At 72.2% G+C, this 48,241-nt stretch carries 40 protein-coding genes and 1 pseudogene; 18 read left to right on the forward strand and 23 right to left on the reverse strand.

Annotated features, from left to right (window positions below; genetic code table 11):
- From NJ376_RS18560 to NJ376_RS18575, 4 genes are all read right to left on the reverse strand, one after another.
- On the reverse strand, positions 1 to 416 hold a 416-nt coding region (locus tag NJ376_RS18560; RefSeq protein WP_252954776.1), incomplete at its 3' end, for an ABC transporter substrate-binding protein.
- Positions 417 to 537: 121 nt separating this feature from the next.
- Positions 538 to 960: a cupin domain-containing protein gene (locus tag NJ376_RS18565; RefSeq protein WP_252954777.1), complete on the reverse strand. Its 423-nt coding sequence runs from the start codon at positions 958 to 960 to the stop codon at positions 538 to 540.
- Positions 961 to 1,090: 130 nt separating this feature from the next.
- The gene (locus NJ376_RS18570) at positions 1,091 to 1,690 is read right to left on the reverse strand and encodes a DedA family protein (RefSeq protein ID WP_252954778.1); all 600 of its coding nucleotides are present in this window, start codon (positions 1,688 to 1,690) and stop codon (positions 1,091 to 1,093) included.
- Positions 1,683 to 3,368, reverse strand: a complete 1,686-nt coding sequence (locus NJ376_RS18575) for an ArnT family glycosyltransferase (protein WP_252954779.1) — start codon at positions 3,366 to 3,368, stop codon at positions 1,683 to 1,685. Before NJ376_RS18575 ends, NJ376_RS18570 begins: the two co-directional genes overlap by 8 nt.
- A gap of 240 nt (positions 3,369 to 3,608) precedes the next feature.
- Here NJ376_RS18575 and NJ376_RS18580 point away from each other — a divergent pair, with 240 nt between their 5' ends.
- Positions 3,609 to 4,925: an RsmB/NOP family class I SAM-dependent RNA methyltransferase gene (locus tag NJ376_RS18580; protein WP_252954780.1), complete on the forward strand. Its 1,317-nt coding sequence runs from the start codon at positions 3,609 to 3,611 to the stop codon at positions 4,923 to 4,925.
- Positions 4,926 to 5,015: 90 nt separating this feature from the next.
- On the opposite strand, the gene glgX is transcribed toward NJ376_RS18580, so the two are convergent.
- From glgX to NJ376_RS18600, 4 genes are read right to left on the reverse strand one after another with little or no spacing between them, the layout of a single operon-like run.
- Positions 5,016 to 7,124: a glycogen debranching protein GlgX gene (gene glgX / locus NJ376_RS18585; RefSeq protein WP_252954781.1), complete on the reverse strand. Its 2,109-nt coding sequence runs from the start codon at positions 7,122 to 7,124 to the stop codon at positions 5,016 to 5,018.
- 1 nt (position 7,125) lies between these two features.
- On the reverse strand, positions 7,126 to 9,282 hold the full coding sequence (gene glgB / locus NJ376_RS18590; protein WP_252954782.1) for a 1,4-alpha-glucan branching protein GlgB: 2,157 nt from the start codon (positions 9,280 to 9,282) through the stop codon (positions 7,126 to 7,128).
- Positions 9,279 to 12,530, reverse strand: coding sequence for a maltose alpha-D-glucosyltransferase (gene treS, locus NJ376_RS18595; protein ID WP_252954783.1), 3,252 nt, complete (start codon positions 12,528 to 12,530; stop codon positions 9,279 to 9,281). The genes glgB and treS overlap by 4 nt, the downstream gene beginning before the upstream one ends.
- The gene (locus NJ376_RS18600; protein ID WP_252954784.1) at positions 12,530 to 15,793 is read right to left on the reverse strand and encodes a maltotransferase domain-containing protein; all 3,264 of its coding nucleotides are present in this window, start codon (positions 15,791 to 15,793) and stop codon (positions 12,530 to 12,532) included. The genes treS and NJ376_RS18600 overlap by 1 nt, the downstream gene beginning before the upstream one ends.
- 258 nt (positions 15,794 to 16,051) lie before the next feature.
- Between NJ376_RS18600 and NJ376_RS18605 the strand changes: the two genes are divergently transcribed.
- A complete protein-coding gene (locus NJ376_RS18605) occupies positions 16,052 to 16,243 on the forward strand; it encodes an AtzG-like protein (protein WP_252954785.1) in 192 nt (63 codons plus the stop codon).
- Positions 16,240 to 17,625 carry an AtzE family amidohydrolase gene (locus tag NJ376_RS18610; protein ID WP_252954786.1) on the forward strand — a complete coding sequence of 462 codons (1,386 nt, stop codon included), beginning with the start codon at positions 16,240 to 16,242 and terminating at the stop codon, positions 17,623 to 17,625. Before NJ376_RS18605 ends, NJ376_RS18610 begins: the two co-directional genes overlap by 4 nt.
- Positions 17,626 to 17,668: 43 nt before the next feature.
- Here NJ376_RS18610 and radC read toward each other — a convergent pair whose 3' ends face one another.
- The 6 genes from radC to NJ376_RS18640 form a co-directional block, all read right to left on the reverse strand.
- Positions 17,669 to 18,511 carry a RadC family protein gene (radC, locus tag NJ376_RS18615; protein WP_252954787.1) on the reverse strand — a complete coding sequence of 281 codons (843 nt, stop codon included), beginning with the start codon at positions 18,509 to 18,511 and terminating at the stop codon, positions 17,669 to 17,671.
- A 663-nt stretch (positions 18,512 to 19,174) separates the two neighbouring features.
- Positions 19,175 to 19,981: a type I methionyl aminopeptidase gene (gene map / locus NJ376_RS18620; protein WP_252954788.1), complete on the reverse strand. Its 807-nt coding sequence runs from the start codon at positions 19,979 to 19,981 to the stop codon at positions 19,175 to 19,177.
- Positions 19,982 to 20,072: 91 nt separating this feature from the next.
- Complete coding sequence (locus tag NJ376_RS18625; protein ID WP_252954789.1) at positions 20,073 to 21,131, reverse strand: patatin-like phospholipase family protein; 1,059 nt, start codon at positions 21,129 to 21,131, stop codon at positions 20,073 to 20,075.
- A 230-nt stretch (positions 21,132 to 21,361) separates the two neighbouring features.
- Positions 21,362 to 22,156 (reverse strand): 3-hydroxybutyrate dehydrogenase, encoded by a 795-nt coding sequence (locus NJ376_RS18630; protein ID WP_252954790.1) that lies wholly within the window; start codon positions 22,154 to 22,156, stop codon positions 21,362 to 21,364.
- A gap of 192 nt (positions 22,157 to 22,348) precedes the next feature.
- Entirely contained in the window at positions 22,349 to 23,803 is a 1,455-nt protein-coding gene (locus NJ376_RS18635; RefSeq protein WP_252954791.1) for a dihydrolipoyl dehydrogenase family protein, read from the reverse strand.
- 85 nt (positions 23,804 to 23,888) lie between these two features.
- Complete coding sequence (locus NJ376_RS18640) at positions 23,889 to 24,605, reverse strand: TVP38/TMEM64 family protein (protein WP_252954792.1); 717 nt, start codon at positions 24,603 to 24,605, stop codon at positions 23,889 to 23,891.
- Between the two features lie 207 nt (positions 24,606 to 24,812).
- Here NJ376_RS18640 and rpmH point away from each other — a divergent pair, with 207 nt between their 5' ends.
- The 7 genes and pseudogenes from rpmH (at position 24,813) to argB (ending at position 29,943) form a co-directional block, all read left to right on the forward strand.
- Positions 24,813 to 24,947, forward strand: coding sequence for a 50S ribosomal protein L34 (rpmH, locus tag NJ376_RS18645; RefSeq protein WP_027285151.1), 135 nt, complete (start codon positions 24,813 to 24,815; stop codon positions 24,945 to 24,947).
- Between the two features lie 21 nt (positions 24,948 to 24,968).
- Entirely contained in the window at positions 24,969 to 25,352 is a 384-nt protein-coding gene (gene rnpA / locus NJ376_RS18650; RefSeq protein ID WP_252954793.1) for a ribonuclease P protein component, read from the forward strand.
- A complete protein-coding gene (yidD, locus tag NJ376_RS18655) occupies positions 25,349 to 25,585 on the forward strand; it encodes a membrane protein insertion efficiency factor YidD (RefSeq protein ID WP_252954794.1) in 237 nt (78 codons plus the stop codon). The genes rnpA and yidD overlap by 4 nt, the downstream gene beginning before the upstream one ends.
- Positions 25,586 to 25,595: 10 nt before the next feature.
- Positions 25,596 to 27,377 carry a membrane protein insertase YidC gene (gene yidC / locus NJ376_RS18660; protein WP_252954795.1) on the forward strand — a complete coding sequence of 594 codons (1,782 nt, stop codon included), beginning with the start codon at positions 25,596 to 25,598 and terminating at the stop codon, positions 27,375 to 27,377.
- On the forward strand, positions 27,374 to 28,042 hold the full coding sequence (gene yihA, locus NJ376_RS18665; RefSeq protein WP_370288435.1) for a ribosome biogenesis GTP-binding protein YihA/YsxC: 669 nt from the start codon (positions 27,374 to 27,376) through the stop codon (positions 28,040 to 28,042). Before yidC ends, yihA begins: the two co-directional genes overlap by 4 nt.
- Positions 28,039 to 28,890, forward strand: a pseudogene (locus tag NJ376_RS18670) (DUF72 domain-containing protein). Before yihA ends, NJ376_RS18670 begins: the two are co-directional and overlap by 4 nt.
- Positions 28,891 to 29,061: 171 nt before the next feature.
- The gene (gene argB, locus NJ376_RS18675; protein WP_252954796.1) at positions 29,062 to 29,943 is read left to right on the forward strand and encodes an acetylglutamate kinase; all 882 of its coding nucleotides are present in this window, start codon (positions 29,062 to 29,064) and stop codon (positions 29,941 to 29,943) included.
- Here the strand turns inward: argB and NJ376_RS18680 are convergent.
- Positions 29,933 to 31,774 (reverse strand): ATP-binding protein, encoded by a 1,842-nt coding sequence (locus tag NJ376_RS18680; protein ID WP_252954797.1) that lies wholly within the window; start codon positions 31,772 to 31,774, stop codon positions 29,933 to 29,935. The genes argB and NJ376_RS18680 overlap by 11 nt on opposite strands.
- A 156-nt stretch (positions 31,775 to 31,930) precedes the next feature.
- Positions 31,931 to 32,749, reverse strand: coding sequence for a pantoate--beta-alanine ligase (panC, locus tag NJ376_RS18685; RefSeq protein WP_252954798.1), 819 nt, complete (start codon positions 32,747 to 32,749; stop codon positions 31,931 to 31,933).
- A gap of 140 nt (positions 32,750 to 32,889) precedes the next feature.
- On the opposite strand from panC, the gene NJ376_RS18690 reads away from it, so the two are divergent.
- From NJ376_RS18690 to NJ376_RS18700, 3 genes are all read left to right on the forward strand, one after another.
- Positions 32,890 to 34,080 carry a class I SAM-dependent rRNA methyltransferase gene (locus tag NJ376_RS18690; protein ID WP_252954799.1) on the forward strand — a complete coding sequence of 397 codons (1,191 nt, stop codon included), beginning with the start codon at positions 32,890 to 32,892 and terminating at the stop codon, positions 34,078 to 34,080.
- Positions 34,077 to 34,484 (forward strand): DUF3293 domain-containing protein, encoded by a 408-nt coding sequence (locus NJ376_RS18695; RefSeq protein ID WP_252954800.1) that lies wholly within the window; start codon positions 34,077 to 34,079, stop codon positions 34,482 to 34,484. The genes NJ376_RS18690 and NJ376_RS18695 overlap by 4 nt, the downstream gene beginning before the upstream one ends.
- 78 nt (positions 34,485 to 34,562) lie before the next feature.
- Positions 34,563 to 35,045: a HEPN domain-containing protein gene (locus NJ376_RS18700; protein WP_252954801.1), complete on the forward strand. Its 483-nt coding sequence runs from the start codon at positions 34,563 to 34,565 to the stop codon at positions 35,043 to 35,045.
- A gap of 99 nt (positions 35,046 to 35,144) precedes the next feature.
- Here NJ376_RS18700 and NJ376_RS18705 read toward each other — a convergent pair whose 3' ends face one another.
- The gene (locus tag NJ376_RS18705) at positions 35,145 to 35,522 is read right to left on the reverse strand and encodes a hypothetical protein (RefSeq protein ID WP_252954802.1); all 378 of its coding nucleotides are present in this window, start codon (positions 35,520 to 35,522) and stop codon (positions 35,145 to 35,147) included.
- Positions 35,523 to 35,774: 252 nt separating this feature from the next.
- Between NJ376_RS18705 and NJ376_RS18710 the strand changes: the two genes are divergently transcribed.
- Positions 35,775 to 36,467, forward strand: coding sequence for a CBS domain-containing protein (locus NJ376_RS18710; RefSeq protein WP_252954803.1), 693 nt, complete (start codon positions 35,775 to 35,777; stop codon positions 36,465 to 36,467).
- 310 nt (positions 36,468 to 36,777) lie between these two features.
- On the opposite strand, the gene NJ376_RS18715 is transcribed toward NJ376_RS18710, so the two are convergent.
- The 6 genes from NJ376_RS18715 to NJ376_RS18740 all read right to left on the reverse strand — a co-directional run bounded on the left by NJ376_RS18715 (position 36,778) and on the right by NJ376_RS18740 (position 44,204).
- Positions 36,778 to 37,749, reverse strand: coding sequence for a Bug family tripartite tricarboxylate transporter substrate binding protein (locus NJ376_RS18715; protein WP_252954804.1), 972 nt, complete (start codon positions 37,747 to 37,749; stop codon positions 36,778 to 36,780).
- Between the two features lie 185 nt (positions 37,750 to 37,934).
- Entirely contained in the window at positions 37,935 to 38,969 is a 1,035-nt protein-coding gene (locus tag NJ376_RS18720) for an amino acid ABC transporter substrate-binding protein (RefSeq protein ID WP_252954805.1), read from the reverse strand.
- Positions 38,970 to 38,980: 11 nt separating this feature from the next.
- Positions 38,981 to 40,876 carry a TRAP transporter permease gene (locus NJ376_RS18725; RefSeq protein WP_252954806.1) on the reverse strand — a complete coding sequence of 632 codons (1,896 nt, stop codon included), beginning with the start codon at positions 40,874 to 40,876 and terminating at the stop codon, positions 38,981 to 38,983.
- A 299-nt stretch (positions 40,877 to 41,175) separates the two neighbouring features.
- Positions 41,176 to 42,153, reverse strand: a complete 978-nt coding sequence (locus NJ376_RS18730) for a TAXI family TRAP transporter solute-binding subunit (RefSeq protein ID WP_252954807.1) — start codon at positions 42,151 to 42,153, stop codon at positions 41,176 to 41,178.
- 57 nt (positions 42,154 to 42,210) lie between these two features.
- Positions 42,211 to 43,137 (reverse strand): alpha/beta hydrolase, encoded by a 927-nt coding sequence (locus NJ376_RS18735; RefSeq protein ID WP_252954808.1) that lies wholly within the window; start codon positions 43,135 to 43,137, stop codon positions 42,211 to 42,213.
- Positions 43,137 to 44,204, reverse strand: coding sequence for an LLM class flavin-dependent oxidoreductase (locus NJ376_RS18740; protein WP_252954809.1), 1,068 nt, complete (start codon positions 44,202 to 44,204; stop codon positions 43,137 to 43,139). The genes NJ376_RS18735 and NJ376_RS18740 overlap by 1 nt, the downstream gene beginning before the upstream one ends.
- A 92-nt stretch (positions 44,205 to 44,296) precedes the next feature.
- On the opposite strand from NJ376_RS18740, the gene NJ376_RS18745 reads away from it, so the two are divergent.
- The 4 genes from NJ376_RS18745 to NJ376_RS18760 form a co-directional block, all read left to right on the forward strand.
- Positions 44,297 to 45,238, forward strand: a complete 942-nt coding sequence (locus NJ376_RS18745) for an AEC family transporter (protein WP_252954810.1) — start codon at positions 44,297 to 44,299, stop codon at positions 45,236 to 45,238.
- A 195-nt stretch (positions 45,239 to 45,433) separates the two neighbouring features.
- Positions 45,434 to 46,297, forward strand: a complete 864-nt coding sequence (locus tag NJ376_RS18750; RefSeq protein ID WP_252954811.1) for an NAD-dependent epimerase/dehydratase family protein — start codon at positions 45,434 to 45,436, stop codon at positions 46,295 to 46,297.
- A gap of 5 nt (positions 46,298 to 46,302) precedes the next feature.
- Positions 46,303 to 47,166 carry an aldose epimerase family protein gene (locus NJ376_RS18755; RefSeq protein ID WP_252954812.1) on the forward strand — a complete coding sequence of 288 codons (864 nt, stop codon included), beginning with the start codon at positions 46,303 to 46,305 and terminating at the stop codon, positions 47,164 to 47,166.
- 85 nt (positions 47,167 to 47,251) lie between these two features.
- Positions 47,252 to 48,241: DUF3140 domain-containing protein (locus tag NJ376_RS18760; RefSeq protein ID WP_252954813.1), on the forward strand; the 990-nt coding region annotated here is incomplete at its 3' end.

Raw genomic sequence — 48,241 nt, forward strand, 5'->3', positions numbered from 1 at the left:
TTCGGGCTGCATTGCGTGCCGGTGAGCTCCGAGGTGCCGGGCGCCGAGGCGAGGAAGACCTTGTTCTTCTCCCGCACCACGCCGTTGACGGCGAGCGCGGCGCTGCTGGCCGGCACGTCGATCAGCGCGTCCACCCCCTCCCGGTCCAGCCATTGCCGGGCGATGTTGGTGGCGAGGTCCGGCTTGTTCTGGTGGTCGGCCGCGACGACCTCCACCTTCAGTCCGAGCGGGGCGGCATCCTGCACCGCCTGGCGCACCGCGAGCACCGAATTGGGCCCGGAGAGGTCGGCGAAGGCGCCGCTCATGTCGGAGATCACGCCGAGCCGGATGGTCTGCTGCGCCTGGGCGCGGCCGAGCCGCGGTAAGGTGCCGAAGGCGGCGCCGCCCAGCAGCAGGGCGCGTCGTTCGAGCATCATGGATGGTTGTCCCCGGCGGCACGGCATGCCGAGGCGCCGCGGCCGCCGCGTGGCGCCATCGGCCGGAAGCGGGTCGCCGCGGGGCGGTGGCGCCGCGCGGCCGGTCAGCCTCCCGGCGCGGTCAGGCCTTGGCGGCGGGCGGATCGCAGGGCGTGGTCGCCATGTCGCCCGGGATCGAGAGCTCGAGGATCTCGACATCGTCCGAGGTGGCGATCTCGTTGTGCTTCATGCCGCCGGGGATGAGGATGGCGTCGCCGGCCTCGGACCGGGTGCGGGTGCCGTCCTCGAATTCCAGCTCGACCCAGCCCTTCAGGACGTAGACGAACTGCGCCTCGCACTGATGGGTGTGCCAGCCGGTCGGCTCGGTCATGCCGGTGATGGCTTCCATGATCTGGGCGCGCAGCTTGCCGCCCGTCGCCGCCTGCACGCCGAGGTCGCGGTAGCGGAAGAATTTCCGCCGCCCCTTCACGAAGGGCTGCTCCGCCTTCTTCGCCACGGTGAGCTTGATCTCGGGGCGCGTGGCGCCCGCAACGCTGCCGTCCATGGATGGTCCTCCCGGGTGTCTTCGCACCTGTCCGCAGGCTACACCCGCGGGGCGGCCCGGCAAGCGGTTTTCCGACGGGCGGCCCAGGGCGAGGTCACGGGAGGCGGCGCGGCCGGCCCGGGCGGGGCGCTCAGGCGGCGCGCCGCAGCTTCCAGAGCTTCCACCCCAGCATGGCGAAGACCAGCAGCATCACCACCGCGCCGACCGGCCCGGCCCAGCCCTCCACCAGGTGGAAATGCTCGCCAAGCGCATAGCCGGCGAGGGCGAGGCCGCCGGTCCAGATGGCGGTGCCGAGCGCGGTCCAGACGTAGAAGACCGGACGCGGCAGTTCCACCAGCCCGGCCGGGATGGAGATGCCGGTGCGCAGCCCCGGCATCATGCGGGCGAGGAACACCGCGGCCGGGCCGTTGCGGCGCAGCGCCAGCTCGGCCCGGGCGATCGTCTCCGGCCCCAGCCCGACATGGCGGCCGAAGCGCTGGGCGATGCGGCGCATGCGCACCGCGCCATAGGCCCGCGCCGCCTCGAACCACAGCGCATTGCCGGCGACCGAGCCGGCGATGCCGGCGAGGATGACGCCTGGCAGGGAGAGCCGCCCCTCCGCCGCGGCGAAGCCGGCCAGCGGCATGATCACCTCCGACGGCATGGGCGGGAACAGGTTCTCCGCCACCATCAGCAGGAAGACGCCGAGCAGCCCGCCGCGGGCGACGAGGTCCGCCGCCCACTCAACCACGCGACACCCGGTAGAGCACCAGCGTGACCCAGCGGCCGCGCGTGTAGTTGAAGCCGGTCACCGTCCCGATCTCCTCCGGCGCCAGGGAGAGGCCCGCCGCAGCCTCGCGGAAATCCGTCTCCGCCCGGTTGCCGACCGCGACCACCCGGCCCGGCGCGGCGGCGAGGAAGCGGGCGGCGTCGCCGCCGGTGCGCAGCATCTGCGTCTCGCCGCTGGTCATGAACAGGACCGAGGGCTCGGAATAGCCGGTGATGCCGAACCGGCCGGGGGGTAGGCCCGGGGCACGGTCCGCCAGCACCGCGGCAAGGCGCGGGGCGAGCCAAAGCGGGGCGAGGCGCGGCACCACCCCCTCCAGCACCGCGGCGTAGAGCGGGATGGCGAGCAGCACGCCGGCCAGTGCGGCGCGGCCCCAATCCCCCCGCCGCGCCACCCGCCAGAGGACGAAGACGAGCGCGGCGGCGAGCGGCACCGTCAGGATGGCGGCCGGCAGGACCAGGCGGTTCAGCCAGAAGGGCGCCGCCAGGGCGCCAAGCGCGAGGCCAGCCGCGACGCCGGCCAGCGCCAGCAGGCCCAGCCATTTCAACCAGCGCGGCGGCGGCCGGCGCAGCGGGTCCATGGCCCAGGCGGCGCCGAGCAGCATCAGCGCCGGGAACATCGGCAGGGTGTAGTGCGGCAGCTTGGTCTGCACCGCCTCGAAGACCAGCCAGCTCGGCACGATCCAGGCGAGGAGGAAGCGGGTGGGCGGGTTGTGCCGCTCCCGCCAGGCCGTCGGCAGGGCGGCCAGCGCGATCCAGGCGGAGGGGAAGGCGGCGATGCCGAAGGTCAGCAGGTAGAAGCCGGGCGGGCCCCAATGCTTCTCCTCGCCGGAGCCGACCTTGGAGAGCATGTCGCCGCCCAGCGCCTCGGAGAAGAAGCGACCCTCGGTGGCGAGGCCGATGGCGATGAACCAGGGGGCGGCGGCAGCGATCATCAGCGGCACGCCCCAGAGCGGGCGGAGTGCCCGGAACCAGGGCGCCTCGCGGTCGGCGATCGCCAGGGTGATGCCGGCGAGCAGCGCCACCATGGGCCCGATCGGCCCCTTCAGCAGCACGCCGAGGCCGAGCAGCAGCCAGAACCCGGCGGCCTGGGCGGCGGTGAAGCGCTCCGGCCGCAGATAGGCGGTGGCGAAGAGGCCCATGGCGGCGGTGATGGTGCCGAGCAGGGCGGCATCGGTCTTGGCGATCCGCGCCTCGGCCACCAGCACCAGGCAGGCGGCGAGCATGGCGGCGCCGAGGAAGGCGGCCCGGCGCCCGACGATCCCCCGGCCCCAATGCCAGGTGGCGAGCACGGCGGCCAGCGCCCCGAGGAAGGAGGGGATGCGATAGACCCAGACGTCCCGGCGGCTGCCGAGATGCAGCGCCTCCGCCACATGGACGCTGGCGGCCTGGGCCCAGTGGATGCCGGCGGGCTTCTTGTTGCGCTCCTCTTGCCCGAAGCGGATGCGGACATAGTCGCCGCTTTCCACCATCTGCCGGCTGGCCTGGGCGAAGCGGGCCTCGTCCCGGTCGGTCGGCGGCAGGGCGAAGAAGCCGGGCAGCCAGAGCAGCAGGCAGAGCAGCAGCAGCGCCAGGGTCGGGCGCTGCTGCAGGGGCTCGGGCAGCAGGCCGAGGGAGCGGTCGGGCGCGGGCGGGGCGTGCATGGCGGGCGGGGTCAGCGCGGATGGCCGCAGGATGGCGTGGCCCGGAGGCGTGACCCTGCGCTGCGGACGACAGGCTGGAACATGTTCGCTGAACCCATGTGAACCGGAATGGCCCGTGGCCGGCCTCGCCCGCGGCGCCGATGGGCCGCGCCGGCCAGGGAAGGGGCATGTCCGGGGAAGCTGTCTTGACCGGAAATGCTCTAGCATGGCCGGCGGCGGGGGACCATAAACCGCGCTTCCATGGCCCCCTCCCCTTCCCCGGCGCCTTCCCCCGCCCGCCGCGCCGCCGCCGCCCTGCTGGATGCCGTCCTGACCCGCCACCGCCCGCTGGAGGAGGCGCTGGACGCGCTGCCGACCGATGGCCGGCCGCACCAGGTACGGCAGAAGGGGGAGAAGCGGCCGGGCGCGGCGCTCTCGCCGCGGGACAAGGCGGCGGGGCACCGGATCGCGGCGGCGGTGCTGCGCCGGGCCGGCTCCCTGGACGCGGTGCTGGAGCCCTTCCTGCGGCGGGAGCCGCCGCCGGCGGTGCGGAACGCCCTGCGGATCGGCGCGGCAGAGCTGCTGCTGCTGGGCACCCCGCCGCATGCGGCGGTGGCGAGTGCCGTGGATCTGGTGCCGCAGCCCTTCGCGGGGCTGGTGAATGCGGTGCTGCGCAAGGTGGCGGCGGCCGGGCCGGCGGCGCTGGAGGGACTGGAAGCGGAAAGGCTGGACACGCCGCCCTGGCTCTGGACAGCCTGGCATGCGGCGCATGGCGCGGCGGTGCGGGCGATTGCCGCGGCGCATGGGCATGAGGCGCCGCTCGATCTCAGCCTGAAGCCGGGGGCGACGGCGCCGGAGGGGGGCGAGGCGCTGCCGACGGGAAGCTGGCGCTACCGGCCGGGGACGCGGGTGACGGAGCTGGCGGGCTTCGCCGAGGGCGAATGGTGGGTGCAGGACGCCGCCGCCGCCCTGCCGGCGCGGCTGCTCGGGGTGCGGAAGGGGGAGCGGGTGCTCGATCTCTGCGCCGCGCCGGGGGGCAAGACGGCGCAGCTTGCCGCCGCGGGGGCGGCGGTGGTGGCGGTGGAGCGCGACCCGAAGCGGGCGGCGCGGCTGCGGGAGAACCTGGCCCGGCTGAAGCTGCAGGCCGAGGTGGTGGAGGCGGATGCCGCGGCCTGGGATGCCGGCGGGGCGCGGTTCGACGCGGTGCTGCTGGATGCCCCCTGCACCGCGACGGGGACCATCCGGCGCCATCCGGACGTGCCCTATCTGAAGCGGCCGAAGGATGTGCCGGCGATGGCGGAGCTGCAGCGTGCCCTGCTGGCGGCGGCGGCGAAGCGCCTGGCGCCGGGCGGGCGGCTGGTCTTCGCCACCTGTTCCCTGCAGGCGGAGGAGGGCGAGGCGCATCTGGCCGCGCTGCCCGGGCTGGGGCTGGCGTCGGACCCGGCGCGCCCTGAGGAGGTGCCGGGGCTGGCGGAGGCGATCACCCCCGCCGGCGCCCTGCGCACCCGGCCGGACATGTGGGCCGAGCGCGGCGGCATGGATGGGTTCTTCGTGCTGCGGGCGCGCCCCCACGCCTAGACTCACACCGGGGTCCGGGGCCAGGTCCTGGCCCCGGCGGGAGTGCAGAGGGCAGCGCCCTCTGCCCAGGGCCCGGGGGGCGGAGCCCCCTTACTGCCCTTCCCTCTCCAGCCGCGCCGCCAGCAGCACCACGCTGCGCGCCGCCACCGTCACCGTCCCTTCCACCGGCGCGACCTCCGCTTCCGGCTCGGCGCTGTCCAATTCCTTGCGCCAGGCATAGGCGGGCTCCGGCAGGGTGAATTCCTGCGGCGCGCTGTCGGCGTTCAGCAGCAGCAGGGTGATGTCCACCGGGCCTTCCGCGTCACCGACGGCGCGGCGCAGCACCAGGGTGCGGGCTTCCGGCTCGCCCCAGGCTTCCGAGGTCATCGGCTGGCCGTGCTGGTCGAACCAGGCGATGTCGCTGAGGCCTGGCGCCACCTCCTGCCCGCCATGCAGGAAGACCGAGGGGCGGAGCGGCGGCAGGCGCTGGCGCAGCCCGGTGACCCGGGTCACGAAGCGCTGCAGCGCCTGCGCCTCCTCGGTATTCGCCCGCTCCCAGTCGAACCAGCTGATGGCGTTGTCCTGGCAGTAGGCGTTGTTGTTGCCCTGCTGGGTGCGCATCGCCTCGTCGCCCGCCTGCAGCATGGGCGTGCCGGCGGAGGCGAAGAGCGTCGCCAGCATGGCGCGCGTCACGCCGCGGCGGATGGCGTTGATCTCGGGATCGTCGGTCTCGCCCTCGGCGCCCCAGTTGCAGCTCTGGTTGTCGGAATGGCCGTCGCGGTTGTCCTCGCCATTCGCCTCGTTGTGGCGCTGCTCGTAGGTCGTCAGGTCGTGCAGCGTGTAGCCGTCATGCGAGGAGATGTAGTTCACGCTGGCCCAGGGGCGGCGGCGGCGGCGGTCGAACAGCTCGGCCGAGCCGGTGAGGCGGGCGGCGATCTCGGCGCGCATGCCGGCATCGCCCTTCCAGAAACGGCGGATGGCGTCGCGGTACTTGTCGTTCCACTCAGCGAAGCCGGGCGGGTGGTTGCCCACCTGGTAGCCGCCGGGGCCGATATCCCAGGGCTCGCTGATCAGCTTCACCTTCGCCAGCACCGGGTCCTGCCGCACCGCGTCGAAGAAGCCGCCATTGGGGTCGAAGCCGCCCGGCTCCCGCCCCAGGATGGTGCCGAGGTCGAAGCGGAAGCCGTCCACATGGTATTCGGTGACCCAGTAGCGCAGGCTGTCCATCACCATCTGCAGCACGCGCGGGTGGCTGATGTTCAACGTGTTGCCGGTGCCGGTGTCGTTGATGAGGTAGCGCTCCTCCCCCGGCATGAGGCGGTAGTAGGAGGCGTTGTCGAAGCCGCGCCAGGAGAGGGTCGGACCCATCTCGCTGCCCTCGCAGGTGTGGTTGTACACCACGTCGAGGATCACCTCGAGGCCGGCGGCGTGCAGGCGGCGGATCGCCACCTTGAGCTCGTTGCGCATCCACTGCTCGATGAGGTAGCGCGGCTCCGGCGCGAAGAAGGCGAGGGTCGAGTAGCCCCAGTAATTCTTCAGCCCCTTGGAGACGAGGAAGCGATCCTGCAGGAAGGCATGGATCGGCAGCAGCTCGATGGCGGTGACGCCGGTGCGCAGCAGATGGTCGATGACGCGCGGGTCGGCCAGCGCCGAGAAGGTGCCGCGCTCGCGCGGCGGGATCTCGTCCCGCTGCATGGTCAGGCCGCGGACATGCGCCTCGTAGATGACGGTGCGGTCCCAGGGGGTGCAGGGGCTGCGGTCGTCGCCCCAGGCGAAGCTGTCATCCACCACCACCGCCTTCGGCATGGCGGGGGCGCTGTCGCGGCGGTCGAAGGAGAGGTCGGCGCGGTTGGCGCCGACGCGGTAGCCGAACAGCACGTCCGACCAGCGGACCTCGCCGGCGAGCTGCTTGGCGTAGGGGTCCAGCAGCAGCTTGTTCGGGTTGAAGCGGTGGCCCTGCCGCGGTTCATAGGGACCGTAGGCGCGGTAGCCGTAGAGCTGGCCGGGCCGGGCTTCCGGCAGGTAGCCGTGCCAGATCTCGTCGGTGCATTCCGGCAGCGGCAGGCGGGCGATCTCCTTCCGCCCCGCCGCGTCGAACAGGCAGAGGTCGATGCGCTCGGCATTGGCGGAGAAGACCGCGAAATTCACCCCCAGCCCGTCCCAGGTGGCGCCAAGCGGATCGGGACGGCCTGGCGCCAGGCGGCTGGGGATGGGGGGCATGCTACTCCTGCAGGGCTAGGATGATCGTCGCCAGCGGCGGCAAGGTCAGTTCGAGCGAATGCTCGAAGCCGTGGCTGGCGGCCGTTTGCGCCTGCAACAAACCGCCGTTGCCGCTGTTGGTTCCGCCATAGAGTTCGGAATCGGTGTTCACCACCTCCCGCCACGCGCCGGCCTGCGGCACGCCGATGCGCCAGCCCTGGCGCGGCACCGGGGTGAGGTTGCTGACGGCGAGCACCGGCGGATCGCCCTCCCGCCCGAAGCGCAGCCAGGCGAAGACGCTTTCCGCCCGCGCATCGCCGATGACCCAGCGGAAGCCCTCCGGCTGGTCGTCCTTCGCATGCAGCGCCGGCAGCGCGGCGAGGGCGGCGTTGAGGTCGCGCACCAGGCGCTGCAGGCCGCGATGGCGCGGCCCGTCCAGCAGCGGCCAGTCCACCGCGCTGTCGTGGTTCCACTCGCTCCACTGGCCGATCTCGCCGCCCATGAAGAGCAGCTTCTTGCCGGGATGCGCCCACATGAAGCCGAGATAGGCGCGGAGATTGGCGAATTTCTGCCAGTCGTCGCCCGGCATCTTCCCGATCAGCGAGCCCTTGCCATAGACCACCTCGTCATGGCTGAGCGGCAGGACGAAGCGCTCGCTCCAGGCATAGACCAGGCCGAAGGTCATGGCGTCGTGGTGGTGGCGGCGATGGATCGGGTCGTGCTCCATGTAGTGGAGCGTGTCGTGCATCCACCCCATGTTCCACTTGCGCGAGAAGCCGAGCCCGCCATCGGACGCGGGGCGGCTGACGCCGGGCCAGGCGGTGCTCTCCTCGGCGATGACCAGGGCACCGGGGAAGGTCTCGGCCACCATGGAGTTCAGCTCGCGGAGGAAGTCCACCGCCTCCAGATTCTCCCGCCCGCCATAGCGGTTGGGGACCCATTCGCCCTGCTTCCGCGAATAGTCGCGGTAGAGCATGGAGGCGACGGCATCGACGCGCAGCCCATCCACATGGAAGTCGCCCAGCCAATGCGCCGCGCTGGCCAGCAGGAAGCCGCGCACCTCGTTGCGGCCGAGATTGTAGATCGCGGTGTTCCAGTCCTGGTGGAAGCCCTCCCGCGGGTCGGCATGCTCGTAGAGCGGCGTGCCGTCGAAGCGGTAGAGGCCGTGCGCGTCGGCGGGGAAATGCGCCGGCACCCAGTCGAGGATGATGCCGATGCCCTCGGCATGGGCGCGGTCGACGAAGCGGGCGAAGCCGGCGGGCGGGCCGAAGCGGGCGCTGGGCGCAAACAGCGAGAGCGGCTGGTAGCCCCAGGAACCGTAGAAGGGATGCTCCGTGATGGGCAGGAATTCCAGATGGGTGAAGCCCATGCCCTTGGCATAGGGGATGAGGCGGTCCGCCAGCCCGTCCCAGTCCGGCGAATGGCCCTTGGCATCGCGCCACCAGGAGCCGGCATGGACCTCATAGATCGAGAGCGGCGCGTCGCCCGCCTGGCGGGCCGGGCGGTCGCGCATCCAGGCGGCGTCGCTCCAGTCGAGGCGGGAAAGGTCGGCGACGCGGGAGGCGGTGGCGGGCGGCAGCTCCGTCGCCAGGGCGCAGGGGTCGGCCTTCAGCGGCAGCAGGCCGCCATCCGGGCCCAGCAGCTCATATTTGTAGAGCGCGCCGGGCGTGAGGCGCGGGATGAACAGCTCCCACACCCCCGCCTCCTGGCGGCGGCGCATCGGGTGGCGGCGGCCATCCCAATTGTTGAAGGCGCCGACCACCGAGACGCGGCGGGCATTCGGCGCCCAGAGGGCGAAGCGGACACCGGGGATGCCATCCACCACCATGGGCTGGGCCCCGAAGACGCGGCCGAGACCGAAATGCCGCCCCTCGGCGAAGAGATGCAGGTCGAGCGGGCCGAGCAGCAGGCCGAAGCTGTAGGGGTCCTCGACCTCCTCCACCGCCTCCGGCCATTGGATGCGCAGCCGGTAGGGGCCGGGGCGCGCCATGCGCCCCTCGAACAGCCCGGCCGGGTGCACCGGCTCCAGCCGCGCCAGCTCCGCCCCATCCTCCCGCGCCAGGGCGGTGACGGCGCGGGCGCCGGGCAGGAAGCAGCGCAGCACGCCCTCATGCAGGCCAAGCACGGCGAAGGGATCGCCATGCCGCCCCTCGATCAGGGATTCCAGCGCGGCGTTCACGGCACCAGCCTTTCGGCGATGGCGGCGAGGCCCTTCAGCGGCACGCCGATCCAATCCGGCCGGTTGGTCGCTTCGTAGCGCACCTCATAGGCGGCCTTCTCCAGCAGGAAGAGGTCGAGCAGCGGCCGCCGCGCCGCCTCCGGCACCCAGGGCTGCTCGGCCGCGGATTCCACCGCGCGATAGGCGATGAGGAAGGCATCCTCCGCCGCCTCCTGCCAGCGCTGCAGCAGTGCGGCGCGGCGCTCGCTGGGCGCGGCGGCGGCGGCGGCGGAGGATTCGGTGGCCAGGGCGACGGAGGCGGCGTAGTCGAAGCTGCGCAGCAGCCCGGCCACGTCGCGCAGCGGGCTGGCCTTGGCGCGGCGCTCCTCCAGCGGCCGCGCCGGCTCGCCCTCGAAATCGACGATCACCGCATCGCCCTGCGCGACCAGCACTTGGCCGAGGTGGAAATCGCCGTGGACGCGGGTCTTCAGCGCGCCCTCGGCGGACTGCGCCAGGGCATGAACCTTGTCCCGCAGCGCGTCCTTGCGGGTGAGCAGGCCGCGCAGCGTCCTGGCCAGGTCGTCCGGCAGCACCAGCCGGCCGGTCAGCAGCTCGAGGGCCGGGTCGAGCTGGGCCAGCGCGCCCTCCGCCCAGCGCCGGCGATCCTCGGCCGTCGCCAGCTCGGGGGCGAAATCCGGGTCGTCGGTCGGCCGCGCCAGCACCGCATGCAGCTCGCCCAGGCGCTGGCCGAGGGCGGTGGCGAAGCTGAGATAGCCGGCGAAGGGATCGTCCGGCGGCGTCTCGGTCAGCGCCGCCTCGTCCACCGCGCGGTGCACCCAGTCCTGCGTCCAGCTCCAGCCATCGCCCTGGTTGCGGACGAAGCCCTGCAGGATCATCAGCAGATGCGGCGTGCCGTCGGGCGCCATCCGCACCACCTCGCCGAGCAGCGGCGGGGCGTTGGCGTAGCCGGCGGCGGTGAGGTAGCGCGTCACCTCGGCTTCCGGGTGGATGCCGGGATTGACCTTGCGGATGATCTTGAGGACGAGGCGCTCGCCATAGATCAGCGAGGAGTTGGACTGCTCGGCGGAGAGCCGGCGGATCTCCGGCGCCTCGGGCAGCTCGATCTCGGCGAGGCGCGGCGTCGGCAGGAAGCGGATCTCGCCGGCATCCGAGTGCAGCACCGTCCGCTCCCGCAGCGCGGTCAGCACGGCGGGGGGCATGCGGGGATCGGCGAAGGCATCCGTCAGGTAGCCGACGCGGCGGCCCTGGCGCAGGCGGGAAAGAGCGAGCTGCGCCGCCAGCGGGCCGGCACCCTCGCTCTCCTCCACGCCCGCCAACGGCAGGGCGTAGCGCTCCGTCCGGCCGGGCAACACCGCCTCGACCTCCGCCATCATCACCGCGCCATGGGCCTGCGGCAGGGCGGCAATGGCGCCGAAACGGGCGGCTTCCAGCGCCTCGCCCTTCGCCGCGAACCAGCGGCGCTTGGCGAGGTATTCCGGCAGGACCTGGCGCTCCAGCTCCTGCCGTACCTTGGCGCTCAGCAGCTCCTTCACATCGGCGGTCAAGACGAGCGTCCTCAGGTCCGGCAGCGGTTCCGGGGAAGGCGTGTGCCAGGGCGGCAGGGCCTGCTGCTTCGCCAGGGCGAACCAGTAGAAGCCGTAGGGCGGCAGGGTCAGCAGGTAGGGCAGCTGGCCAATGGGGGGAAAGGCGGTGCCGCCCAGCATCTCCACCGGCACGCTTCCAGCGCTGGCGGAGAGGTCGAGTTCCACGGCCTGGGCCGAGCGGGAGAGGTTGAAGACGCAGAGGATGCTGTCGCCTTCATATTCCCGCACATAGGCCAGCACCTTGCGGTTGGCCGGGTAGAGCAGCCGCATCTCGCCGCGGCCGAAGGCCTGGCTGCGCTTCCGCACGCTCAGCATGCGGCGCATCCAGTTCAGCAGGCTGTGCGGGTCCCGCGCCTGGCTTTCGACGTTCACCGCCGGGAAGCCGTAGAGCGCATCCTGCAAGGGCGGCAGCACCAGCGCCGCCGGGTCGGCCTTGGAGAAGCCGCCATTGCGGTCGGGCGACCACTGCATCGGCGTGCGCACGCCGTCGCGGTCGCGCAGGAAGATGTTGTCCCCCATGCCGATCTCGTCGCCGTAATAGATCACCGGCGTGCCGGGCATGGAGAGCAGCAGGCCGTTCATCAGCTCGATCCGCCTCCGGTCGCGCTGCAGCAGGGGCGCGAGGCGGCGGCGGATGCCGAGGTTGAGCCGCGCCCGGCGGTCGGCGGCATAGGTGTTCCAGAGATAGTCGCGCTCCCGGTCCGTCACCATCTCGAGCGTCAGCTCGTCATGGTTGCGGAGGAAGATGGCCCATTGGCAGCCTTCCGGGATGTCGGGCGTCTGGCGCAGGATATCGGTGACCGGGAAGCGGTCCTCCTGGGCGATCGCCATGTACATCCGCGGCATCAGCGGGAAGTGGAAGGCCATGTGGCATTCGTCGCCCTGGCCGAAATATTGCTGCGTGTCCTCCGGCCACTGATTGGCCTCGGCCAGCAGCATGCGGTCCTGGAAGCCCTGGTCCAGCTTGGCGCGGATGGTCTTCAGGATGGCGTGGGTCTCGGGCAGGTTCTCGTTGTTCGTCCCCTCGCGCTCCACCAGATAGGGCACGGCGTCGAGGCGGAGCCCGTCCACCCCGATGTCCAGCCAGAAGCGCATGACGTTCAGGATTTCCGACAGCACCCGCGGATTGTCGAAGTTGAGGTCCGGCTGGTGGCTGTAGAAGCGGTGCCAGAAATAGGCGCCGGCCACCGGGTCCCAGGTCCAGTTGGACTTCTCAGTGTCGAGGAAGATGATCCGGGTCTCGGGATATTTCTGGTCGTCGTCGGACCAGACATAGTAGTTGCGGTGGGAGGAGCCGGGCTTGGCGGTGCGGGCGCGCTGGAACCAGGGGTGCTGGTCGCTGGTGTGGTTCACCACCAGCTCGGTGATGACGCGCAGCCCGCGCGCATGCGCCTCCCGCACGAAGCGGCGGACATCCTGCAGCGTGCCGTAGCTCGGATTCACCCCGCGGTAGTCGGCGATGTCGTAGCCGTCGTCGCGCAGCGGGCTGGGGTAGAAGGGCAGCAGCCAGAGCGTATCGACGCCGAGCTCGGCGATGTAGTCGAGCTTCTGCAGCAGGCCGGGGAAGTCGCCGATGCCGTCGTCATTGGCATCGAAGAAGCTCTTCACGTGCAGCTGGTAGATGACGGCGTCGCGGTACCAGTGCGGGTTGCGCGGCAGGGCCATCAGAGGCTCGCCTCCGGCCGCACGCGCCAGAGGCGGAAGGGCATGGCGGGCTCCAGCCGCAGCCGCTGCCACTTGCCGTGCCAGGTGAATTGGTCGCCCTGCATCAAATCCTCCGCCGCCAGCGCGGCATGGTCCGGCAGCCCCCATTCCCAGAGCGGCAGCTCGATCTCCGCCTCCTGCCCGGCGAAGGGGTCGAGGCTGACGGCGACGAGGATCACGTTGGAACGGTCGGGCATGGCTTTCCGGTAGAAGAGCACATTCGGGTTGCGGGCCTCCAGGAAACGGAGGCCGAGATGGGTCTGCAGCGCCGGATTCTGCCGGCGGATGAGGTTCAGGCGGGTGATCTCCTCCACGATGTCGCCCGGCGCACGGTCGGGCCGGGCACGGATCTCGTATTTGTCGGAGTTGAGATACTCCTCCCGCCCCGGCAGCGGCGTCGCCTCGCAGAGCTCGAAGCCCTGCTGCATGCCCCAGAGGCCGGAGAGCGTCGTCGCCAAAGCGAGGCGGATGAGATGCGCCGGCCGCCCGCCGGTCTGCAGGAAGGGCGGGTTGATGTCCGGCGTGTTGACGAAGAAATGCGGCCGGTAGAAGTCGCGCGGCGGGCCGTCGGTCAGCTCCTCCAGATACTCGGTGATCTCGCGCTTCTCGTTCCGCCAGGTGAAGTAGGTGTAGGACTGGCTGAAGCCGATCTTGCCCAGGCGGTACATGATCTTCGGCCGGGTGAAGGCCTCCGCCAGGAAGACCGCGTCCGGGTAGCGGCCGCGCACCTCGGCGATCATCCATTCCCAGAAGGGGAAGGGCTTGGTGTGCGGGTTGTCCACGCGGAACAGCCGCACGCCCTCATGGCACCAGAACAGCACCACGTCGCGCAGCGCCAGCCACAGGTCGGGGACGGCGTCCGGCGCGTAGAAATCGACGTTGACGATGTCCTCGTACTTCTTCGGCGGGTTCTCGGCGTATTTGATGCTGCCATCGGGCCGCCAGTCGAACCAGCCCTTGTGTTCCTTCAGCCAGGGGTGGTCGGGGCTGCACTGGATGGCGAAGTCCAGCGCCAGCTCCATGCCGTGCCGCTCCGCGGCGGCGCGCAGCCGGCGGAAGCCCTCGATGCCGCCGAGTTCCGGGTGCACCGCGTCGTGGCCGCCCTCCGCGCTGCCGATGGCATAGGGGCTGCCGGGGTCGTCCGGCCCGGGGGTCAGGCTGTTGTTGCGACCCTTGCGGTTGGTCTTCCCGATCGGGTGGATGGGCGGGAAATACAGCACGTCGAAGCCCATGCCGCGGAGATGCGGCAGGCGGCGAATCACGTCGTCGAAGGTGCCGTGGCGCTCCGTGCTGCCGCTCTGGCTGCGCGGGAAGCATTCGTACCAGCTGGCGAAGCGGGCGCCGAGCCGCTCCGCCTCCACCGGCATCTCGGCGCTGCGGCTGCGGAAGGGGCGGTCATCGGCCTCCGCCATCAGCGCCGCCGTCTGGTCCGCCAGCAGCAGGCGGATGCGCTCCGCCTCCGGCGCCGCGGCGAGCAGGGCCAGCAGGTCGCGCAGGGTCGGGCCGACGCCATCCCGCTCCCGCTCCGCCGCCGCGGCGATCAGCTGCCGCCCCTCCTCCTGCTCCAGCGCCGTGGAGAGGCCGGCGGCGTGCTTCTTGCGCAGCTCGTCGCGGAAGCTGGCATAGGCGTCGCGCCAGGCCTCCACCACGAAGAGGTGGAGCCCCACGCGCTCCAGCGGGAAGCGCGCCGTCCAGCGGTCATTGCCGAGGGGGCGCATCCGCACCTGCTGCCATTCGCGGGAATCGGCGGGACGCCAGAGCAGGGCAGCGCCGAGCTGGTCGTGGCCGTCGCAGAGGATGTCGCAGGTGACTTCCACCTCCTCCCCCACCGAGCGCTTCACCGGGAAGCGGCCGCCCTCCACGGCGGGGGCGATCGCCTCCAGCCCGATGCGCGGCGCGGCGGCGGCGGCGAGGGCCGGGTCCTTCTCGCCGGGCAGGCGGCGGCGCGGCGAGGTCCGGCGGATGGCAGGCAGCATCTCGGCCTCGAACAGCAGGGCGGCGCCGGGGGCGAGCGGCAAGGCGGCGCCGGGGGCAAGGGGGGCGGCCTCGGGCGAGAGCGGGCGGAAGCGGGCGCCCTCGGTCGGCAGGGCGGGCAGCAGGGCGCTCGCCGCCGCCTCCCGGCTGCGGAGCAAATCGGCATTGGCCAGCACCAGGCTGGCGCTGCGCGCCGCCCTTGCATCCGCCGCCTCGGCGCGCAGCAGGGCCACGGTGCCGGCGCCGGGCCCGGCCAGGGGGCGGATCTCGGCCGGGGCCAGGGGGCGCTTGGCCAGCACGGCATTGGCGGCGCGGATTTCCGCATGCAGCGCCTCGGCCGGGTGCTGCAGCAGCCGGGTCCAGTCCTCCGGCCGGTCCCGCACCGGGTCCAGCCGGCGGCGGGCGGCGAATTCGAAGCCCATGGGCAGCAGCATGCCGGCGCCGATCCCGGCGGCGAGGCGCAGCTGCCGCGCGGCGGCGCGCTCGGCCAGCTCGGGCTCCAGATCCGGCCCGCCGAGGCGGGGGCCGAAGGGCGGCTCCAGCGTGGCGATGGCCGGGGCCAGCGGGGCCAGCCGCGCCACCTCCTCCGGATACCAGCCGGCGCGGAAATCCCACCAGCCGGCGCTGTCGAACACCGCGGCGAAGCCGGCGCCGGAGAGGTTCGGCACCGCTTCCGCCGGGAGGCCGGGGGTCCAGCCGAGGAAGCGCGCGGCCGGCAGGGCAGCCGCCAGGCGGCGCCAGATGCCGGCCGGCACCCGGCCGAGGCCGAGGCAGCGGAAGCCGGCAATCCCCGCCTCCACCCAGCGGCGCAGGCGCAGCTCCCACCACTCGTAGAGCGCCTCGCCCGCGCCATCCTTCCAGCGCAGCCAGGCGACGCCCTGGGCCTCGGGCGGCAGGCGGGGGTCCGGCGGGCTGCCATCCGGGGCGTCGGTCCAGTCCGGGTGGTGGCGGGCCAGCACGCCATCCGCCGCGGTGCGGTCCAGCACGAGGTCGAGATACAGGGCGAGCCCCTCCGCCCGCGCCTTGTCCGCCAGCAGGCGCAGCGTCTCCGTCATGTCTCCGGTCGAGCTCAGGACGGGATGCGGTGCGTCCGGATCGGCGATGCGGAACAGGCTGCCCTCCGTCCCCGGCGCGAAGGGCGGGGCGAGCAGCGCGCTGTCGAAGCCGAGCGTCGCGATATGGGCGAAGAGCGCGTCCCAATTCGGCAGCGCCCCGGCCAGCAGCGGGCTGACGAAATAGAGGCGCGGCACCGGCGGCCCCGCCGGCTGGGGCGGGGGCGGCGGCGGCGGGGCGGCGTCGGGGGTGGCGGGTCTGGCCGGGGCGGGGGGCTTCGGGTTCCGCTTCCTGCCCACCCCTGCTTTCGCCACCATACGCACCCCCGTATCGAACCTGGACGTGCAACGCCGGCGAGACGGGCTTGGCTCGCCCCCCGCGCGATCACGCATGCGGGAGCAGGCGAAGCGGCTGGTATGATTCCGGCATGGCCAAGGGGAGGAGGAGCAGAGCGCATGCTGGACACCGAGAGATTCGACCCCGCCGCCCATGTCGCCGCCGCCGCGCCGGCGGTGGGGCTGGCGCTGGACGCGACGCGGCAGGCGCGCGTCGCCGCCGCCCTGGCGCTGGTGGTGCGCATCGCCGGCCCGGCCCTGGCCGTGGACCTGCCGGTGGAGGCGGAGCCGGCGCCGGTGTTCCGGCCATGATGGCGCTGGAGATCGCCGCCCGGGTCCGCGCCGGGGAGATGACAGCGGTGGCGGTGGCGGAGGCGGCGCTGGCGCGGATCGCGGCGGCGAACCCGCGAGCGAACGCCTTCACCACCGTGCTCAGCGAGCGGGCATTGGCCGAGGCCGCTGCCGTGGATGCGCGCATCGCCGCCGGGGAGGACCCCGGGAGGCTGGCCGGCGTGCCCTATGCGGCGAAGAACCTGTTCGACCTCAAGGGCATCCCGACCACGGCGGGTAGCCGCGTCCGCAAATCCGCCCCACCCGCCGCGCGCGACGCCTTCCTGGTGCGGCAGCTCTCGGCGGCGGGCGCGGTGTGCCTGGGCGCGCTGAACATGGACGAGTTCGCCTATGGCTTCACCACCGAGAACAGCCATGACGGGCCGGCGCGCAACCCGCATGACCTGACGCGCATCGCCGGCGGCTCCTCCGGCGGCTCCGGCGCCGCGGTGGCGGCGGGGCTGGTGCCGATCACGCTCGGGACGGACACCAACGGCTCGATCCGCGTCCCCGCCTCATTGAACGGCATCTTCGGGGTGAAGCCGAGCTACGGGCGGCTCTCCCGCCACGGCGCCTTTCCCTTCGTCTTCTCGCTGGATCATGTCGGGCCCTTCGCCCGCAGCGTGGCGGATCTCGCCGCGGCCTATGACGCGCTGCAGGGGCTCGACCCGGAGGACAGGGCGCAGGCACCGATGCCGCCGCATGCGGTGACGCCGGGGCTGGCGGCGGGCGCCCAGGGGCTGCGGGTGGCGAGGCTCGGCGGCTGGTTCGGGCGGCAGCAATCCGATGCGGCGCGCGACGCGGTGGCGGCGGTGGCGGCGGCGCTCAACGCCAGCGCGACGGTGGAGTGGGAGATGGCGGAGGCGGCGCGGGCGGCGGCCTTCCTCATCACCAGCGCGGAGGGCGGTGCGCTGCACCTGCCGACGCTGCGCACCCGGCTGGAGGAGTACGAACCGCTGATCCAGGACCGGCTGCTGGCCGGCGCGCTGCTGCCGGCGGCCTGGGTGAACCACGCGCAGCGGGTGCGGGCAGTGGCGCGGGACAGCATGGCGGCGCTGCTGGAAGATTGGGACGTGCTGCTGGCGCCGGCCACGCCGGTGACGGCGACGCCGATCGGGCAGGAGATGCTGGAACTGGACGGCGTCGAGGTGCCGCTGCGGCCCTCCATGGGGCTGTTCACCCAGCCGATCTCCTGTCTCGGCCTGCCGGTGGTGACGGTACCGGTGCCGAAGGCGGATGGAAGGCTGCCGATCGGCGTGCAGCTCATCGGCAAGCCCTGGACGGAAGCGCTGCTGTTCCGCGCGGCGGCGGCGCTGGAAGCGCGGGGCGTGGTGGCAGCGCCGGTGGCGGAAGGGTTTGGCTGACAGGGGGCGCTGCCCCCTGCCGGGACCCGGGGCAGCGCCCCGCCTACAACAACCCCTCCCGCCGGAAGGAAAGCTGGCGGCCATTGCCGACGATCAGGTGGTCGTGGACGACGATGCCGAAGACCGAGGCCGCCTGCTTGATCTCCTGCGTCATCTCGATATCGGCGCGCGACGGCGTCGGGTCGCCGCTCGGGTGGTTATGGACCAGGATGAGCGCGGTGCTCTGCAGTTCCAGCGCGCGCTTCACCACCTCCCGCGGATAGACCGGGGTGTGGTTCACCGTGCCGCGGGCCTGGGCCTCGTCGGCGATCAGGCGGTTGCGGGTATCCAGGTAGAGCACGTGCACATGCTCCACCTTCTGGCGGGAGAGGGTCGCGGTCAGGTAGTCGATCAGCCGGTCCCAGGAGTTCAGCACGGGCTGGTCGATCACCTCCGCCCGCGCCAGGCGGAGCGCCGCGCCCTGCACCGCCTTCAGCGCGGCGACGCCCGCCTCCCCGAGGCCGTCCACGCCGAGCAATTCCGGCGGCGAGGCGGCGATGGCATTGGCGAAGCTGCCGAAGCGCGCCAGCAGCGCCCGGGCGATGGGCTTGGTGTCCCGCCGCGGCAGGGCGAGGAACAGCACCAGTTCCAGTAATTCATGGTCCAGCAGCGCATCCGGCCCGTGCGAGAGCAGCCGCTGCCGCACCCGCGCCCGGTGGCCGAGATGGCCGGGGGGGGGCACCTCCGGGGCCTGCGCCGCCGGCAGAGGCGGGCGGCGGCGCGGTGCGGCGGTGCTTTGCTGGCTCTCCAGGGCGAGGGCAGGCTGGAAGCCGGCAGGGGCTTCCGCGAGGCCAGACTCCACGGCGCGCTTGGCCGCGGGCGGGGGAGGAGCGACGTCTTGGCGCATGTCTCATCCTTCTGACGGAATGAGTGTAGGCACGCGCGACGTCTTTACCAGGGGTTGCAAGGGACATGCGCCGGTTGCGCGTTGCCGCCGACCGGGCCGTGCCGGGAAGCGCCGGAGCGGGGCCAGGGCGTTCTGAACAAAGGATTTTTGGGCGTGGGATGGGCCTTCGGCCGGGCCAGCGCCGCCGTCCGCCGCCCCCGGCCGCGCGCATCGGGCGATGCATCGACGCCGCACTGTGCCCAAAATGCCACAAGCCAGGGGAGCAGCCAGAGCCGCGCCCCCGCCGCCTGGGCGAGCCTCAGCGGGACAATACCCGGCCGGGGAGGCGCTGCGGCAGCAGGGCAGAGCCACCCGCTACCGGCAGCCCAGTGAGGCCGAGGGAGACAACCGCACCGCCCGCATCAGGCCCGGCCGGGCCGTTCCCCTTCGGCGCCGCGCATGGTCGGAGGCCGGGGCCGAGCACGCCGGCACGGCAACGCTGGAGCTGGACCAGGGGCGGCCAGCAGCGGCGCCAGGGTCCTCGCCGCCGCGAATGTGCCACACATCCATGTATGCAGCGGCGCATGGCCAGCCTGGCGCCGCCGGCAGAACCCGCGGCAAGCGAGGCCGAGGCGCGCTGCCGCGTGGCGGGAACGGGCCGGGGCGACGCCCACCCGCCCCCGCTCAGGCGGCGTAGGGCGGACGGTGCAGACCGGCGGGGGAGAGGGTGAAGACCTCGCAGCCCGTTTCCGTCACCCCGACCATGTGCTCGAACTGGGCGGAGAGGCTGCGGTCGCGGGTCACCGCGGTCCAGCCATCGTCGAGGATCTTCACCTCCGGCCGGCCGGTATTCACCATCGGCTCGATGGTGAAGAACATGCCGGGGCGCAGCACGGGCCCTTCCCCCGGCCGGCCGAAATGCAGCACGTTCGGCGGCTCGTGGAAGCGGCGGCCGATGCCGTGGCCGCAGAAATCCCGCACCACGCTGAAGCGGTGCCGCTCCACGAAGCGCTGGATGGCGTGGCCGATATCGCCGAGCGTCGCCCCCGGCTTCACCGCCGCGACGCCGAGCAGCAGGCTCTCATAGGTCACGTCCAGCAGCAGCCGCGCCTTGGTGCTGGGCTGGCCGGCCACGTACATCCGGCTGGTGTCGCCGTGCCAGCCATCCAGGATGACGGTGATGTCGATGTTGAGGATGTCGCCCTCGGCCAGCACCCGGTCCCCGGGGATGCCGTGGCAGACCACGTGGTTGATGGAGATGCAGGTGGATTTCGGATAGCCGCGATAGCCGAGCGGCGCCGGCACCGCCCCATGCGCCACGATGTATTCGTGACAGATGCGATCCAGCTCCTCCGTCGCCACGCCCGGGCGGACATGCGGCGTGATCATGTCGAGGGTGGCGGCGGCCAGCTGCCCCGCTGCGCGCATGCCCGCGAAATCCTCGGGGGCGTGGATGGTGATGCGGCGCGCGTCGCCGGCGTGTTGCTCCATGGTCGGACCGAATGTCTCTGGGTAATGCCTCTCCAAGATGCGCCGCGGGGGGGCCGGGTGCAAGGCTTGGCGCTGATTTGGCCAGGCCGGGCTACAGGTAGCGCTGGATGTCCAGCGTGCTTTCCCGCCCGATGGCGGCGAAATGGTCCGCCAGGAAGCGGTCCGCCGCTTCCCGCCCATAGGCCTTCAGCGTCTGCAGGAACTCCCAATCCCCGTTCAGCTTGGTCGAGAGCTTGAACTCCCGCATCCGCGCCTCGTCCTCGATGACATGCAGGAAGAGGCGGCGGTAGCGCGGCTGCTCCAGCCGTCCGGCATCCAGCAACCGCTGCACGAAGTCGATCGCCCGCATCTCCGCCATCAGACTGGCATTGAAGCTGATCTCGTTCAGCCGGTTCATGATGTCCGACGGCGTGGTGGGCAGCTCCTCCCGCAGGATGGCGTTGATCTGCACCACTACGATGTCGGGCGCCCCCCGCTCGTGATACAGCGGCCAGAGGGCGGGGTTGCCGAGATAGCCGCCATCCCAGTAGGGCTCGCCCTCGATCTCCACCGCGCGGAACACATTGGGCAGGCAGGCGGAGGCGAGGATGACGTCGGTCGTCACCTCCGCCCGGCCGAAGACCCGCGGCTTGCCGGTACGGACATTGGTGGCGGAGATGAAGAGGCGGATCGCCTTGGCGTCCTGCTTCAGCCGCGCCTCGTCGAGGTTCTCCGAAATCACCTGGCGCAGCGGGTTGAACTCCGCCAGCAGCGGATTGAGGTGGTAGGGGGAGAAGACGCGGGAAAGCGTCTCGAAGGTCTGGTAGGCCACCGAATAGGTCAGGTCATGGCCCCAGAGCGCCTTCTCCCAGGGCGTATTGCGCAAGGGGCTGAAGGCGAGGCGCAGCGCCACGTCGTTCCACAGCTTGTTCAGCGCGTCGATCGCCCCCTGCCGGCCGCCGGCGGCGAGCCCCTGCACCAGGATGGCGGCGTTGATGCCGCCGGCCGAGGTGCCGGAGACCGCATCCACCGCCAGCCGCTCATCCTCCAGCAGCCGCTCCAGCACCCCCCAGGTGAAGGCGCCATGCGTGCCGCCGCCCTGCAGGGCGAGGTTGATCTTCTTCGGCGCCACCGGCCGCGCGACCGCCGGCGCCCCCTGCCCTTCAGCCATGCAGCACGCCCATCAGAACCGGCCTACCCGTTGCCCCCCGCGGCTTGGCCGCGGCAGGCCGTGCGAAGCCTCGGGAGCACGGCGCTTCCGGGGCCTCCACGGCGCCGCGCAGCGGCTTCCCGGGGATCTAGAGCGTTTTCGGTTTACATGCGTTCACCGAAAACGCTCTACGCCTGTGTTTGCATAGCAGATTCACGCCTTCGGGCGATGCCGCCCTACGGCGATCTGCTCTAGCTCGCGTACCAGCCGCCGTCGATGGAAAGCGCTGCGCCGGTCACCCCGCCGCTGCCAGGGCCGCAGAGATAGAGCGCCATATGCGCCACCTCCTCCACCTCGATCCAGCGCTTGGAGGGCTGGTGTTCCAGCAGGTGGTCCTTCAGCGCCACCTCCTCGGAGACCCCGTACTGCTTCGCCAGGGCCGGCAGCTGGGCTTCCGCCAGCGGCGTACGGACGAAGCCGGGGCAGATGGCGTTGCAGGTGATCTGCGTCTGCGCCACCTCGATCGCCACGGTCTTGGTCAGCCCCACCACCGCGTGCTTGGCGGAGACATAGGCCGACTTGTTGGGCGAGGCGACGAGGCCATGCGCCGAGGCGAGGGTGATGATCCGCCCCCAGCCCCGCGCCTTCATCCCCGGCAGCGCCGCCTTGATGGCGTGGAAATTGGAGGTGAAGTTGATCGCGATGATGGCGTCGAACTTCTCCTCCGGGAATTCATCCACCGGCGCCACGAACTGGATGCCGGCATTGTTCACCAGGATGTCGAGGCTGCCGAGCGCTGCCTGCGCGTCCTGCACCATCTGCCGCACCGCTTCGGGCTTCGAGAGGTCGGCGGCGGAATAGGGCGCCTCGGCGACGCCCATGGCCTTGCCGACTTCCGCCCTTGCACGGGCGATCTCCTCCGGCTTGCCGAAGCCGTTCAGCATGACCTTGGCACCGGCCTCGGCGAAAAGCTGGGCGATACCGAGGCCGATGCCGCTGGTGCTGCCGGTGACGAGGGCCGTCCGGCCGGCGAGAGTCTTCTCCATTCAATTTCTCCCAATCGCTTGCAGGCACTTACCAGGCCCCGGCGCCGCCCGGTGCCCCGCCTTGCCGGGGTGGCACCGGATGGCAATCCCGCCCGGGAGCGCGCAGCGTCCGACCGGAACGAGCTGCGTTCCGGTCCAGGCTGCGGCCGCTCCCGGCCTTCCCGCAAACCCGTCGCGCGGTCCTGCGGGATATCACGGCAGATGTTTCAGCAGGCTGACAGCGCGCTTCACCAGGGGCGAAAGCAGCTTCGGCGCGTAATGCTCGGCGGCCGCGCGCTTCGCCGCCTCCGCCAGCGTCGGGTAGGGCAGCACCATCCCGGCCAGGGCGGAGAGCGGCAGGCGCCGGCCGAGCATCAGCCCGAACATCCCGGCCATCTCCCCCGCCCGCGGCGCCAGCACCCCGGCGCCCAGCAGCCTGCCCTTGCCGTCCAGCAGCAGCCGCACCTCGCCCTCCGGCCGGCCCTCGGCGATGGCGCGGTCATTCTCGGCGAGGCTCCAGCGCCGGAGCTGCAACCCGCCGATGCCTTGCGCCTGCGCCTCGGCCTCGGTCAGCCCGACCTGCACCAGCTCCGGGTCGGTATAGGTCACGCGCGGCAGGGCGGCGTAGTCCACCCGGGTGAAGGGCAGGCGGAACAGCATGGAGCGGACCAGGACGCCGGCATGCTGGCTCGCCACATGGGTGAAGGCGCGGGGGCCGATCCCCTCCGGATCGGCGATGTCGCCCACCGCCCAGACGCGCGTGTTGGTGGTGGAGCGGAGGTCGCGCCGGGTGGCGATGCCGTGCTTCGTCATGGCGACATTCCCGGCCGCGAGGTCGAGCCCCGCCAGCCGCGGCGCCCGCCCGACCGCCAGCAGCAAATGCGTGCCGGCGATGCGGCTGCCATCCGCCAGCACCGCCACCACCCCGGCGGCCTCCGCCGTGCTCCGCGCCTCCAGCGGCTCCACCGCGGTGAGCTTCACGCCCTCGCGGAATTCCACGCCGTCGCGGCGCAACGCCTCCCGGAGCCCCGCCACCAGCGCCGGGTCCTCGCGGGCGGCGATGCTCGGCGCCGCCTCGATGACCGTGACGAGGCAGCCGAGCCGGGCATGGGCCTGCGCCATCTCCAGGCCGATCGGCCCGCCGCCCAGGATGATGAGATGGCCGGGCGGCTCCGCCAGCTCGAACAGCGTCTCGTTGGTCAGCCAGGGCACGCCGTCGAGGCCCGGGATGTCCGGCATGAGGGGGGAGCTGCCGGCGGCGATGACGCAGCGGCGGAAGGTCAGGCGGCGACCGCCCACCTCCAGCGCATCGGGGGCGAGGAAATGGGCGGAGGCGTGGATCACCTCGCAGCCCAAGGACCGGAAGCGCTCGGCGCTGTCATTCGGGGCGATGCGGGCGATGGCGCCCTGGACATGGGCGCGCACCGCATCCCAGTCGATCTCGGGCGGGGGCAGGCGGATGCCGAGGCGATCGGCCCGGCGGGCCTCGGCCGCGGCATGGGCGGCGGCGAGCAGGGCCTTGGAGGGGACGCAACCGTAATTCAGGCAGTCGCCGCCCATCCGGCCGCGCTCGATCAGCGCTACCTTCAGGCCGAGATTGGCGGAAATGGCCGCGACGGACAGGCCGGCGGCGCCGGCCCCGATCACCGCGACGTCCACGTCAGGCATTCACTCACTCCCAAACAGTCGAGAGGGGGGCCTTGCCCCCCTCACCCCCCACCAAAGGCCGAAGGGCCTTTGGAAACCTCGAGTTTCAGGCAGCGCCCCTCCGGCGGCGCCACCAGACGCCCAGCAGGGACAAAGCCGCCAGGCCCAGAAGTGGCAGCAGGATGCCGGGTGAAAAGATCACCGCAAGGTCGGGACGGCCACCCGCCTCGAAGACCTGGCCCAGCCCGGCGCCGATGCCGGCGAAGACGAGAGTGCCGGGAATGATGCCGAGGAAGGTCGCCGCGGCGAAGGGCGCGAAGGGCATGCCGGCCAGGGCGGGCGCCAGATTCGCCAGCCAGAAGGGCACCACCGGGATCAGCCGCAGGGAGAGCAGGTACCAGAACCCGTCCCGCGCCAGCCCCTCCCGCACCCGCCCGAGCAGGGGCCCGGCCTTGCGCGCCAGGATCTCCGCCAGGGCGTAACGGGCCGCCAGGAACAGCAGGCAGGCGCCGATTGTCGCCCCCGCCACCGCCGCCGCGGCGCCCAGCACCGGCCCGAACAGGAAGCCCCCTGCCAGGGTCAGCACCACCGCCCCGGGCAGGGAAAGCGCCACCACCACGACATAGAGGCCGATATAGGCCAGCGCCGCCAGCAGTGGCGCGGCGGCGACAAAGCCCAGCAGCGCGGCCCGCCGCGCCGCCAACGCGTCGAAGGAGAGGTAGCGGTGCAGCCCGAGGGCATAGGCCAGCGCCAGCGCCGCCAGCAGCACCAGCAGCGGCCAGGCCCGGGTCCAGGCGGCGGAGGAAGGGGCAGCGTCCGGCATGGCCTCGGTTCGCGGCAGGTGGGCGCCGCGTTACGCTGCTCCGCCCCGCGGCGCAACCGGCGACAGGGCGAGGCCCCCGCCGGGCGTTGACGCCGCAGCGCCCCCTCCGTATAGCTGCCGGCCTTCGCCGGGGCCCCGCAGGCTGCCGGCTTCCGCCGCTGCGCGCCCCGGCGGGCGCGCTGGTGCCGACCAGTCCGGAGACCGACCGTGAAGCGTACCTATCAGCCCTCCAAGCTCGTCCGGAAGCGCCGGCATGGCTTCCGCGCCCGCATGGCGACGGTCGGCGGCCGCAAGGTGCTGGCCAACCGCCGCGCCAAGGGCCGCGCCAAGCTCAGCGCCTGACCCCGGGGGGCGGGTGTTGCCATGCCGGGCGGCCCTCCCCGGCTGACCCGACGCGGGGAATTCCTCGCCGCCGCCAAGGCCGGCCGCAAGGCCGGCCGACCGGGCCTTGCCCTGCAGGCCCTGCCGCGCCCCGGCGGGCCGCTGCGCTGCGGCTTCACCGCCACCAAGAAGATCGGCAACGCCGTGATCCGCAACCGCTGCAAGCGGCGGCTGCGGGAAGCGGCGCGGTTGCTGCTGGCGGAGTATCCGCCGGGCTGGGACATCGTGCTGATCGCCCGGGACGCGACGCCGACCCGCCCCTGGGACAAGCTGCTGGGCGATCTCCGCGGCGCGCTGCGCCAGGCCGGGGTGCCCGAGCCCGGCGCCGCGGGGCGGCGGGAGACGCCGCCGGAGGAGGCCGGATGAGCGCCGCCGCCGAGGCGCTGAAAGGCGCCGTCATCCTCTACCAGTGGACGCTGCGGCCCTTCATCGGCGCGCAGTGCCGCTTCCACCCCTCCTGCAGCCATTATGCGCTGGAGGCGCTTTCGACCCATGGCGCGGCCCGCGGCGCCCTGATGGCCGGCCGCCGCATCCTGCGCTGCAACCCCTGGCATCCCGGCGGCTACGACCCCGTGCCGACCCGGACCGAACAAGGCTGATCCGCCGCCCATGGACAACAAGCGCCTTCTCCTGGCGATCATCGCTTCGATCGGCATCCTGCTGGTCTTCGAAACCGTCTTCAACAAGCCGGCGCGCGAGGCCCAGCGGGCGCAGCAGCAGCAGGCGGCGCAGCTCGCCCAGCCGGCGCCGACGCCCGGCCCCGCCGGCCCGCTGCGGACGCCGACCGATGCGGCCCCGGCCGCCGGCACGCCGCGCGAGCCCGCCGCCCGCCTGCCGGTCGAGGGGCCGCGCGTCCAGGGCACGCTGAACCTGCGCGGCGCGCGGCTCGACGACCTGGTGCTGCGCGACTACCGCGAGACCACCGACCCGAACTCCCCCCTGGTCCGCCTGTTTGCCCCGCGGGAGGGCTCGGCGCCCTATTACGCGCAATGGGGCTGGACGGCGGCCGATGGCCGCACCCCGGTGCCGGGCAACGATACGGACTGGCAGGCCGAGGGCGGCCGCCTCGCCCCCGGCAACCCGCTGACGCTGCGCTGGGACAACGGCCAGGGCCAGGTCTTCGAGATCGTGCTCGCGCTCGACGAGAACTACATGGTCACGGCGGAGCAGCGGGTGCGCAACACCGGGGAGCAGCCGGTGCAGCTCCTCCCCTGGGCCCGCATCCGGCGGGAGAGCACGCCGCCCACCCAGGGCTTCTACATCCTGCATGAAGGCTTCGTCGGCGTGCTGGACGGCCGCCTGCGGGAGATGACCTACAAGGCGGCGAAGGAGGAGGCGGGCAAGCGCAGCGGCCTCGCCTTCGAGCAGGAGACCTCCGGCGGCTGGTCCGGCTTCACCGACAAGTACTGGCTGGCGGCGCTGACCCCGGTGGACCAGTCCGCCCGCCTCCGCGCCAGCTACCGCGCGGTGCCGGAGGCCGGGCCGCATGGCCAGGAGGATCGCTGGCAGGTGGATTTCGCCCCGCCCGCGCCGATGGAGGTGACGCCGGGCGCCACCGGCGGCGGCCAGGCGCTGCGCCTGTTTGCCGGCGCCAAGGAGGTGCATCTGCTGGATGCCTATGCCAGCCGCCTCGGCATCCCGGATTTCGACAAGGCGATCGATTTCGGCTGGTTCTACTTCCTGACCAAGCCCTTCTTCTTCGCGCTCGACTGGCTGTTCAAGCTGTTCGGCAATTTCGGCATCGCCATCCTGGTCTTCACCCTGGCGCTGAAGGCGGCCTTCTTCCCGCTGGCCAACAAGGCCTACAAGTCGATGGCCCGCATGAAGGTGCTGGGCCCGAAGATGCAGGAGATCCGCGAGCGGCATAAGGAGGACCCGGCCAAGGCCCAGGCCGAGATGATGGCGCTCTACCGGACGGAGAAGGTGAACCCCGCCTCCGGCTGCCTGCCCATCGTCATCCAGATCCCGGTCTTCTTCGCCCTCTACAAGGTGCTGTTCGTCACCATCGAGATGCGGCACGCGCCGTTCTTCGGCTGGATCCGCGACCTCTCGGCGCCGGACCCGACGAACCTGTTCAACCTGTTCGGGCTCATCCCCTACGACCCGATGCAGCTCTCCCACTACCTGCACATGCCGGCCTGGGCGCTCATCATGGGCGTCACCATGTTCCTGCAGCAGAAGCTGAACCCGGCGCCCCCGGACCCGATCCAGGCGAAGGTGTTCCAGTACATGCCGATCATCTTCACCTTCATGCTGGCCAGCTTCCCGGCCGGGCTGGTGATCTACTGGTCGTGGAACAACCTGCTGTCGATCGCGCAGCAATGGTACATCATGCGGCTGGACGCGCAGCGGAAGGGCAAGGCCGTGGCCCCGGCCCCGAGCAAGGGGTGACGCTGCCCGCGAGCCTCACCGAGGCGAGGACGGAGGAGGAGCGCGCCGCCCTGCTGGAGGCCGGGCGGCTGCTCTTCGCCCGGCCCTGCACCTTCTTCCACGCGGCGCAGCGGCTGGACCAGCTGCCGCCCGCGCGGGGGCCGGAGATCGCCTTCTGCGGCCGGTCCAATGTCGGCAAATCCTCCCTGGTGAATGCGCTGACCGGGCAGAACGCCCTGGCCCGCGTCTCCCACACCCCCGGCCGCACGAGGCAGCTCAATTTCTTCGACCTCGCCGAGGGGCGGCTGACGCTGGTGGACATGCCGGGCTATGGCTATGCCCAGGCGTCGAAGAGCGTGAAGGCGGACTGGCAGGGGCTGATGTTCGACTTCCTGCGCGGCCGCGCGACACTGCGCCGGGTCATCCTGCTGCTGGATGCCAGGATCGAGACCAAGGCGGGCGACCGGGCGGCGATGGAGCTGCTGAACGAGGCCGCGGTCAGCTTCCAGATCGTGTTGACCAAGGCCGACGACGCCAAGCCCTGGTGGCTGGAGCAGCGGAGGAAGGAGGCCGAGCAGCTCGCCCGCAAGCACACGGCGGGGCATCCGCTGGTGCTGGTGACCAGCAGCGAGACCGGCCTCGGCATCCCCGAGCTGCGGGCGGAAATGGCGGCGCTGGCGGCATGATCGCGGCGGCGGCGAGCGGTGCTCGGATCCGCGTCGGCATCGCCGGCTGGTCCTTCCCGCCCTGGCGCGGCGCCTTCTATCCCGCGAAGCTGAAGCAGAAGGAGGAGCTTGCCTTCGCCGCCCGGCAATATCCGGTGCTGGAGGCGAACGGCACCTTCTACTCGCTGCAGCAGCCGAAGACCTTCGCCGCCTGGGAGGCGGAGACGCCGGCCGACTTCGTCTTCACCCTGAAGGGCCCGCGCTTCATCACCCATATGAAACGGCTGAAGGCGTGCGCGGCGCCGCTGGCCAATTTCCTGTAGAGCGGAGTGCTGCGCCGCGGGCCGAAATTCGGCCCCATCCTCTGGCAGCTGCCCCCGAACCTGGCTTTCGAGCCGGAGCGGCTGGACCCCTTCCTCGTCCTGCTGCCGCGGGACCGGCGGGCGGCGGCTGCCCTCGCCGCGCAGCATGAGAACCGGATGGACGGCCGGGCCTGGCTCGATCCGGGCCCGGACGGGCCGGTCCACCACGCCGTCGAGGGCCGTCACCCGAGCTTCGGCAGCCCCGAATGCCTGGCGCTGTTCCGCGGGCATGGCGTCGCGCTGGTGGAGACCGACGGCATCGCCGACCACCCGCAGCTCCGCGAGCCGACCGGGCCGATCCGCTATGCCCGCCTGCATCTCCGGCCGGAGCTCGGCCCCGCCGGCTACGGCCCGGCGGCGATCGCCGAATGGGCGGAGCGCTGCCGCGGCTGGGCGGCGGAGGGGCGCGACGTCTTCATCATCTTCGATGCGGCGGGGGATGAGAGCGTGAAGCTGCACACCCCAACGAATGCCGCCGCGCTGCTGGCGGAGCTGGCCAGGGGCTGAGCGCGGGCCCGACCGCCTTGACCCCCGCCCCCCCGCCCCCTAAGCCCGGCGCGCTGGCGTCCCGGTCCCGGCGGCCTCCGGGGCCGGGACGCCGGCCCTTATCTTCGGTGGCCTGCGTCTCCCTGCCATTCCCGGTCAAGGGCAGGACACCCGTCAGCGAGAGCCCGGCCGATGTCCGACACGACCGACCCCATGCAGATCCTCTCCGGCGCGCTGCCCTTCCTGAAGCGCTACGACGACCAGATCGTGGTGGTGAAATATGGCGGCCACGCCATGGGGGAGGAGGAGACGGCGCTGCGCTTCGGCCGCGACATCGCGCTGCTGGAGCAGGTGGGGGTGAACCCCGTGGTGGTGCATGGCGGCGGGCCGCAGATCAACGCCATGCTGAAGCGCCTCAACGTGCAGTCCACCTTCGTCCAGGGGCTGCGCGTGACGGATGAGGCGATGCTCGACGTGGTCGAGATGGTCCTCGCCGGCCCGGTGAACAAGCAGGTGGCGGAGGCGATCACCCGCGCCGGCGCCATCGCCGTCGGCATCTCCGGCAAGGATGGTGGGCTGATCCGGGCGCGGAAGCTGGTGCGCAAGGTGCGCGACCCCGACTCCCGCATCGAGCAGGTGCTCGACCTCGGCTTCGTCGGGGAGCCGGAATGCGTCGATACCCGCGTCCTCAGGCTGCTGATCGGCGCCGACATCGTGCCGGTGGTGGCGCCCGTCGGCATCGGCGCCGACGGCCAGACCTACAACATCAACGCCGATACGGTGGCAGGCGCCATCGCCGGCGCGCTCGGTGCCGAGCGGCTGCTGATGCTGACCGACGTCGCCGGCGTGAAGGGCCCGGATGGTGTCGTCATCCCGGAGATGAATGTGGCCGAGGTGCGGGCCGGCATCGAGGCGGGCTGGATCTCCGCCGGCATGATCCCGAAGGTGGAGACCTGCATCTACGCCATCGAGAAGGGGGTGAAGGGCGCCGTCATCGTCGATGGCCGCGTCCCCCATGCGGTCCTGCGGGAGCTGTTCACCCAGGGCGGCGCCGGCACACTCATCAAGCCCTGAGGCCCGGGCCGGCGGCCTGCCCCGGCCGGGATGGGCCGGGCGGCTCCGGGGGGCCGGGGCCGCCGGGGGCGGGCGCCGCCAGGCAGTCGCGGATCGCCTGGGCCAGCGTCTCCTGGCTGAAGGGCTTGGCCAGGCAGGTCAGGCCGGCAGGGCAGGCGCCGTCCAGCTCCGCATAGCCAGTGGCCAGCAATACCGGCAGGCCGGGACGGAGCCGGGCCAGCGCTTCGGCGAGCTGCAGTCCCGTCATGCCCGGCATGGCGTGGTCGGTGATGACCAGGTCGAAGCGGGCGGTCGCGTCCAGCCGCGCCAGCGCCTCCGGACCGGAGGCGGCCGTCACCGTGCGGTGGCCGAGATCGGCCAGCATCTCTGCCAGGCTCGCCAGCACCAGCGGGTCGTCATCCACCAGCAGCACGGCCAGGGCGGGGCCGGGCGTCGCCGCCGGGGCCGGCGCGGCGGACGGGGCGGCCGGCTCGGCCGCCGCGGCCCCGGGCAGCCAGAGCTCCGCCACCGTCCCCTGCCCCGGCGCGCTGCGCAGCAGGAAGCGCCCGCCGGATTGCGCCGCCAGCCCCTGAACCATGGCAAGGCCGAGCCCGGTGCCCCTGCCCGCCCCTTTGGTGGTGAAGAAGGGCTTCATGGCCTGGGCCAGCGTCGCCGCATCCATGCCGGTGCCGGTATCGGTCACGGTCAGGGCGATCAGCCCCTGCTCCTCCGCCCGCCGCGGCAGAGTCGCGCCGATCGTGACGACGCCGCCCTCCGGCATCGCATCCCTGGCATTCACCACGAGGTTCAGCAGCGCCAGCTCCAATTGGTTGGCATCGGCCAGCACCGGGGGCAGGTCGGGCGGGAAGCTAATCTCCAGCCGGATGCCGGCGCGCAGGGAATTGTCCAGCAGCTCCCGTACCCCCTGCACCATGGCGGGCAGGTGCAGCCGGCTGGGCTGCAGCTTCTGGCGGCGGCCGAAGGCCAGCAGCCGCTGGGTCAGCGCCGCGCCGCGCTGCGTCCCCAGCCGGGCATTCTCCAGCAGCCGCTGGGTTCGGGCATCGCCGGGCGGCAGGCGCTTGCGCAGCAGGTCCAGGCTGCCCTGCACCGCCATCAGCAGGTTGTTGAAATCATGCGCGATCCCGCCGGTGAGCTGGCCCATCGCCTCCATCTTCTGCGCATGGTGCAGGCTGGCCTCGGCCGCCTGGCGGGTCGCGATCTCCGCCCGCAGCCTTGCATTGGCGGCATCGAGGGAGCGGGCCTGGGCGGCGAGGTCCAGCCGCATCCGCGCATGGACGCCGAAGGCGGCGGCGGCGCGCCAGGAGATGACGCAGAGCGCGACGAGCAGGACCAGGATCATCGCCGCCGCCGCCAGCCCCAGCACCGTGCCGTCCAGCGCGAAACGGGCGGCGAGCGGCAGCCCGGCCAGCAGGATGAAGGCGAGGGCGGAGTGGGCATGCGCGGCATGGATGGCGCCGGCGCCGACGCACATGCCGCCGATCGCGAAGACCCAGAAGAGCCGGTAGGTCTCGCTCTCCGGCCAGAGCCAGGCGGCGCCGCCGCCCCAGAGCAGCCCGCCGAGCCCGATGCCGAGCGCGCCGAGCCGGCCCCAGCGCCGCGGCGGCGGCCCGGTCGCCGCCCGCCGCTGCCAGCCGAGCCAGAGCAGGAACCGCCCCGCCGCCAGCAGCAGCATCGCAGCCAGCCAGGGCAGCAGCCGCGCCCGCGGCACCGCCTGCCACATGACGCCGGCCATGAGCAGGGCGTTCACCATCGTCACCAGGGTCGCGAACGGCGTCTGGCGGAACATCACCGCCACGCGCTCGGCCTCGATCTCCGCGGCCTCCCGGTGCATCAGCCGGGCCGGGCATGTGGGGGGGCCTGCCGGACCATGCGTCCATCCTCGGCCTGTCATTCCTGCGACTATTCTACGCCGCCGGACACGGTGCCGTCCGGGCGATCCGGCGCTGCACGCGAGAATGTGCGCCGGCGGAATGGCAGGCCGGCGCCGCTACCCCGCCGCGATGTTGTCCAGCAGCCGCACGCTGCCGAGCCGGGCGGCGGCGATCAGCCTGCCCGGCCGCGCCGTGGTCTCGCGCAGCGTCTCCGGCTCCACCAGCGCCAGGTAGTCCACGCCGAAGCCGAGGGCGGCGAGACCGGCCCGCGCCTCCGCGAGCGCCGCCGCCGGGGCGGTGCCGGCGGCCATGGCGGCGGCCGCCGCCTGCATCGCCTGGTGCAGCCGCGGCGCCAGGGCGCGCTCCTGCGGCCCGAGGAAGCGGTTGCGGGAGGACATGGCGAGCCCGTCCGCCTCCCGCACCGTCTCGCCGCCCAGGATGCGCAGCGGCAGGTCCAGGTCGGCGACCATGCGGCGGATCACCTGGTATTGCTGCCAGTCCTTCTCGCCGAACACCGCGACGGCGGCGCCGGTCTGCAGGAAGAGCTTGGCGCAGACCGTGGCGACGCCGCGGAAATGCCCGGGGCGCGCGGCGCCCTCCCAGCCCTCGGCGGGGCCGGCGACCTCGATGCTGGTGGCGCGGCCTTCCGGATACATGGCGGCGACGCTCGGCAGCCAGACCAGGTCGCAGCCGGCCGCGTCCAGCTTGGCGAGGTCCCCCGCCTCGTCGCGCGGGTAGCGGGAGAGGTCCTCGTTCGGGCCGAATTGCAGCGGGTTGACGAAGATGGAGGTGATGACGGGCAGCCCCGTCGCCTGCGCCGCCGCGACCAGGGAGAGATGCCCCTCATGCAGCGCGCCCATGGTCGGCACCAGGGCCAGGGGGCCGCGCGCGGCGCGGGCGGCGCGCAGCGCATCGAGGTCGCGGAGGATCTGCATGGTGTCTGACGTTCTCCCGTCCCGGGCGGCATTCCGCCGTCCCGGGCCTCAATTCCCGGATCGCCAGCCGCGGCTGGCCGTCCCCCTCTGCCCCGGCGCGCGTTGCGCCGCAAGCCGGGCGGCGCCATGGTCCGCCCCCCATGACCGCGCCGCATCCCCTGCTCCGCCTGCTGCCCCGCCATGACCGGCGGGTGAAGGAAGGCCACCCCTGGGCCTTCTCCAACGAGATCGCCATGACGCCGGAGGCCCGCGCCCTGCCCCCCGGCGCGCCGGTGCGGCTGGAGGGGGATGACGGGGTGCGCCACGGCACCTGGCTGTTCAACCCGCACAGCCTGATCGCGGCGCGGCGGGTGGATGCGGACCCGGCCGCCCTGCTGGACGCGGCCTGGTGCCGGGCGCGGCTGGGCGCGGCGCTGGCGCTGCGGGAGAGGCTCTATCCCGGCAACCCGTACTACCGGCTGGTCCATGCCGAGGCGGACGGGCTGCCGGGCCTGGTCATCGACCGCTATGGCGATGCGTTGGCGCTGCAGGCCAACACCGCCGGCATGGAGTGGCTGACCCCTGCCCTGCTGGAGGCGCTGGAGGGGATGTTCGCCCCCCGCCTCATCATCGGCCGCAACGACGCCTCGGTGCGCAAGCTGGAGGGGCTGGCGGAGGAGGTGAAGGTGCTGCGCGGCGCCCCCGGCCCGGTCACGGTGGAGGAGGCCGGGCTGCGCTTCGCGGTCGATCTCCTCTCCGGCCAGAAGACCGGTTGGTTCTTCGACCAGCGGGAGAACCGGGCGCGGGTCGCCGCCCTGGCGCCGGGCGCGACGGTGCTGGACGCCTTCTGCCATACCGGCGGCTTCGGCCTGGCGGCGGCGAAGGCGGGGGCGGCGCAGGTGACGCTGCTGGACCGCAGCGCGCCGGCGCTGGAGATCGCGCTGGACTCCGCGCGGGCCAACGGGCTGGCGGAGCGGGTGGCGGCAGAGCGCGGCGAGGCGCTGGAGGTGCTGGAGCGCTGGGGCCGCGAGGGGCGGCGCTTCGACATCGTGGTGGCCGACCCGCCGGCCTTCGCCAAATCCCGCCGCGACCAGCCGGCGGCGCTGCGCGGCTATGGCAAGCTGGCGCGGCTGGCGGCGGCGCTGGTGGCGCCGGGCGGGTTCCTCTTCATCGCCTCCTGCTCCCACCATGTCGCGCCCGGGGAGTTCGCGGATGCGGTGATCGGCGGGCTGCTGCGGCCGCGCCGCGCCATGAAGCTGCTGGTCCAGAGCGGCGCCGGGCCGGACCACCCGGTGCACCCGCTGCTGCCGGAAAGCGCCTATCTGAAGGCGCTGCTCTTCCAGCTCGGATGAGCGCGCGGCTGCGGCAGGCCTATGCCCGCACGACCTATGAGGCGGCGGGGGCCAGGGCCTGGGTGGGACGGCGGAGCCCGGAGGTGGACGCGCTGCTGGCGCGGCTCGGCGGCCGGCAGGGCGGCTTCGTCACCGCCTGGAATCCGTATAGCCGGAAGATGCCGCGCGGCTGGAACGACCGGGCGCTGGCGCGGCTGCGCCAGGCGGCGCGGCGCCTGCCGATGGCGGAGGGCGAGGGCGGGCTGGAGGACTGGGCGGAGCGCCACCTGTTCCTGGCGGCGGACCCCCGGCGCATCGCGGTGCTGGCGCGGCGCTTCCGGCAGGCGGCGATCGTGACACTCCGGCAGGGTAGGGTGGCGAGGCTGGTGGTGTTGGCCGGGCCTAGGATGCAGCAGGCCGGCTAAGCGAACGGCAGGCGCTGTGACAGCGTGGCAGGCCGTTTATAACTGGAACGGATGCCTAATCCACGGTAGAATGTCTCGATGGAAGCCGATGCTCTCCAAGACCGACACAGCCCGATCGGCATCTATTACCTCGCGGAAGATTTCCTTCGGGCAGCGGCTCAATCCGCCATGGCGCAAGACTCAGGCGAGTTGCGCCTTCGCTTTACGCACTTCGTCACCTACCACCTCCACTGTCATTCGATCGAACTGGCGCTTAAGGCGTTTCTTCGCGCCCGGCACGTTAGTAACGACGCCCTGAAATTCAAATATGGCCACAACCTGAAGATCATGCTTCGCGATGCATGTGCCGAAGGATTGGCCCTCCAGAGTTACGAGGCGCACACGCACGTCATTGTGGATTGGCTGAATGCATGTGGGAAAGCGCAGACATTCCGGTACTCCGAGACAGGCTACTTTGAGCTGCCCGCGCTTACTGACGTGCGGGCGACAAATGAGCGTCTTCTTTCGGCCGTGAAGTCGGCCTGTCTAGCCGCAACGAGGCCGTCCGGTTCAACCTGCTGACCCCCACCGGGGTCCGGGGAGGGGTCCCCTCCCCGGCGGAGGTGCAGGAGGCAGCGCCTCCTGCCGGGGGTTTGGGGGCGGAGCCCCCATCTCACCCCCCTATCGCAGCGCCCGCGCCGCCCGGCGCCGGCACTGCTTCTGCAGCCGCGCCAGATCGGCCGGCGGCAGGTCGAAGGCTTCCAGCGCCGCGTAGCAGCGATGGGTCTCGGTCATGTTCTGGAAGAAGCCGCGCAGGTCGCCGCTGACCCGCGCGCGCGCCGCGGCCAGTTCGGCCGCCTCGTATTCCGCCAGGGCCTGGCGGAAGGCCGCCTGCAGCCCGGCATCGCCATGGAAGCGCGGCCCCTTCCCGCGACGCGGCCATTCCAGCCGCAGCTTCTCCGGTGCGGCCGGGTCGGGCGGCGGGACAAAGAAATCAGCGGGCAAGCCAAGCAGCGCCAGGGGTCTGACCCCGGCAAGAGGCGTCATACGGCGTTCCATCCCAATCACCTGCTTCTTGTGCTCTTGGCAGTGCGAGGGGCCCGCGAGCGGACCCTGCCGCAAATGTAACTCAGGCCGGGCAGCCTGACGAGCAGGTGAATCGGTCACAGCATGACGCCGGACCGCGGCATCGCGGCCACAGAGCCCATGGAAATCGCTGCCGATTTGACCTGCATCAAGCCGAAGTGGCGGATTTGGCGGCAGGGTGAATGACAGGGAAGCAACCAAATCTTCATTGCAAGGATATCTGTCATGCTGGCTCGCGACCTGATGACCCCGAACCCCGTCACCGTCCCGCCCGAGGCGCCGGTGACGGCGGTGGCGGAGCTGCTCGCCCGGCGCGGCATTTCCGCCGTGCCGGTGGTGGATGCCGCCGGCAAGCCGCTCGGCATCGTCACCGAGGGCGATCTGATCCGCCGCCTGGCGGATGCGCCGCCCGGCCCCCTCACCTGGTTCCTCGACATCTTCCGCGACCCGACGCCGCTGGCGCAGCGCTACCTGAAGGCGCATGGCGCGGTGGCGCGGGAGGTGATGACGACGCCGCTGGTGACGGTGGGGCAGGAAGCCTCGGCCGAGGAGATCTCCCGGCTCATGGAGAAGCACCGCATCCGCCGCGTGCTGGTGGAGCGCGAGGGGGTGCTGGTGGGCCTGGTCAGCCGCGCCGACCTGCTGCGCGCCGTGCTGCGGGCGGCGCAGCCGGACAGCGCGCGGCTGGAGGACCGGGCGGTGCTGCACGGCATCCTCGCCGCCTTCCGCGAGCAGCCCTGGACCGACACCTTCTGGGTCTTCCCCGATGTCGCCGGGGGGCGGGTGACGCTCTACGGCTTCGCCCGGTCCGAGGTGATGCGGGAGGGGCTGAAGCGCCTGGCCGCCGGGGTGGCGGGGGTGCGTGCCGTGGAGGACCGGATGACGCCCATGCCGCTGATCCTGCGGGCGATGCTTTGATATTCCCCACGGCGTCGCTGCGCGCCGCCGCGAGGGCCCCGACCTCGCCGGGCGAGCGGCGCCCCGCACAGCCTGCCGCGGCAAAGCCGCGGGCAGGGCAACGGGCGGCGGGGCTCGGGGGCGGCGCCTTATTTGAAGGGCTTGCCGGCGGATGTGGCGGCGTGGCTCCGGCGGGTTGGCCTCAACCTGACGCGCGGCGCAGACGCGCCGCCCGGTGTCCTTCCGCGGCCCTGCCGCGGAAGGCTGTGCGAGGCCTGGGGCATTCAGCGCCTCCGGGGCCCACGAAGCCGCGCGGCGGTTTCGTCGGGAGTTAACCCGGCTGGATGCCGCCCTGCCGGATCACCTCCGGCCAGACGCGCAGCTCCGCCGCCAGGCGCTGGCGCAGCGCCGCGGCGTCGCCATCCATCAGCACCACGCCGCGGGCCTCGACATTCTGCCGCAGCGCCGGCGCCTCCAGCACCTTGCGCAGCACCGTGAACAGCTTGCGGCGGATCGGCTCCGGCGTGCCGGGCGGGCAGAACAGCCCCTGCCAGAGCACGCCGTCGCAGCCCTGGAAGCTCTCCGACACGGAGGGCAGGTCCGGCATCATCGGGATGCGCTGCGGCGAGGAGATGACGATCGGCTGCGCGGCGCCGTCGCCCAGCAGCGGCTGGGAATCGAGCGGCGTGGCATAGAACAGGTCGATCCGGCCGGAGCGCAGCTCCACCAGCGCCGGCCCGCCGCCGCGATAGGGGATGTGGGTGATCTCGATGCCGGCGCGCTGCAGCAGCAGCTCCGTCAGCAGGTGATTCACCGAACCGGAGCCGGAGCTGCCGTAATTCAGCTCCCCCGGCTTCCGCTTCGCCAGCTCGATCAGCTCCGGCAGGGTGCGGGCGGGCAGGCCCTTCCGTGCGAGCAGGACGAAGGGGCTGTAATAGACCTCACCGATCGGCTCCAGCTCCTTCAGCGGATCCTTCGGCGTCGCGCCCGGCATCAGGGCCGGGTTGATCGCCAGGCTGTTGGTGCCGATCAGCAGCGTATGGCCGGCCGGCCGGGCATTGGCGACGGCGGTGGAGGCGATGGCGGTGGCGGCGCCGGTGCGGTTCTCCACCACCACGGGCTGGCCCAGCTCCTGCGCCATCTTCTCTGCGACGAGGCGGACCATGGTGTCGGTCAGCGCGCCGGGCGCGTAGCCGATGACGAGGGTGATGGGCCGGTCGGGATACTCCGCCGCGCGGGCGATGGCGGGAAGGGCCAGGAAGGAAGCGGTGCTGGCGGCAAGCAACTGGCGGCGAGTGGACAAAAGCAGGCTCCGGCGTTTTCGCGGCCCGGGGTTTAGCCCCGCCCCGGGCAGCGGCCAAGCCGAGGCCGCCCCTGCGGCGCCGCATGCGGGTCGGCCTGCCGTGGCCCTGCAAGACAAGCCGCCCCGGGCGGCGCCAGGGCCGAAGGCGCGCCGCGGCGCCCTCGGCGATCTGGCGGCAGGCCCGCTCAGCGCATCGGCGGCGAGATCATGATGCCGCCCCGGTTCCACAGCGCGTTCGGGCCGCGCGCCAGCTTCACCGCGCTGCCCTCGCCCAGGTGGCGGTCGTAGACCTCGCCGTAATTCCCCACCGCCTTGATGGCGTTCAGCAGGAAGGCGCGGTCGAGGCCGAGGCTGGCGCCGAGGCCGCCGGTCTTGCCCAGCAGGCGCTGCACCGCGGGGCTCGGGCTTTCCGCCAGCATCTGGTCGGCATTGGCCTGGGTGATGCCGAGCTCCTCCGCCTCCACCAGCCCGTAGACGACGTAGCGGACGATGTCGAACCACTGGTCGTCGCCCTGGCGGACGGCGGGGGCGTAGGGTTCCTTGCTGATGCGATCCGCCAGCAGGACGTGCTCCGCCGGGTCGGGGAAGGCGGCGCGCACCGCGGCGAGCTGGCTGGCATCGCCGGTGTAGCTGTCGCAGCGGTTGCTCTCATAGGCGCGGCGCGCCTCGTCCTTGTCGGCGAAGATGACGGGCGTGAAGCGGATGCCCTGGCTGCGGGACCAGTCCTGCAGGTTCAGCTCATGCGTGCTGGCCGAGGTGAAGCAGATGGTCGCGCCGTCGAGCTGCTTCGCGCTGGTGATGCCGGCATTGGCCCGCACCAGGAAGCCCTGGCCGTCATAGAAATAGGGCGCGGTGAAATTCACGCCGAGGGAGCTGTCCCGCATGAAGGTCCAGGTGGTGGTGCGGGTCAGCATCTCCACTTGGCCGGTGGTCAGCGCCGGAAAGCGGTTCTGCCCCGTCAGGTGCTGCCAGACCAGCTTCTTCGCATCGCCCAGCACGGCGGCGGCGACGGCGCGGCAGATATCGGCATCCATACCCTGCCATTCGCCGCGGCTGTCCGGCTGGCTCCAGGCCGGGTCCCCGGTGGAGATGCCGCAGGAGAGCGCGCCGCGGGCGCGGACGGTGGAAAGCGTGGCACCGGCAGGGGCCTGGGAGGCCTGCTGCGCCGCGGCGGGGGCGAGGGCGCCCAGCAGCAGCAGGAGGGCGGCGGGAAGACGCATGCGTAGGTCCTTCAGCGCGAACGAAGCCATTGCGGCACCGCGACCAGCCCCAGCGCCAGGGCGACAAGGCCGAGGCGAAGCAGGTCCGGCACGCCGTGATAGAAGGCGGCGACGAGTCCGGCGACCCCCAGCAGGCAGCGCGCCGCCACGCCCATGGGCCGCAGCAGGTAGCCGGCATAGCCGGCGCAGATGGCGGTCAGCGCCGCCACCTGGATCAGCGTGGCCAGGATGATGCCGGAGAGGCCGCCGCGCAGCATGATGCCGGGGTCGTAGAGGAAGGCGAAGCCCACGGTGAAGCCGGCGATGCCGAAGCGCGTGGCGTGGTTGCTGGTGATGAGCGGGCTGGCCTTGGCGATGGCCGCCGCGGCGAAGGCGGCGGCGGCGACCGGCGGCGAGGCATCGGCCAGCACGGCGAAGTAGAAGATGAAGAGATGCGCCGGCAGCAGCAGCTCGGCGGGGCTGAGGCCGAGGGCCTGGCTGCCGAGCTCCAGGATCTGCGGGACGCCGATGGCGGCGGCGATGATGTAGCTGGGCGTGGTGGGCAGCCCCATGCCGAGAACGAGGACCGCCACGGCCAGCAGCACCAGCAGCAGCGGGAAGCTGCCCGCCGCCAGATCCTTGATGATGCCGCCCAGCGCCACGACCATGCCGGTCGCGGTCAGCGCCGAGACGACGATGCCGGCGCCGGCGATGGAGACGGCGAGCGGGGCCATGGTGAGGCCGGCGGAAGCCAGGCTGTCCAGCACCGCGCGCCAGGACATGCGGGTGCGGGCGCGGATCGCCGCCACCGCGACCATGGCCAGGGTGGCGCAAAAGGCGGCGAAATTGCCGCTCCAACGGTCCATCATCAGCCAGACCAGCACGGCGATGGGGATGACCAGATGGGCGTCCTGCAGCACCTCCCGCCAGGGCGGGATCTCGCTGGGGGGCATGGGCGCGATGCCGGCCTGCTTCGCCTCGAAATGCACCGCGGCAAGGATGGCGAAGTAGTAGAGGACGGCGCCGATGGCGGCGGCGACCACGATCTCGCCGTAAGGGATGCCGGTGATCTCCGCCATGACGAAGGCGGCGGCGCCCATGACGGGCGGCATCAGCGCCCCGCCGACCGAGGCGGCGCTCTCGATCCCGCCGGCGATCGCCGGGCGGTAGCCGATGCGGATCATCAGCGGGATGGTCATGGCGCCGGTGGTGATGACGTTGGAGACGGAGCTGCCGCTCATCGTCCCGAACAGGCCGGAGGTGACGACGGCGACCTTGGCCGGGCCGCCGGTGTAGCGCCCGGCGGCGGCGGCGCCGAGATTGCTGAACAGCCGGCCGGTGCCGCTGCCCTGCATGAAGCCGCCGAAGACGATGAAGACGGCGATGGTGGTGGCGACGATGCCGGTCAGCGGGCCATAGACGCCGCCCGCCGTCGGCACCAGCCAGGCGGCCTCCAGGATCTCGTCCAGGGTGAAGGGGCGGCTGTTCAGCACGCCGGGCAGATGGTGGCCCCATCGCATGTAGGCGAGGCTGATGAGGACCATCCAGGCAAGGCCGACCTCGACGGCGCGGCGCGTCGCCTCGAGCAGGGTAACGATGGCCAGCACCGCCAGCACCGCCATGGTAGGGGTGAAGGGGTCCACATATTCCATGCGGTCGGAGACCACGTCCCAGTTCCACATCACCCAGGCATGCGGCGCGGCGGCGGCGAGGGCCCAGAGCCAGTCGAAGAGGCTCGGGCGGTGCTTGGGGGAGCGGGCGAAGGCCGGGTAGAGCAGGAAGAGGGGCGGTACGAAGACCAGCAGGTGGAAGCCCCGCATGGTAATGGGTTCGGGGAAGCCGAAGCCGCCGAAATAGAGATGGATCGCCGCGGCGCCCGCCATCCAGAGGATGAGCAGCCCCTTCAACGGCCCGGCCAGGTCACGCATACAGGTTTCCGTTCCAGTTCACCCGGAGGCTAGCACCCCTCGTGCCAGCAGGGCCGCCGGCGACAAGCTCTCCGCCGCTGCCGGACCGCGGCGTGCGCCGCAGCGGCTGCGCCGTTCAGCCGGCGCGGGGCAAGTGTCGCCGGTCCTGCCGCCCCGCGGCACGCCGGGCGACAAGCCCCCCGCCGCACCCGGACCGCCTGCTGCGCTGAAGCGGCTTCGCCGCTTCAGCCTGTGCGAGACGCCGATCGCCAGGCGACTCCGGGGCCCCCACGGCGTCGCGCAGCGACGTCGTGGGGATCTCAGGGCATTCCCGCCAATTCCTTGAAGGCGCGGGCGGCGCCGGGATGCAGCGGCAGGCCCTGGTACTTCCAGGAGGTGGCCGGGTCCCAGGCGCCCATGCTGGCATGGATGGTGACCAGCCGCTGACCCTTGTTGCGGATCAGGGTGCGGGTGATCTTGTAGGCGATCTCCTCCGGCATCAACTCATGCACCATGATGACGCTGTCCATCAGCGTCACCTTCACGTCGCCGGTCATCAGCGCCGGGTAGGTGCTGGCGGGCAGGATGCCCTCGGCATAGGCGTAGCGGTCGATCATGTGCTTCCGGATGTCGTCCGGGAATTCCACCATGCGGCCGCCGCGGCGCCCCTGGGCGATCTCGGTGAAGATCGCCCCCGGCCGGGCCAGGCAGGCATAGAGGTAGTCCACCTGCCCGTCGGAGAAGGCGGCGCCGATATCGGCATAGCTGCCGTTCAGGTAGCGGCCGCCCTCGGCGCGGATCTTCTCCGGGCTGGTGCCGAGGAATTTCAGGATGCGCTGCACCGACATCTCGTCGGTGGAGGAGCGCTGCGGGGTGGCGAGCTTCAGCCCCTTCCGGGTCAGGATGCCGCGCATATCCTCCGGCCCCTGCACATTGGTGGCACGGAGGAAATGATGCTCGGTCGGCGAATAGCCGGTGCCGAGGCAGCGCAGCGCCTCATGCTTCTCGGTATAGGGCTCCTCCCCCTTGCGGGCGGAGGCGGCGAAGGCGTCGATGCCCCAGCCCATGGGCGACTGGTTGCGGTTGACGCGGGTGGAATTGGCCAGGCCCCCGCCGGGGACGACGCGGATCTGGATATCCGCGTTCTCGTCCTTGATCAGGGCGGCGAGGCCCGCCGCCATGGTGTACCAGCCGCCGCCGAGCGAGCCGGCGACCCATTCGATGCTCTGCTGCGCGGCGGCGGTGCGGATGAAGGGCAGGGCAAGCGTGGAGCCTGCCAGCAGGCGGCGGGTCAGCATCGTCCGAGGTCTCCCGGTGAATGGCACGATGATGGCCGGCGCGTGGCGTTGCCGCAACTATCCGCCGGTTGTCCGTCGCAGCCAGTCGCAGGCCTCCTCCATCGCCGGACGGGCGGCGTCCACCCGGCCGACCCAGAACAGGAAGCCGTGGTTCATCCCGGCCCAGCGGGTGACCTGCACCGGCACGCCGGCCTCCTGCAGCCGCGCGGCATAGAGCTCCGCCTCGTCGCGCAGCGGGTCGTATTCCGCCGTCTGGATCAGGGCCGGCGGCAGGCCGGCGAGGTCCGGGGCGCGCAGCGGGGCGGCGTGGGGGTGGGTGGCATCCTCCGGCTGCGCCAGGTAGTGGCCCCAGAACCACTCCATCGTTGCCCGGGTCAGGCCGTAGCCGGTGGCGTTCTCGACATAGCTTGGGGTGCCGGGGGTGTGGAAATCCGTCACCGGGTAGAGCAGCAGCTGCCCGGCCAGCTTCGGCCCGCCCTCGTCGCGGAGGCGCAGGGCGGTCACCGTCGCCAGATTGCCGCCGGCGCTGTCGCCGCCCACCAGCAGCCGCGCCGGATCGGCGCCGAGTTCCGCCGCATGCTCGGCGCACCAGCGCGTGGCCGCCAGGCAATCCTCGGTGGGGCCGGGGAATTTCGTCTCCGGCGCCAGCCGGTAATCCACCGAGGCGACCACGACGCCGCCGCCGGCGCAGAGGTTGCGGCAGATGCCGTCATGGGTCTCGAGGCTGCACAGCACGAAGCCGCTGCCATGGAAGAAGACCAGCAGCGGATGCGGTCCCTCCCCGTCCGGCGTATAGAGCCGGATGCGGAGCGGCCCGCCCGGCCCGGGGATGCTGAACTCCCGCGTCGCCACCTGCGGCGCCGGGGCCATCAGCGCCACCCGCGCATCGTATTGCGCCCGGGCCTCGGGCACCGGCAGGGTCTCGGTCGCCGGGACGCCGGCGCCCTTTTCCAGGAGCGCCTGGATCTGCGGATCGAGCGGCATCAGCGGAACGCCTTCATGATGCGGCCCCAATCCTCGATGGCGGCTTCCTGGCCGGGGACCAGTTGCACGGTGAATTCGGTATAGCCGGCATCGCGCAGGTCGCCGATGCGGCGCTTCAGCTCGGCCTCGGTGGCGGTGAAGCTGCTGATGCGGATCATCTCGGCGGAGATGAAGGGCTTCTCGGACTCCTTCAGGAACATCAGGTGGCCGCGGTGATTCTCGAGCCAAGGCGCGTCCTTCGGCTCGAAGCTGCGCGCCAGTTTCACATAGCCCTCCACCTCCCGCCGCACGCTCTCCGGCAGGGGCGAGATGTTGGGCAGGCCGGACAGCGCCTCATCCGCCGCGCGGTGCAGCAGCACCGCGGCGCGCGGCCCGGCCTGGGCCAGGGCGCGCGGGCTGTCATAGGGCTCGCCCTCCGCCAGCACGCAGCCGAGGACGAAGGCGGTCGCCTCCAGCGGCTTGGCCTGCCCGGCGGCGGTCCAGGCCTCCCGCATCTCGCCGATCATCGCGACCGCGGCGGGGACATCGGAGAAGAAATTGATCCAGCCGGCGCCGAGCCGGGCGGTCAGGGCCCGCGCCCGCGGGCCGGCCGCCGCCAGGTGCAGCCGCATCGGCGTGCGGATGTCGATCAGCCCGAGCTCGGGGTTCAGCAGCCGGATCTTGCGGCGCTGGCCCTCGATCTCGGTCTCCACGATCTCCCCGGCCAGCAGGCCGAGCATCACCCTCGTGTATTCCTCGAACTCCTTCAGCTTCATGGCGCCGAGCCCCATCGCCCGCCGCCCGGTGAAGCCGGTGCCGATGCCGATATCGACCCGCCCCGGCGCCAGCTTGTTGAGCGTGGCGAAGGCATTGGCCGTGACGGCGGCAATGCGGTTGGAGGGGATCAGAACCCCGGTGCCGAGTCGGATGCGGCTGGTCTTCACCGCCGCCGCCCCCATGGCGACGAAGCAATCCGCCGAGAGCATCTGGGTGTCGTAGAACCAGGCGGTACGGAAGCCGAGCTCCTCCGCCCGGGCGGCGACCTTCCAGCTTTCCGCGTCGGTCGGCAGGGCGATTCCGAATTCCATGGCGTTTCCCTCCGGTCTTCTTGCCCCAGCCAAGCCCTTCCCCGCCCGCGCCGCAAGCTGGCGCCGCCGGGCGGAGCCTTTATGGTGCCCGGGTGCTTGCCTTCCTTTCGCTCTGCGCGCCGATCTTCGCCGTCATCCTGCTCGGCTGGGCCGCGGCGCGGTTCGGCCTCGTTGCCCCGTCCGTCGTGGATGCGGTGGGGCATTTCTCCTTCCATTTCGCCCTGCCGGCCCTGCTGCTGCGGCTGATGGGCTCGCAGCCGCTCGGCCAGAGCTTCGAGCCGGTGTTCTTCGCCGGCTACCTGGCGGTCTGCCTCGCCATCTTCTTCTCCGTGCTGGCCATCGCCCGGCCCTGGCAACGGCGGGGCGCGGCGGCGGCCATGGGGGCGGGGGCGGCGATGGGCAATGTCGGCTATCTCGGCCCGCCTTTGCTGCTGCCCCTGCTGGGGGAGCGGGGCGCCGGCCCGGTCGCCATGGCCATCATGTCCGAGGTTGCGGTGGTGCTGGCGCTCGGCTCGCTGCTCATGGCGCCTGCCATGCCCGGGGCCGGGCTCCGCGCCATGGGGCGGGCGCTGCGGTCGCTGCTGGTGAACCCGGTGCTGCTGTCGATCGCCGGCGGGGCGCTGGTCGGCGCCATCGGCCTCCCCTTCCCCGGCCCGGTGGACCGCTTCCTCGGCTTCCTCGGCGGCGCGGCGGGGCCGACCGCGCTGTTTGCCCTCGGCGGCACGCTCGGGCGGCTCGCGGTCGGGCGGCGGCTGCTGCTGGTGGCGGGCGGGCTCTCGGCGGGCAAGCTCATCGCCTATCCGCTGCTGGTCTGGCTGGTCATCGGCGTGGTGCTGCAGCGGGAGTGGTTCTGGGTCCAGGCGGGGGTGATGCTGGCGGCGATGCCGACGGCGACCAATGCCTTCGTCCTTGCCCAGCGCAACCACGCGGGGACGGAGGAGGTCTCGGCCACCGTGCTGCTCTCCACCCTGCTGGCCTCGCTGCTCTTTCCCCTCACCGCCTGGCTGGTGACGCCGGCGGTGGCGGTGCCCTAGCTCCCACGCAGCCGCTGCGTGGCCTCATGTGGCCCCGGAGTGGTTGGAGTCCCTGGATCTCGCAAAGCCTGCCGCGGCAGGGCGGCCGCAGGCGACAGGTTTTGACGGGCGTGCCGCTTCCTGTGCTGGACATCCGGCCTGCGGCGCGGGCAGGACATGGGATCGCGTCCGAGAACACCGCCCAGGGAGGCCGCCATGCCCGAGATCCCCGCGAAGCCCGTGCTGCTGACCGGCGCCGCCGGCAATCTCGGCCGGGTGCTGGCCGCCGGCCTTGCCGAGCGGGGCTGGACGCTGCGGCTGACCGACATCGCCCCCTTCCCCGATCCGCTGCCGCCGCGCGCCAGCTTCCGCCGCGCCGACCTGAATGACGGCGTCGAGCTGCTGCGGCTGGCGGAGGGCTGCGGTGCCATCCTGCATTTCGGCGGAATCAGCGTGGAGCGGCCCTTCGAGACGGTGATGGGGCCCAATCTCCGCGGCCTCTACCATGTCTATGAGGCGGCGCGGCGGGAAGGGGCGCGGGTGCTGTTCGCCTCCTCGAACCACTCCATCGGCTTCCATGAGCGGCCGAAGGTGCCGGACAGGTCACAGGCCAACGAGGCGAAGCTCGGCGCCGACTGCGCCTTCCGCCCGGATGGGTATTACGGCCTCTCCAAGGCCTATGGGGAGCTGATGGGCCGGCTCTACTGGGACAAGCACGGGGTGGAGAACGTCAATTGCCGCATCGGCTCCTGCTTCCCCAAGCCGGTGAATGCGCGCATGCTCTCCACTTGGCTGTCCTACAATGACCTGACGCGGCTGGTGGCGGCGGCGGTGCTGGCGCCGCGCACCGGGCATTGCGTCATCTGGGCCTGCTCCGACAACCCTGCGAGCTTCTGGGGCCAGGACCATCGCGACCGCATCGGCTGGCAGCCGGAGGACAGCGCCGAGGCGTACCGCGCCGAGGTCGGCCACGTCGTCTCGGGCGATCCGGTGGAGGAGCGCTACCAGGGCGGCAGCTATGCCAGCATGGCGTATTCGCGCGGCGCGCCCTCCCCGCGCGACCCCTTCGCTCTCGGCTGATGGCGATGCCGGATCGGCTGCTGCTGGAGTCGCGCGACTGGCAGGCGGAGCTGCTGCCCGGCCAGGGCGGCGCCTGCGCCGCGCTGCGCTGGCGGGGACTCGACCTGCTGGTGCCGCTGCCGGAGGGGGCGGACCCGAATGCGAGCTTCGCCGGCGCCTTCGTCATGGCGCCTTGGGCCAATCGGCTGGATGGTGGCGCGCTGCCGGTGGCGGGCACCACCTGGCGCCTGCCGATCAACCGGCCGGAGGACGACACCGCCATCCACGGCCTTTCCCGCGACGCGCCCTGGGCGGTGGCCGCCTCCGGCGCTGCGCATGCGGTGCTGGAGCAGGAGGTGGATGCGACGCCGCTCGGCGCGCCCTGGCGCTACCGGGCGCGGATGGAGTGGTGGCTCGACGCCGAGTCGCTGCGCCTGGCCCTGACGCTGACCAATCTCGGCGAGCTGCCCTTCCCCTTCGGCCTCGGCTGGCATCCCTTCTTCGCGCGCCCCGCCGGCACCCGACTGCGCCTCGCCGCCGACACCCTCTTCGCGCGGGATGAGCGGAGCCTGCCGGTGGCGGCGCAGCCGAGCACCGGCATCGACGGCGCCGAGCCGGCCTATGAGGGCCTGGACACCGCCTTCGCCGGCTGGGATGGCGCGGCGGAGATCATCCGCGACGAAGGCAGGCTGCGGCTTTCCGCCAGCGGCGCCTGGGCGCGCTGCGTGCAGGTCTTCGCGCCGGCCGGCAGCCACATCCTCTGCGTCGAGCCGGTGAGCCATGTGCCGGATGCGCCGAATCGTCCGGCACTCGCGCCGCACGGACCGCTGCTGATGCGCGCGCCCGGCGAGTCGCTGCGCGGCGAATTGCAGCTTCGCATGCAGCGCTGACAAAGAAATCCATCCGCGCAGGCGATGCGCGGGAACGCTTGCCGATAGGTGACGTTGCCCGAAGCAGGCGAAACGGAGCGGATGGATGCCAGGGATCGCGCGCAGATCCGACCCCGCGCTGTGGGATGCGGTGAAGGCCGAGATCACGCAGGGTGCGAAGGGCGGCAAGCCCGGTCAGTGGTCGGCGCGCAAGGCGCAGCTCGCCACCGCGGAGTACCAGCGGCGCGGCGGCGCCTATCTCGGTCCGAAGGACGGGGACAACCACCTGGCGCAGTGGAAGCGGGAGGAATGGGGCACGCGCTCCGGCCGTCCCTCCCGCGAGACCGGGGAGCGCTATCTCCCGCGCGCGGCGCGGGAGGCGCTGAGCGACGGGGACCATGCCCGCAGCAGCACGGCGAAGCGGCGCGACAGCGCGGCGGGGCGGCAATTCCCGCCGCCTCCGGCCGGCATCGCCGCCCGCACCGCTTCGCTGCGCCATGCGGGCAAGGACCACAGGGGAGGAGACCGCATGGATCAGGACATTGCCGCCGAATTCCGCCGGCTGGTGAACATCCCCGCGGAGGAGCTGGCCGAGTGGCTGGAGAGCGAGGAGAGCCGCGTGGCGGGCATGACGCGGGAGGGCGAAGCGGAAGCGGTGGGCCACCAATCGGGTCGCCGAATCCTCGCCATCCTGCGCGGCGAGGCGGCGGAGGAGGCGTTCCTGCACGAGGTGGTGGGCTATATCCACCGCCACCTGGCGCAGCGACCGGCGGGCGAGGTGACGCAGACGCGCTGGCGCCACTCGCTGATGAACTGGGGGCATGACCCCCTGCGAGAGGAGGAAGGCATGGGAGAGACCGAGATGCAGCCGGAGATGGAGGGCGAGTCGCCGCCCGCCATGATGCCCGAGGCGGAGCCCGCGCCGGCACCGAAGCGCCGCCGCGCCGCGCCGCGACGCAAGGCTGCTGCGGATGGCGAGTCCTCCGGGCAGAGCGAGGGCGGCCGCAAGGGCGGCAGCGCTCGCACGCCGCGGAAGGCGGCGGCCGCGCGCAGCAACGCGGCCAAGGGCGCGGCAACGCGCCGGGCGAGCAGCGGC

The sequence above is a fragment of the Siccirubricoccus soli genome (assembly GCF_024178315.1).
Lineage (GTDB): Bacteria > Pseudomonadota > Alphaproteobacteria > Acetobacterales > Acetobacteraceae > Siccirubricoccus > Siccirubricoccus soli.

Bases quoted from the DNA above. Each gene is read 5' to 3' on its own strand.
- NJ376_RS18565 (WP_252954777.1), bottom strand. From the start codon at position 960: ATGGACGGCAGCGTTGCGGGCGCCACGCGCCCCGAGATCAAGCTCACC.
- NJ376_RS18575 (WP_252954779.1), bottom strand. From the start codon at position 3,368: ATGCACGCCCCGCCCGCGCCCGACCGCTCCCTCGGCCTGCTGCCCGAG.
- NJ376_RS18580 (WP_252954780.1), top strand. From the start codon at position 3,609: ATGGCCCCCTCCCCTTCCCCGGCGCCTTCCCCCGCCCGCCGCGCCGCC.
- glgX (WP_252954781.1), bottom strand. From the start codon at position 7,124: ATGCCCCCCATCCCCAGCCGCCTGGCGCCAGGCCGTCCCGATCCGCTT.
- treS (WP_252954783.1), bottom strand. From the start codon at position 12,530: ATGGCCCTGCCGCGCAACCCGCACTGGTACCGCGACGCCGTCATCTAC.
- NJ376_RS18605 (WP_252954785.1), top strand. From the start codon at position 16,052: ATGCTGGACACCGAGAGATTCGACCCCGCCGCCCATGTCGCCGCCGCC.
- NJ376_RS18610 (WP_252954786.1), top strand. From the start codon at position 16,240: ATGATGGCGCTGGAGATCGCCGCCCGGGTCCGCGCCGGGGAGATGACA.
- radC (WP_252954787.1), bottom strand. From the start codon at position 18,511: ATGCGCCAAGACGTCGCTCCTCCCCCGCCCGCGGCCAAGCGCGCCGTG.
- map (WP_252954788.1), bottom strand. From the start codon at position 19,981: ATGGAGCAACACGCCGGCGACGCGCGCCGCATCACCATCCACGCCCCC.
- NJ376_RS18625 (WP_252954789.1), bottom strand. From the start codon at position 21,131: ATGGCTGAAGGGCAGGGGGCGCCGGCGGTCGCGCGGCCGGTGGCGCCG.
- NJ376_RS18630 (WP_252954790.1), bottom strand. From the start codon at position 22,156: ATGGAGAAGACTCTCGCCGGCCGGACGGCCCTCGTCACCGGCAGCACC.
- NJ376_RS18635 (WP_252954791.1), bottom strand. From the start codon at position 23,803: ATGCCTGACGTGGACGTCGCGGTGATCGGGGCCGGCGCCGCCGGCCTG.
- NJ376_RS18640 (WP_252954792.1), bottom strand. From the start codon at position 24,605: ATGCCGGACGCTGCCCCTTCCTCCGCCGCCTGGACCCGGGCCTGGCCG.
- rnpA (WP_252954793.1), top strand. From the start codon at position 24,969: ATGCCGGGCGGCCCTCCCCGGCTGACCCGACGCGGGGAATTCCTCGCC.
- yidD (WP_252954794.1), top strand. From the start codon at position 25,349: ATGAGCGCCGCCGCCGAGGCGCTGAAAGGCGCCGTCATCCTCTACCAG.
- yidC (WP_252954795.1), top strand. From the start codon at position 25,596: ATGGACAACAAGCGCCTTCTCCTGGCGATCATCGCTTCGATCGGCATC.
- argB (WP_252954796.1), top strand. From the start codon at position 29,062: ATGTCCGACACGACCGACCCCATGCAGATCCTCTCCGGCGCGCTGCCC.
- NJ376_RS18680 (WP_252954797.1), bottom strand. From the start codon at position 31,774: ATGCACCGGGAGGCCGCGGAGATCGAGGCCGAGCGCGTGGCGGTGATG.
- panC (WP_252954798.1), bottom strand. From the start codon at position 32,749: ATGCAGATCCTCCGCGACCTCGATGCGCTGCGCGCCGCCCGCGCCGCG.
- NJ376_RS18690 (WP_252954799.1), top strand. From the start codon at position 32,890: ATGACCGCGCCGCATCCCCTGCTCCGCCTGCTGCCCCGCCATGACCGG.
- NJ376_RS18695 (WP_252954800.1), top strand. From the start codon at position 34,077: ATGAGCGCGCGGCTGCGGCAGGCCTATGCCCGCACGACCTATGAGGCG.
- NJ376_RS18700 (WP_252954801.1), top strand. From the start codon at position 34,563: ATGGAAGCCGATGCTCTCCAAGACCGACACAGCCCGATCGGCATCTAT.
- NJ376_RS18705 (WP_252954802.1), bottom strand. From the start codon at position 35,522: ATGGAACGCCGTATGACGCCTCTTGCCGGGGTCAGACCCCTGGCGCTG.
- NJ376_RS18710 (WP_252954803.1), top strand. From the start codon at position 35,775: ATGCTGGCTCGCGACCTGATGACCCCGAACCCCGTCACCGTCCCGCCC.
- NJ376_RS18720 (WP_252954805.1), bottom strand. From the start codon at position 38,969: ATGCGTCTTCCCGCCGCCCTCCTGCTGCTGCTGGGCGCCCTCGCCCCC.
- NJ376_RS18725 (WP_252954806.1), bottom strand. From the start codon at position 40,876: ATGCGTGACCTGGCCGGGCCGTTGAAGGGGCTGCTCATCCTCTGGATG.
- NJ376_RS18730 (WP_252954807.1), bottom strand. From the start codon at position 42,153: ATGCTGACCCGCCGCCTGCTGGCAGGCTCCACGCTTGCCCTGCCCTTC.
- NJ376_RS18735 (WP_252954808.1), bottom strand. From the start codon at position 43,137: ATGCCGCTCGATCCGCAGATCCAGGCGCTCCTGGAAAAGGGCGCCGGC.
- NJ376_RS18740 (WP_252954809.1), bottom strand. From the start codon at position 44,204: ATGGAATTCGGAATCGCCCTGCCGACCGACGCGGAAAGCTGGAAGGTC.
- NJ376_RS18750 (WP_252954811.1), top strand. From the start codon at position 45,434: ATGCCCGAGATCCCCGCGAAGCCCGTGCTGCTGACCGGCGCCGCCGGC.
- NJ376_RS18755 (WP_252954812.1), top strand. From the start codon at position 46,303: ATGCCGGATCGGCTGCTGCTGGAGTCGCGCGACTGGCAGGCGGAGCTG.